Origin of the sequence: Mucilaginibacter rubeus (assembly GCF_014643835.1) — a bacterium.
GTDB classification, from domain to species: domain Bacteria; phylum Bacteroidota; class Bacteroidia; order Sphingobacteriales; family Sphingobacteriaceae; genus Mucilaginibacter; species Mucilaginibacter rubeus.
The window spans coordinates 1,326,445-1,384,115 of the sequence record NZ_BMKD01000001.1; the positions used below are offsets into that span (position 1 = coordinate 1,326,445).

Annotated in this window: 50 protein-coding genes and 1 pseudogene (2 of these 51 only partly in view); 27 read left to right on the top strand and 24 right to left on the bottom strand. The window is 43.0% G+C overall.

The window, feature by feature from the left end; translation table 11 throughout:
• A protein-coding gene (locus IEX80_RS05385; protein WP_188832265.1) for a diacylglycerol/lipid kinase family protein crosses the window boundary here: on the top strand, nt 1-9 show its end. 870 nt of this gene lie to the left of the window's left edge; only the last 9 of its 879 coding nucleotides appear in the window; its start codon lies beyond the left edge, outside the window; it ends in the stop codon at nt 7-9.
• On the top strand, nt 3-560 hold the full coding sequence (locus IEX80_RS05390) for a protein-tyrosine phosphatase family protein (protein WP_090525851.1): 558 nt from the start codon (nt 3-5) through the stop codon (nt 558-560). The genes IEX80_RS05385 and IEX80_RS05390 overlap by 7 nt, the downstream gene beginning before the upstream one ends.
• Here the strand turns inward: IEX80_RS05390 and IEX80_RS05395 are convergent, their stop codons facing one another.
• Complete coding sequence (locus tag IEX80_RS05395; RefSeq protein ID WP_090525852.1) at nt 561-1,004, bottom strand: VOC family protein; 444 nt, start codon at nt 1,002-1,004, stop codon at nt 561-563.
• A 62-nt stretch (nt 1,005-1,066) separates the two neighbouring features.
• Between IEX80_RS05395 and IEX80_RS05400 the strand changes: the two genes are divergently transcribed.
• The 9 genes from IEX80_RS05400 (at nt 1,067) to IEX80_RS05440 (ending at nt 3,805) form a co-directional block, all read left to right on the top strand.
• Nucleotides 1,067-1,228, top strand: coding sequence for a DUF3606 domain-containing protein (locus IEX80_RS05400; protein WP_090525853.1), 162 nt, complete (start codon nt 1,067-1,069; stop codon nt 1,226-1,228).
• Nucleotides 1,225-1,446 carry a hypothetical protein gene (locus tag IEX80_RS05405; RefSeq protein ID WP_090525854.1) on the top strand — a complete coding sequence of 74 codons (222 nt, stop codon included), beginning with the start codon at nt 1,225-1,227 and terminating at the stop codon, nt 1,444-1,446. The genes IEX80_RS05400 and IEX80_RS05405 overlap by 4 nt, the downstream gene beginning before the upstream one ends.
• A 151-nt stretch (nt 1,447-1,597) precedes the next feature.
• Complete coding sequence (locus IEX80_RS05410; RefSeq protein WP_229701519.1) at nt 1,598-1,831, top strand: exonuclease/endonuclease/phosphatase family protein; 234 nt, start codon at nt 1,598-1,600, stop codon at nt 1,829-1,831.
• A 19-nt stretch (nt 1,832-1,850) separates the two neighbouring features.
• Entirely contained in the window at nt 1,851-2,285 is a 435-nt protein-coding gene (locus tag IEX80_RS05415) for a DUF1810 domain-containing protein (protein WP_090525855.1), read from the top strand.
• Entirely contained in the window at nt 2,282-2,470 is a 189-nt protein-coding gene (locus IEX80_RS05420) for a hypothetical protein (RefSeq protein ID WP_090525856.1), read from the top strand. The genes IEX80_RS05415 and IEX80_RS05420 overlap by 4 nt, the downstream gene beginning before the upstream one ends.
• 9 nt (nt 2,471-2,479) lie before the next feature.
• Nucleotides 2,480-2,842: a hypothetical protein gene (locus IEX80_RS05425; RefSeq protein WP_090525857.1), complete on the top strand. Its 363-nt coding sequence runs from the start codon at nt 2,480-2,482 to the stop codon at nt 2,840-2,842.
• Nucleotides 2,839-3,345, top strand: a complete 507-nt coding sequence (locus tag IEX80_RS05430) for a cupin domain-containing protein (protein ID WP_090525858.1) — start codon at nt 2,839-2,841, stop codon at nt 3,343-3,345. The genes IEX80_RS05425 and IEX80_RS05430 overlap by 4 nt, the downstream gene beginning before the upstream one ends.
• Nucleotides 3,333-3,554: a DUF2188 domain-containing protein gene (locus IEX80_RS05435; protein ID WP_229701520.1), complete on the top strand. Its 222-nt coding sequence runs from the start codon at nt 3,333-3,335 to the stop codon at nt 3,552-3,554. Before IEX80_RS05430 ends, IEX80_RS05435 begins: the two co-directional genes overlap by 13 nt.
• Nucleotides 3,555-3,556: 2 nt before the next feature.
• A complete protein-coding gene (locus IEX80_RS05440) occupies nt 3,557-3,805 on the top strand; it encodes a KTSC domain-containing protein (protein ID WP_090525859.1) in 249 nt (82 codons plus the stop codon).
• Between the two features lie 93 nt (nt 3,806-3,898).
• On the opposite strand, the gene IEX80_RS05445 is transcribed toward IEX80_RS05440, so the two are convergent.
• Nucleotides 3,899-4,078 carry a hypothetical protein gene (locus IEX80_RS05445; RefSeq protein WP_090525860.1) on the bottom strand — a complete coding sequence of 60 codons (180 nt, stop codon included), beginning with the start codon at nt 4,076-4,078 and terminating at the stop codon, nt 3,899-3,901.
• 149 nt (nt 4,079-4,227) lie between these two features.
• A complete protein-coding gene (locus IEX80_RS05450) occupies nt 4,228-4,653 on the bottom strand; it encodes a hypothetical protein (protein WP_090525861.1) in 426 nt (141 codons plus the stop codon).
• Nucleotides 4,654-5,267: 614 nt separating this feature from the next.
• Between IEX80_RS05450 and IEX80_RS05455 the strand changes: the two genes are divergently transcribed.
• The 8 genes from IEX80_RS05455 to ligD all read left to right on the top strand — a co-directional run bounded on the left by IEX80_RS05455 (nt 5,268) and on the right by ligD (nt 15,903).
• The gene (locus IEX80_RS05455) at nt 5,268-8,894 is read left to right on the top strand and encodes an ABC transporter permease (RefSeq protein WP_090525862.1); all 3,627 of its coding nucleotides are present in this window, start codon (nt 5,268-5,270) and stop codon (nt 8,892-8,894) included.
• A gap of 619 nt (nt 8,895-9,513) precedes the next feature.
• Complete coding sequence (locus IEX80_RS05460; RefSeq protein ID WP_090525863.1) at nt 9,514-9,888, top strand: hypothetical protein; 375 nt, start codon at nt 9,514-9,516, stop codon at nt 9,886-9,888.
• 465 nt (nt 9,889-10,353) lie between these two features.
• Nucleotides 10,354-10,521: a hypothetical protein gene (locus IEX80_RS05465; protein ID WP_175489945.1), complete on the top strand. Its 168-nt coding sequence runs from the start codon at nt 10,354-10,356 to the stop codon at nt 10,519-10,521.
• Nucleotides 10,522-10,570: 49 nt separating this feature from the next.
• On the top strand, nt 10,571-11,182 hold the full coding sequence (locus IEX80_RS05470) for a DUF2652 domain-containing protein (RefSeq protein ID WP_090525864.1): 612 nt from the start codon (nt 10,571-10,573) through the stop codon (nt 11,180-11,182).
• Between the two features lie 37 nt (nt 11,183-11,219).
• A complete protein-coding gene (locus tag IEX80_RS05475; RefSeq protein WP_090525865.1) occupies nt 11,220-12,227 on the top strand; it encodes a bestrophin family protein in 1,008 nt (335 codons plus the stop codon).
• 56 nt (nt 12,228-12,283) lie between these two features.
• Nucleotides 12,284-13,285 carry a hypothetical protein gene (locus tag IEX80_RS05480; protein ID WP_090525866.1) on the top strand — a complete coding sequence of 334 codons (1,002 nt, stop codon included), beginning with the start codon at nt 12,284-12,286 and terminating at the stop codon, nt 13,283-13,285.
• 24 nt (nt 13,286-13,309) lie between these two features.
• Nucleotides 13,310-13,762, top strand: coding sequence for a carboxymuconolactone decarboxylase family protein (locus tag IEX80_RS05485; RefSeq protein WP_090525867.1), 453 nt, complete (start codon nt 13,310-13,312; stop codon nt 13,760-13,762).
• Between the two features lie 65 nt (nt 13,763-13,827).
• A complete protein-coding gene (ligD, locus tag IEX80_RS05490) occupies nt 13,828-15,903 on the top strand; it encodes a DNA ligase D (protein WP_188832266.1) in 2,076 nt (691 codons plus the stop codon).
• 218 nt (nt 15,904-16,121) lie between these two features.
• Here the strand turns inward: ligD and IEX80_RS05495 are convergent, their stop codons facing one another.
• Entirely contained in the window at nt 16,122-16,739 is a 618-nt protein-coding gene (locus IEX80_RS05495) for a DsbA family oxidoreductase (RefSeq protein WP_175489946.1), read from the bottom strand.
• 312 nt (nt 16,740-17,051) lie between these two features.
• On the opposite strand from IEX80_RS05495, the gene IEX80_RS05500 reads away from it, so the two are divergent.
• The 4 genes from IEX80_RS05500 to IEX80_RS05515 are packed head-to-tail and all read left to right on the top strand — an operon-like array spanning nt 17,052 to nt 20,332.
• Entirely contained in the window at nt 17,052-17,618 is a 567-nt protein-coding gene (locus tag IEX80_RS05500; RefSeq protein WP_090525869.1) for a DUF2652 domain-containing protein, read from the top strand.
• 32 nt (nt 17,619-17,650) lie between these two features.
• The gene (locus tag IEX80_RS05505; protein WP_139159943.1) at nt 17,651-18,661 is read left to right on the top strand and encodes a hypothetical protein; all 1,011 of its coding nucleotides are present in this window, start codon (nt 17,651-17,653) and stop codon (nt 18,659-18,661) included.
• A gap of 42 nt (nt 18,662-18,703) precedes the next feature.
• The gene (locus IEX80_RS05510) at nt 18,704-19,042 is read left to right on the top strand and encodes a YciI family protein (RefSeq protein WP_090525871.1); all 339 of its coding nucleotides are present in this window, start codon (nt 18,704-18,706) and stop codon (nt 19,040-19,042) included.
• Nucleotides 19,043-19,087: 45 nt separating this feature from the next.
• Nucleotides 19,088-20,332, top strand: coding sequence for an RNA polymerase sigma factor (locus IEX80_RS05515; protein ID WP_188832267.1), 1,245 nt, complete (start codon nt 19,088-19,090; stop codon nt 20,330-20,332).
• On the opposite strand, the gene IEX80_RS05520 is transcribed toward IEX80_RS05515, so the two are convergent.
• Complete coding sequence (locus tag IEX80_RS05520) at nt 20,325-20,828, bottom strand: hypothetical protein (RefSeq protein WP_090525873.1); 504 nt, start codon at nt 20,826-20,828, stop codon at nt 20,325-20,327. The genes IEX80_RS05515 and IEX80_RS05520 overlap by 8 nt on opposite strands.
• Nucleotides 20,829-21,129: 301 nt before the next feature.
• Here IEX80_RS05520 and IEX80_RS05525 point away from each other — a divergent pair, with 301 nt between their 5' ends.
• Nucleotides 21,130-22,734: a sigma-54-dependent Fis family transcriptional regulator gene (locus IEX80_RS05525; RefSeq protein ID WP_229701521.1), complete on the top strand. Its 1,605-nt coding sequence runs from the start codon at nt 21,130-21,132 to the stop codon at nt 22,732-22,734.
• A 77-nt stretch (nt 22,735-22,811) separates the two neighbouring features.
• A complete protein-coding gene (locus IEX80_RS05530) occupies nt 22,812-24,890 on the top strand; it encodes a sigma-54 interaction domain-containing protein (protein WP_229701522.1) in 2,079 nt (692 codons plus the stop codon).
• A gap of 192 nt (nt 24,891-25,082) precedes the next feature.
• On the opposite strand, the pseudogene IEX80_RS05540 reads toward IEX80_RS05530, so the two are convergent.
• The 13 genes and pseudogenes from IEX80_RS05540 to IEX80_RS05600 form a co-directional block, all read right to left on the bottom strand.
• A pseudogene (locus IEX80_RS05540) lies at nt 25,083-25,823 on the bottom strand (SDR family NAD(P)-dependent oxidoreductase).
• 51 nt (nt 25,824-25,874) lie between these two features.
• Nucleotides 25,875-26,729, bottom strand: a complete 855-nt coding sequence (locus IEX80_RS05545; protein ID WP_090525875.1) for a helix-turn-helix domain-containing protein — start codon at nt 26,727-26,729, stop codon at nt 25,875-25,877.
• Between the two features lie 166 nt (nt 26,730-26,895).
• The gene (locus IEX80_RS05550) at nt 26,896-29,589 is read right to left on the bottom strand and encodes a sigma 54-interacting transcriptional regulator (protein WP_188832269.1); all 2,694 of its coding nucleotides are present in this window, start codon (nt 29,587-29,589) and stop codon (nt 26,896-26,898) included.
• A gap of 380 nt (nt 29,590-29,969) precedes the next feature.
• Nucleotides 29,970-31,004 (bottom strand): alpha/beta hydrolase, encoded by a 1,035-nt coding sequence (locus IEX80_RS05555; protein WP_090525876.1) that lies wholly within the window; start codon nt 31,002-31,004, stop codon nt 29,970-29,972.
• 179 nt (nt 31,005-31,183) lie between these two features.
• Nucleotides 31,184-31,975: an alpha/beta fold hydrolase gene (locus tag IEX80_RS05560; protein ID WP_188832270.1), complete on the bottom strand. Its 792-nt coding sequence runs from the start codon at nt 31,973-31,975 to the stop codon at nt 31,184-31,186.
• Nucleotides 31,976-32,168: 193 nt separating this feature from the next.
• A complete protein-coding gene (locus IEX80_RS05565) occupies nt 32,169-32,699 on the bottom strand; it encodes a Dps family protein (protein WP_229701523.1) in 531 nt (176 codons plus the stop codon).
• 25 nt (nt 32,700-32,724) lie between these two features.
• Entirely contained in the window at nt 32,725-34,767 is a 2,043-nt protein-coding gene (locus IEX80_RS05570) for a ferritin-like domain-containing protein (protein ID WP_188832271.1), read from the bottom strand.
• A gap of 120 nt (nt 34,768-34,887) precedes the next feature.
• Nucleotides 34,888-36,363 (bottom strand): aminotransferase-like domain-containing protein, encoded by a 1,476-nt coding sequence (locus tag IEX80_RS05575; protein ID WP_090525879.1) that lies wholly within the window; start codon nt 36,361-36,363, stop codon nt 34,888-34,890.
• Between the two features lie 268 nt (nt 36,364-36,631).
• On the bottom strand, nt 36,632-37,387 hold the full coding sequence (locus IEX80_RS05580) for an SDR family oxidoreductase (RefSeq protein WP_090525880.1): 756 nt from the start codon (nt 37,385-37,387) through the stop codon (nt 36,632-36,634).
• Nucleotides 37,388-37,438: 51 nt separating this feature from the next.
• Nucleotides 37,439-37,789 carry a Spx/MgsR family RNA polymerase-binding regulatory protein gene (locus tag IEX80_RS05585; RefSeq protein WP_090525881.1) on the bottom strand — a complete coding sequence of 117 codons (351 nt, stop codon included), beginning with the start codon at nt 37,787-37,789 and terminating at the stop codon, nt 37,439-37,441.
• A 35-nt stretch (nt 37,790-37,824) separates the two neighbouring features.
• Nucleotides 37,825-38,253, bottom strand: a complete 429-nt coding sequence (locus IEX80_RS05590) for a cupin domain-containing protein (RefSeq protein WP_090525882.1) — start codon at nt 38,251-38,253, stop codon at nt 37,825-37,827.
• Between the two features lie 180 nt (nt 38,254-38,433).
• Nucleotides 38,434-40,740 carry a sensor histidine kinase gene (locus IEX80_RS05595; protein WP_176628991.1) on the bottom strand — a complete coding sequence of 769 codons (2,307 nt, stop codon included), beginning with the start codon at nt 40,738-40,740 and terminating at the stop codon, nt 38,434-38,436.
• Between the two features lie 157 nt (nt 40,741-40,897).
• Complete coding sequence (locus IEX80_RS05600) at nt 40,898-42,004, bottom strand: sigma-54 interaction domain-containing protein (RefSeq protein ID WP_090525884.1); 1,107 nt, start codon at nt 42,002-42,004, stop codon at nt 40,898-40,900.
• A 401-nt stretch (nt 42,005-42,405) separates the two neighbouring features.
• On the opposite strand from IEX80_RS05600, the gene IEX80_RS05605 reads away from it, so the two are divergent.
• Complete coding sequence (locus tag IEX80_RS05605) at nt 42,406-44,328, top strand: sigma 54-interacting transcriptional regulator (RefSeq protein WP_217633112.1); 1,923 nt, start codon at nt 42,406-42,408, stop codon at nt 44,326-44,328.
• A gap of 310 nt (nt 44,329-44,638) precedes the next feature.
• Nucleotides 44,639-46,969 (top strand): tetratricopeptide repeat-containing sensor histidine kinase, encoded by a 2,331-nt coding sequence (locus IEX80_RS05610; RefSeq protein WP_188832272.1) that lies wholly within the window; start codon nt 44,639-44,641, stop codon nt 46,967-46,969.
• Nucleotides 46,970-47,305: 336 nt separating this feature from the next.
• Here the strand turns inward: IEX80_RS05610 and IEX80_RS05615 are convergent, their stop codons facing one another.
• The 6 genes in view from IEX80_RS05615 to IEX80_RS05640 are tightly spaced (at most 30 nt apart) and all read right to left on the bottom strand, a layout consistent with a single transcriptional unit that may run on beyond the window.
• The gene (locus IEX80_RS05615) at nt 47,306-49,453 is read right to left on the bottom strand and encodes a glycoside hydrolase family 31 protein (RefSeq protein ID WP_188832273.1); all 2,148 of its coding nucleotides are present in this window, start codon (nt 49,451-49,453) and stop codon (nt 47,306-47,308) included.
• 4 nt (nt 49,454-49,457) lie between these two features.
• Nucleotides 49,458-52,028, bottom strand: a complete 2,571-nt coding sequence (locus IEX80_RS05620) for a glycoside hydrolase family 95 protein (protein ID WP_188832274.1) — start codon at nt 52,026-52,028, stop codon at nt 49,458-49,460.
• Between the two features lies 1 nt (nt 52,029).
• Nucleotides 52,030-54,495 (bottom strand): glycoside hydrolase family 2 TIM barrel-domain containing protein, encoded by a 2,466-nt coding sequence (locus IEX80_RS05625; RefSeq protein WP_188832275.1) that lies wholly within the window; start codon nt 54,493-54,495, stop codon nt 52,030-52,032.
• Nucleotide 54,496: 1 nt separating this feature from the next.
• Nucleotides 54,497-55,336: an SMP-30/gluconolactonase/LRE family protein gene (locus tag IEX80_RS05630; RefSeq protein WP_229701524.1), complete on the bottom strand. Its 840-nt coding sequence runs from the start codon at nt 55,334-55,336 to the stop codon at nt 54,497-54,499.
• Nucleotides 55,337-55,366: 30 nt separating this feature from the next.
• On the bottom strand, nt 55,367-57,424 hold the full coding sequence (locus tag IEX80_RS05635; protein WP_188832276.1) for a glucosidase family protein: 2,058 nt from the start codon (nt 57,422-57,424) through the stop codon (nt 55,367-55,369).
• A 26-nt stretch (nt 57,425-57,450) separates the two neighbouring features.
• Nucleotides 57,451-57,671, bottom strand: the end of a protein-coding gene (locus IEX80_RS05640; RefSeq protein WP_229701525.1) for a glycoside hydrolase family 28 protein. It continues 1,339 nt past the right edge of the window; 221 of the gene's 1,560 nt are visible here — the last part of the coding sequence; its start codon lies off the right edge, out of view; the stop codon is at nt 57,451-57,453.

Below are 57,671 nucleotides of genomic sequence, written 5' to 3' on the forward strand. Positions count from 1 at the left end.
CCATGTTAACGAAAATTAAAAGTATCATTACCTTGCTGGTTATTTTCTGGCAGAAGATATGGGATAATATTTACCGTTTCTTTAATGGCGTTCCAACCCTGAAGCGCAGCCAGATCACCGCCAATCTTTTTTTAGGGAGCCAGTACAGCCTGATCGGCCTGCAAAAACTCAAAGCACTGGGCATCACTGCTATTGTCAATATGCGGGAACATCCGGCTTTCGCCGAGTCGAAATACGAAGGATTCCATTACCTGCATTTGCCGACGGTTGACAATACCCCGCCGCCGCTGGAAACATTGGTCAAAGGCGCGGAATTTGTCACTCACGAGATCAAAGCCGGCGGCAAGGTTTATATTCACTGCCGTCAAGGCCTCGGGAGGGGACCTACCATGACCATTGCCTACCTGATCAGTACCGGCCTGACTTATGACGCTGCTTTTGCACTGGTCAAAAAGGTGCGCTCTTTTATCAACCCACGGTCATCGCAAATTGCTCAGTTAAAAGCATTGGAACAATACTATCAGGAACATCCCCAACCAGTGAGCGTGACCCCTAAATAATTAAAGCGGTTGGGCCAAACCCACCAGCAGTCCTTCGGCACCTCTGATATAACAAAGCCGGTAAGCATTTTCATATTGTACGATTTCGCCAACCAGCATTGCGCCTTGTTTTTGCAAACGCTCCACCAGTTCATCAATATTCGTCACGGCAAACATCGCCCGCAAATAACCCAACGCATTGACCGGTGCATTGCGGTGATCCTCGATGACCCCGGGATCAAGAAAACGCGATAGTTCTAAACGGCTGTGTCCATCCGGCGTCACCATCATCGCAATCTCTACCCGCTGGTCAGGGAAGCCTGTGATCCGGCCCGCCCATTCACCTTCAACGACCATCCGTCCCTCCAGTTTCAAACCGATTTCGCTAAAAAAAGCAATCGCTTTATCCAGGGATTCCACCACGATCCCCATATTGTCCATTCTCAATAATTCGCTTGTTGCCATAAACCTGTTGGAATAAAATTTGTTAACTATTAACTAATTATTCATAACAAATATATCGACCTATGAGTACAAGAGGAAGTAAAGTGGAAAGGAATTCCGTTTCGAATCAGCCCCACGAGATCAAATATGAAGCACAAAAGGAAGGCACCAGTGCCAAAGCCATCAAAGAAGCCAAGAAATCGGTAGGCAACCAGCGCGCCGCCATTGAAAAGAAGGTGAAATGAGCCGGGCATTTGTCAAAGAGGGCGATGCCGATCAGCTCAAAGATGTGGCAAAGAACATGGCTTCGCTGCTCTTCTTTTTAAAACGCGAGAATGGCGGCCCGGTATATGAACTGCATACCCGCTATAGCGAGAAATACTGGAAAGAAGTGTATGAAATGAGCGATGGCTTAGGTTATATGCTCAATGACGAGAACCAATGGCAAATCATATTAGACTAATGAACACCCCAGGAAAAAACAAAGAACAAACCGATGAGATCGGTGATGACTTAGAAAGCGGCAATGGAGTTAACCTGGCGATCGAACAGCAAGGCGATGACGCTGCCGCCGGAATCCCGCGCGATACCGATGCGGAGAAGCTTTTAAGAAATTGGTTGATCAGGGCTGGACCGATGCCATCCGTCAGCTATATCCCAACGAACGGATCTATACCTTTTGGGATTACCTGCGCAATGCTTACGGCCGGGATGCCGGGCTACTGCTGGATCACTTTCTGCTCAATAAACATATCGCGCCGCGTTTAAGTACCGAACAGGTAGACAAACATGTACGCGACTGGGAACACAGCAGCGACCACGCGCCGGTGTGGATCGAACTGGCATGATATTTAAACCAATTAAACCATGGACACCAAACAGCATTTAAAGCGTTTCCTGGACGCTCAAAGCAGCGATTACGAAACAGCACTGGCCGAGATCAAAAGCGGCCGCAAGCGCAGCCATTGGATGTGGTATATCTTCCCGCAAATTGCCGGTTTGGGAAGCACTGCAACATCCAGGCATTATGCAATAAAAGACATTAGCGAGGCTACCGACTTCTTATTTGACGAAACCCTGGGCCCGCGACTCGTTAAGATCTGTAAAACCCTGCTGGAATTGCCCACCAATGACGCTTTTGAAGTTTTCGGGGACCCCGACGATCTCAAGCTCAGATCAAGTATGACCTTATTCGACGCCGTGCCGGCTACTTTCCCGGTATTCGGGCAGGTATTGGATAAATTCTATCGCGGCGAACGTGATCAGCGCACACTGGATATTTTAAAGCAGCAAAAAATATGAAACTCGGCCCGCAGCTTTTAGCCCTGCTCGATAAGCAATATACACCATCTCAGTTGACAGAAATGGTCTTTCAACGCTATGACCTCGCATTTAAAACCGATGAAACGGGACGCCCGGTCTTATTATTCATCGGCAAAAAAGACGGCCAGGGTAAGATCAAAGGCGAAGGGCCACTGGGACAATAGGGGCAAAATATGAAAAAGAAAAGCTACAAGATCACGTTCAGTTTGCAGGAAGGCTACGCACCCGGCGCAAAAATTCACCGTATCAGCACTGCCGAACGCGTCATTAAAGATTGGCTCGCTGAACGCCTGCAGAAAAAGGAGCCCATCGTGACAGGGCTTTTACAACAAGGCACCTGGTTTTTTCCGGCGAACGACGCCGTCAGCGCATCGCCCACCGCTATCTTTACCGGTGAGCTTTCTGAACCAAAAGACATGAAGCGCAGCAACAAAGAGGTGAAAAATACGCTGCGGTCGCTGACAGCTTTGTTGAAGGAGCGGTTCAAACAAGAATCGGTCTTTATCGTTTATCGTGAAAAGAACTGGTGCGTATGATCAACCAAACAGAAACGCAGGAATTACATATAGATGATGATGGGGTGTTTCCCGGAAACAGGCTGCCGGCGCTGTTGTATAAAGGCGCTCTGGATATTCCGTTTTTGTTTCCGGCCACGCATGTCAGCAAGCTGTTTGCGGCAAACGGATGGAGCAATAGCTGGGATGCGGGCATTTTCACCTATCACCATTACCACAGCGTCACCCATGAAGTGCTCGGCATTTATTCGGGCAAGGCCCGTGTTCAGTTAGGTAACGATGCCGGTCCCGTCATCCTGCTGGAGAAAGGCGACGTACTGATCATTCCGGCCGGTGTAGTCCACAAAAATCTCGATGAAGAAAATGATGTTGGCGTGGTCGGGGCTTACCCGGACGGTAAAGATTACGATATGAATTACGGCAAACCCGGTGAAAGGCCAGGAACCGATAAGAATATCGCAGCCGTGCCCTTGCCCAAAACAGATCCGCTGACGGGCGAAGTGATCAAACAATGGAAAAATTAAAAAAGGAGGATTTTATGCCATGGTATAACGGCGACTACCCGCCATGTTATAAAAACCAGCCGAAATACCTGCGGGAAAAAGCGATAGAAATCGCTAACGAGATCATTAAGGAAAGCGGCGACGAAGGCATCGCTATCGCAACCGGGCTGAAACGGGCACGGCAATATTTCGAAGAGCACCCGGAAGAAGTACCTGAAAACGAAAAGTAATCATGCCCTCTGCAGTCATCAAATCTTACAGCTATGATGCCGCCAGCGAAACGCTGGAGATCGTATATCACTCCGGCAAGGTTTATCATTACCTCAACGTGCCTGAAAAAGTATTTAAGGAGATGCGCTCTACCATGGTCAAAGGTATCTGGTTCAACCGGTACATCAAGGGCAAATATCCGTTCGAGGAAGCTACGCCAGGTTTAAACCAAACGAATTTATTTGAAGATCAACTAAAAAAAAGTCCGTAAGACAGACTTGTGTTAACGCTGATACCCGCTCCTCGGTTGGTTGCCATTATTTGGCGAGCTTTTAGAATTGAAGCCGATACAAACCAATCACGACTATTCCAGGTTCGCGCCTGCCGTCACGAATGAACAGGCTTTGCCGGCTGAACTGTTCAGGGAAATGGTAACGCCCAGGCAAAAAAAATGCCCGGCGGGCCCCGCCGTGGAATGGCCATTTTTACCAACGGGAACAACGGCTTCGCCTTGATCAAGCAGGTCCTGAAAGCGGCGTTTCACTTGAAAGAACTTACGTCTTAAAGTAGAGAACGGCTCCGAAATTAACTGTGGCGGGCGGCAATCAGCGCCAGGGTACTCCTCCTTTGACCATATTCGTTCAGCTTCATTTATTTAACCCTATTTAGCGGTCTGTTGGAAGCCATTCCCTTTTATGCTGCGGTTTTGCCTTTGGCATCTATTAACTGAAAGCCCGCCTTCACGGCCCTCGTTTTTTTCATATAGCGTACTTCCAGGGAATCCCTATAATTAATGGCCAGTTTAATTTTATCCGGGCTTAAAAAAGTAGCTGTAAAAGGATAGTTTTCTCCTATGGTGATCCTTCCGGCGATGTAATTGGCCTGTTGATCACGGATCTTAAAATAGCCGGTATAACAATGTAGTTTTCTGGTTACGCTTATCTTGCCGCCGGGAAAAAAGGCGATCTGAAAATTTTTTAACGAGTCCGCAACCGGATCTTTCTCCGTCCAATAGCCATAAATGGTATTGGCAGGTTCTATTCGTTTGGTATAGGTTTTGAAATCAAAACCTGAACAAATACCGAGAACGATAAAGCTGCTTAATACGATAGTTTTCATAGCGATCCATTTTTTTATCACTCATCTAAAATTAGGTGAGAATGAAAAGATGGTCAACAGATTTAACGTTTTTTAACAACCATATCTTGCCAATCGGCGTTCACCTATGTATAGCAACGCTATACTTTGTATGTTTTTCTCATCTAATAAAACGTTTTACCAAAATCTATAGATACCTGTCTTTTCTCCTGATGCTCAGCGAAAAGCGAGGCAACACCGTTTTTCCGTTTTTCACCCTTTGTTTTTTCCCTCACCAGCCTGCTTCTTTCTTGCCTCCCAAAGCATCGCAAATTTTGCCGCTTCTATCTCGTAAGACTTTTATAAAAGGCTACGGCATAATAAAGCATTCTGCTTTACCCTTGGGGACTTAAGCGGCTGAAGCCGTCCCTGCGCCGACCAAAAAAGGGCCATTGCCTGGTTATTTTGCTGCGCTCAATTAGAAAAGATGCATAGCGCTGGTTGAACTGGCGAACACCGATGATTTATTTAAAGAGCTGAACGCTTAAGTAATAGTTCAATCCCAATTGAATTCAGAAGTTGCCGGAATCGAACACAAATCGTCCGTTTTCGTTACAACCTGTTTTTGCTACCTTGTCATAAATAATTAATTTTCAATGATATTCACCCATGGAATGCGTATTGTTGCAAACTTTTTATTGGAAAACTTTACAATAAAGATCGGCATTACTGAGATAGTTTACCTGGGAGCGATCTATAGTAGCCTGGGTATGGCTGCACTTCTGGTTGTTGATAAAAGAAGCCCGAGGAAGGATTGCTGGCCATTAGCAGTGGCCCTGGTCTTGATGCAATTTTCCCTTGTGAGCATCGTGGCTATAAAAGGGCGGTTCCCTGTTGATCTGCCAGACAGCCTCATGGGTTTAGGCCCTCTGATTTACTTTCAGGTATTGAAGAAATGCCGGCCACTTGAAAAGCTTACATCAATGTACACATGGCATTTCCTTCCCTTGCTCATCACTTTAGGCATTCCGTTATGCTATCCCGCAAAAGCGACATGGCTAAACGCGTTCTCCCCGGTTTCAGTCCTGCTTTACCTGGTGGCGGCTCATCGGGAAATAGTGGCCATGTATCATAGCCGAACCTTTATCGAGGGTGACCGTAACAGGAACGAAATAGAATGGCTTCACCGGCCTTTGATAATGTTAGGCGCAGTCTGGCTGCTCTTGTTAATTTTAGGGACCGGACATTATTTAATGATCAAAAATCCGGTACTATCCGCGATTGAACACTTCTTGTACCTGCTGTCAGCCATGTTGTTGATCTGGCTCGCCTTCCGGACTTTTATTCGGACGCAAGGAAATTTGGATGTACCAGGAACCTCAGCTATAAAGCTTAACTTGAATGCTGATCTGAGACGTAAGGGTGGCCAATTGAAAGCAGCTTTGAAGCTGGAACACTACTACCGGGACCCGGAACTGGACCTCCGGTCGCTGGCTGAAAAAATGGATGTTCATCCTAATGAACTTTCCAGGATCATTAACGCGGTATTCAAAAAGAGTTTCAATGAGTTGATCAATGAATACCGGATCAATGACGTTATGCGAAAAATGCAGGACAGAAATTATGACCACCTGACCTTGCTCGGCATTGCTTATGAATCTGGTTTTAACTCCAAATCCACTTTCAACCGGACATTCAGGGAAATGACAGGACAAAGTCCCGCCGAATATAAAAACGAATTAAAAAATAAGCGCCCAACTTATAACCTGGGACGAACAGGACACTTCGCTGGCCGACCTTCGGGTCATAAAACAGCCACGATTCAGGCTAAACTGGAATTAAAGCGAAAACTCATGTTGAAAAATTATTTAAAAATCGCCTGGCGTAATTTAAAGCGAAACAAGATCTACACGACGATCAACATTACCGGATTATCCGTTGGTATTGCAGCCTGCCTGCTGATATTCCTGGTCATTAAATTTGAAACGAGCTTTGACGATTACCACCAAAAGCGTGATCGGATCTACCGGGTGGTCAGGATCAGCAACGGGCCTGACGGGGTGCATGCGGGCGTTGGCACACCGTTGCCGATAACCGAAGCTTTGAAACTTGACTTCCCGCAACTGGAGCAGGTGGCCAATATCATGCAAAATTCTAATTCGCACTACACCGTGGATGACCTGCAACATACAGGCGTTGCCCGAAAGTACAGGGAGCCGCTGGCTTATTACGCCGATCCGGAATTGTTCGGCGTGTTCGATTTCAAGTGGCTGGCGGGTGATCGAAATACCGCGCTTTCGGCACCAAATACCATTGTGCTGTCCCGCGAGGAGGCCAATAAATTTTTCGGCGATTGGCGGACCGCCGTGGGCAAAACGGTGAAGTTCGAAAATGCGCACGACCTGCAAGTCACCGGGATATTTGATGATACACCGGTCAACACTGATATCCCGATGAAACTAGCCGTTTCATGGGCGACATTAACGGTGGCAGGCGGAGAACTTTATGATAGCCAGCAAGACTGGGTCAGTACCTTTGGGGCGAAGAACTGTTATGTGGTTTTGCCGCCCGGTTTAACGGCCGAACGGTTTAATAAGGACCTGCTTGCTTTTGCAAAGCGCCACTTGCCCGCAACTCAGCAAAAAGGTGGAAGCTACCAATTGCAGCCATTAAGCGATATACACTACAATACCGACACGACCGTTTACAGCGGACATCCTTTCAGCAGGCAGCTGATCAATGTGATCGGCCTGATCGGATGCTTTCTGTTGCTGATCGGCTGTGTTAATTTTATCAATCTCGCTACCGCGCAGGCGGTCAACCGTTCAAAAGAAGTGGGGGTGCGAAAGGTAATGGGCAGCAGCCGGCTGCAACTCGTTCTGCAATATATGAGTGAGACTTTGATCATTACCACCCTGGCGGTATCGTTGGCCGTTGTGATGGCGGTATTGGCCGTGCCGATGCTCAATAACTTGCTGGATACTGAATTACGCCGTTCTTTTTTAAATGATCCTGTTATCATCATGTTTTTGTTGGGCGTCATTGCCGCCGTTACGCTGGTCGCCGGGCTTTATCCGGCCTTTGTACTTTCCGGTTTCAATCCCGTCGCAGCAATGCGTAACCAGGTGACCGCCGGCAGGGCCAGCGGCATGTCGCTCCGCAGGGTATTGGTACTGGCACAATTTTGCATCGCTCAGTTTTTGGTGATCGGAACACTGGTCCTGCTGCGTCAAATGGACTATTTTCAAAACAAACCACTGGGATTCAATAAAGACGCAGTGATCACTGTCCCGGTTCCTGCAGACAGTTTGAGCCGATTGAAATTAAACAGCCTGAAGAATGAGCTGCTCACGCAATCCGGCATCAAAAATGTCAGCCTGAGTTTGTTCGGGCCATCTGATAAGAGCGGTTGGGCTACGGATATCAAGTACGACAACGCTGCCAAACCGGCAAATTTCGCGGTTAACTTAAAATGGGCAGACCGGGAGTATTTCAAATTATACGAAATGCAATTCGTTGCCGGCGGGCCATATCCGCAAGGCGATGTGGTAAAAGGCTATGTGGTCAATGAAGCGCTGGTTCGGCAACTCGGCATCTCCGATCCGAAACTGGTCATTGGCAAATATATTATGCTTTGGGACCGCAAGGATCTCTACGCCCCGATCGCCGGCGTTGTTAAAGACTACCATATCAGATCTTTGCAAAACGCCATTCCACCGGTTTTGATGGGCGCTTCTTTGAATCAGTACGCAAAACTTAACATCAAGATCGATCTGCACCATGTTGATCAAACGCTTTCAGCAATTGAACGGCTATGGAACAAAACCTATCCTGCAGGAGTCTATGAGTATCAGTTCCTGGACCAGACCATCGCCAATTTTTATAAAAAGGAAAATGCGCTTGCGGTGCTGTATGAGATCTTCGCATCGGTTGCCATTTTTATATCTTGCCTTGGCCTCTATGGTTTGGTTTCGTTCATGGCGGTACAACGAATCAAGGAAGTCGGCATCCGTAAAACGCTGGGCGCGTCGGTGATCAATATCGTCTATTTGTTTTATAAAGAATTCACGGTGCTCATTCTAATTGCCTTTGCCGTCGCTGCGCCGATTGGCTATTACTGCATGGAAAAATGGCTGCTGGATTATACCTACCGCATTCAGATAGGACCCGGCGTATTTGTGATAGCCATCGCCAGCTCCGTTTTTATTGCCTGGGCTACTGTCAGCTCAAAGGCGATCAAGGCGGCGTTGACCAATCCGGTAAAGAGCCTAAAGAGCGAATAATTTTTTAATGTTACCCAGATCAACGGGATTGTAAGAGGCACTATATGGATATTCCGGTATGCTTGACCATGCTGTTACGTGCTTTTTAGAGCAACGAATTGTGTTAGTGGATCTTAAACTTGGCTATTTACTTCAAGAAGATAGCGTGGTCAAAGTGTAACGGAACACTGTGAACTCTTTTTCGGAATGCACTGGTCAACAGATCCGGATTATCCATGCTGGCTTTTGAGTAGGATTTTTTTGCGTTGAATTATGGCTGGGACAGAACATCTAAAAAAAGACCGGTAATTGATTCCTTTATTTTAAAAAATATATTTTCGGTCTGGACAACTTGCGATGCCTGCCAAACGCTGCTTTTCAAGTATATCCCTGCCACATATAATAACATTCAAGTTTCGTATTTAATCGTCCAATCGTAACGCTCTATTTCGTCAATCCAACCCGTTTATTGTCGAAATAAGGTCTATAACTTTACTATGAACACACGCTTAGTCTGAAAATCAATATTTTAAAAACTGGCATCGGTCTTGTCTCGCTTTCCCTATAATGATAGCTTAACACATCTGGTTTAACTACAATTCCAACAAACAAAATAATTAACCCTCAAAAAATTAAAAAGATGAATAGTGAACAATTAATTGAATTAACCCGGGAACTGATTTATCACGCAACGCATTTTGACGTGGAATACGTTAATAAAGCTTATGCTGATAAATTACTTATTGTAAAAGTTGACGAAGATGGTGTCGTTGACACTATGAATAAAGAACAACTCATGGCTTTCATAAAGCAAAACAAAGATTTAAACACCGAGCCATTATCTACTAAAACCGAATATCACTACGCTGTATGTGATGGGGATATGGGTATGGTTGTAATTACGCGTGAATTGGTTTTTGATGGAAAATTGAACAGAAAATATTTTACAGTGATTTGGGAATATCTATCAGGCAGATGGCAGGTTGTTAAAGAATCGGCAGTGGTTCGTAATTAATAAATCACAACCACATTCTACCTCATATTATCTTCCGTCTTCCGACCGCAATGGCCTGTACAGGTCTCCATTATCAAACAACCAACAGCGTACTGTCTTGCTGTTGGTTGTTTGAGTTTTAAAACATATTTCCGAAGCCTATCACTTTCCTGGCCGTGAAAAGCCCGCCATTTTAATTCGCTTATCACGGGTGTAAAAAAGCTTTCGATTCCGCCTTGCTTCTCTCAAGGCCCTATCCTCTCCTTCAATACGCTGTATTTGGTGTAACATCAGCATGTTCGGCGAAATAAGGTGCAATTAAAACTCAACCAAATCAACAAACAACTCAAAACCAATTAATTACCAGATGGCACAAGGCTTGCAAAAAGTAAAAAGCCGTCTCGCTGATGATCCAGAACATCAATACAGACTGAGCAAGGCGATAAATAAGGCTGGCAACAATTTAAACATTAAAAAAACATCAACATGGGAAACTGGCTATTCGGATCGCACAGCGATCCTCACAAAAAGAACGATCAATCAGAAGAAATGGCATCAGAAGGTTACGATCCAAATGAAGAAAGCCTTGAGGAAGGAGGCGAATATATGGACGACTCATTAAGGATGGTTGAACAGCCGCTTCAGGATGAATAAAGCGATCTGAATATATATCCACATAAAATCTAATTAAAACATTGAAGGAATGAACGAAGATCATAGGGGAACCATTTTTATTGTAGATATCAGCGGCTATTCAAAATTTGTTACCGAGACGGAGAATGAAGCAGGAAGCCTGATTGTTTGCAGTCTGCTTGAGTCAATTATTGATGCCAACCGGCTTTCATTCAACATTTCAGAAATTGAAGGTGATGCTATACTTTTTTACAGTCATGGCCCGGTTTTCCCTGTTAAAGAAATCCTTTCACAATTTGAACTTATGCTCGAGGCATTTAAAAACAGGCTCAAAACCTTTAAAGAAAGTTTTCCGCAAACCAGCTTTCTTTCAATTAAACTGGTGGTGCATTACGGGGTGATCGGGAGATTTGCTGTTGGGAGTTATTCCAAACTATTCGGTCAGGCTGTTGTAGAAGCGCATAGGCTTTTAAAAAACGGCATTGATACGCATACCTACGCGCTGATCACTAAAGAATATTTCAACGAACAGCGACAAAACGATTTTATGCTACCAGACGAAGCCACCGAGGTTTGTGAACTATATGATGTTGGCCGGCTTTGCTACACCTATTTCCCGTTCAATACCGGTCCGCTCCCATTATACCCGCAGGATTTAAACCTCGGGCAAACAGGCACCTAAAACCATAAAACTTCATTCAAAACAATCATCTATCAATATGCACGCCGGAAAATCATATAAACTGCCAGAGTTCCTGGTTTGGACCAGACGAAAAATATACAAGCTTTTTGTGCTTGGCCTTATACCGGTCATCCTTTATGAGGTGCTGGGGTTTAAATGGCTTGATATTCCCTGGGCTATTATAGGATTGGTGGGTACAAGCGCCGCATTTATAGTTGGTTTTACTAACACGCAAACTTACCGGCGTACCGACGAAGGGCAACAAATGTGGACCAGCATATTCAGTCAAAGCCGGGCATGGGGACTTATCAGCCGCGATTTTTTTAATAATCCAGAGAAAAGCAAACTACTTATTTATCGCCACATTGCCTGGCTTACGGTTCTGCGTTATCAGCTAAGGGAAGAGCGCATTTGGGAAAGCGTTGGTAAAAAGCACAACGCCGAGTACCAACAATACTATACCGTACCCGAATGGAAAACGCCACTTGAGAGTGAACTCATAAATTATCTTCAGGACGATGATTTGAGGCACATCATCAATACCAATAATAAAGCCACCCAGATTATGGCCTTACAAAGCGGAACTATTAAACAATTGTATGAACAAGGCGAAATTGCCGTGCTACAATTTGTAGAAATGGAACGCGCCATCCGCGATTTTTATACGCAGCAGGCTAAGGCTGAGCAAATAAAAAACTCACCGTATCCCCGTCAATATGCCATTATCAATACCTTTTTTGTCTGGCTGTTTTGCATCATCCTCCCTTTTGGCATGCTTAAGGATTTTGATCATCTCAATAACGAGGTGCAAGGTATAATGAAAGGATACATGGTTTGGTTAGTGACACCGTTCAGCACGCTGATATCATGGATCTATACATCTCTTGAACAGGTTGGCGAAAGCACCGAAAACCCGTTTGAAGGCAGTGCTAATGACGTACCCATTTCGCAAATGAGCCGGAGCATTGAAATTGAATTAAGAGAGTTTTTGGGCGAAAAAGATCTGCCAATCGAATTAACGGCTCAAAATAACATTGTAATGTAAGCGATACCTGATTTAAAACTCTGAAACATAATTAATGAACCTAAAATAAATTAAAGATGGAAACATTAAACATGGAAATTAAAAACACGGCACCTGTTTTAACCAATCTTTTACAGATTGTAGAAAGCGGTTTGCTTTCAGAAAACATTTACCTCACACTTACAGACGAAGGTTCAGAACAATCTTTATCCGGCTTAAGGATAAACAAACTGGGTGTTACCGAAGCACCAATCCCTGAAATCCTAAAGCTTTTAGGTATCCGCAGTATCACCTTAAATGCAAGTCATGATTTTACCGAGCTGTCAAAACTAACGGTAACACTACCACCTGCGGAGGTTGAACAATACTTATGGACATTTTTCAGGGATGAAACTGTTATTGCCGAACTACGCTCATTATTTAGCAATTGCCGCACTATTGCTTTTGATGATTGGGCAGCCATCACAGGTGCCTCTAACCTTTGGAACGGTTTATTGGCTGAGGTTATAAGGCCACTGGGCAAGAAAGATCTTGAATTTATCTTTTACCTGGGAGATCCCGGGAATAAACTTTCCTTCCAGGTAGATGAGGCAATCGATCTTATCAGCGAGTTTTCGCACCATGGCCAGGTAACCTTTGCCCTTGATGCAAGCGAGGCGATGAAGCTATGGATGGTATTGAACGGTGTAAACCCCGATACTCCATTAGAAGGGCAAACCCCGTCCGATCTTAACAAAAAATACTTCTCCATTTATAGAACGATGGACGTTAGCCGCCTGTTGATATACTCAGCCGACAATGCAATATTATTCTCAAGCGATCAGCAATTTGTACTTAGTCGAAAAAAAGTTGAGCATCATATTGAAATAAGCGCAAACGCAAGGCAAGATTTTATTGCCGGCTTCAGCATTGGCTTGTTAAAGCACCTTGACATTGCTCATTGTATAGCACTCGGTCTTATTGTATTTGGCTGCTACGGCGAATTTAACTCACAACCCGGTCAGCAAGATCTGTCGCTATATATCCAAAACTGGATCAAAGATCTCGAAAAACCCGATAGCATACACCTTTACGAATAAATAACAATCTTAATTTAATTATCAATGGAACAAAGAATCGATCTATTTGCCAAAGGGGCAAACACACTTAAATCGCTCTTTCAGGCTGGAGCTTACCTAAAACATTCTAAGATAGAAGCACCGCTTCAGGAACTGATTTTTTTCAGGGTATCCCAAATGAATGGCTGTGCTTATTGCCTGGATATGCACTCAAAAGATGCCCGCGCGCACGGTGAAGCCGAGCAGCGTTTGTATGGAGTAAGCGCATGGCGCGAAACACCGTATTTCACAGATCGTGAGCGTGCAGCTTTAGGCTGGGCTGAGGCCGTAACTAAATGCGACGTGTCCGACAGTGTTTACGAACGTGTAAAACCTCATTTCACCGATGAAGAGCTTATCGATCTTACACTCGCTGTTACAACCATTAACACATGGAACAGGTTTAACCTTTCCTTTCCACAGGTTGCAGGAACTTACCAGGTAGGTCAGTTTGGTTGATCAACCTTTTGCATGGGCCGGGCTTTACCAGCCCATGCAAATTTCAGCAAACAGCCAACACAACCATGACAACCACCCAGAATCTTGATATGGATAAGAACCCCGCTTTTAACGATGAAAAACAACCAGGGCAATTAACGTTAGATGAACTGCTGGCAAACGCTCCCTTAGCAACGTTGCCGCCGGATTTTAAACCTATGAAACCGACTCTGGTTGATGCTCCTTTTAACGATCCCGACTGGCTATTTGAAAACAAATGGGATGGTTACCGGGCAATTGCCGTTATTAATAAACATAACACCAAACTGCTTTCACATAACGAAGTTTCATTTGCCAAATACTATCCCATTATTGATGTACTAAATACATGGCCATGCAATGCAGTTATTGATGGCGAGATAGTAGTAATGGGTAACGACGGAAAAACCGATTTTGGAGCTTTGCAAAATTGGGAAAGTGAAAAAGACAGTACACTGGTATACCAGGTATTTGACATCCTATGGTATGAGGGCCGCAATCTGATGGGGTTACCGTTGAAACAACGGCAGGCAATTTTAAAGTATATTATACTACCGGGCAACCATATTATCCGCCGAAGCATACCTGTACCTGCTAATGGAACAGTTCTGTTTGCAAATGCCGAAAAGCACGGCTACGAAGGTATAGTTGCCAAACGTGCCGATAGCGTTTACACGCCAGATAAACGCTCAAAAGCCTGGTTAAAAATAAAAGTACAGCGCAGGCAGGAAGTAGTTATAGGTGGATTTACTAAAAACAAAAGCACCATCAAACCATTCAGCGCTTTACCATTGGGCGTTTACGAAAACAACAAATTGCGGTTTGCTGGAAAAGTTGGAACGGGCTTTTCGATAGACTTGCAAACCAAAATGCTGCAAAACTTTACGCAATATATTACTGATACCAATCCTTTTGATACTGAAGGCACAAGCCAGATATCACCGCTAAATAAAAGGGTGCCGGGCGAAACATTTACCTGGCTTAAACCCAAGCTGATATGTGAAGTTAATTTTGCCGAGATCACTAAAGACGGGCTTTTAAGGCAGGCATCATTTAAAGGGATGCGCATTGATAAACAGGCCATTGATGTAATATTAGAAACACCTAAAGATATCATTGCAACCATAGCCGGTGAAGAAAGTAAAGGGAGTACTTCTCTATCATCTGATCAGCCCCCAGCAACCACTTTTATTCCGCGGGGCAACGATTCGGCAACAATTAATTTTAACGGATCCGAATTGCAGTTTACTCATCTTAATAAGATTTACTGGCAACAGGAAATGGTGACAAAACGGGACATGCTTAACTATTATATAGCTGTTGCCGAGCATATGCTCCCCCATCTCTACGGCAGGGCGATGTCATTAAATCGCTTTCCTGATGGTGTTGGCGGCCCGCATTTTTATCAGAAAGATGTTACAGGCAGGGCCCCTGCCTGGGCTACCACTTATGCACACGATACAGCCAAAGGTGAACATCATAATTATATAGTAGGTAGCGATATTTCGAGCCTGTTGTGGATGGCCAGACAGGGCTGTATTGAGATAAACCCATGGCTAAGCCGTGTTAACTCACCCGAAAATCCTGATCATTGTGTGATTGATCTTGATCCTGACGAACATAATACTTTCGATCAGGTAATTGAGGCGGCGCTTATGGTAAAGAGAATAGCTGATATGCTTGGCATTCCTTCATTCCCAAAAACATCCGGATCAACCGGCATCCATATCTACATTCCACTGGGCGGGGGATATACTTATGAACAATCGCAGGTGCTTGCTAAACTCATCGTATCTGCCGTTAACAAGGAGTTACCTCATTTTACTACGCTTGAAAGAATGACAACTTCCAGGCACGGCAAAATGTACCTTGATTTTCTACAAAACCGGCCTGAGGCTACTATAGCCGGTGTGTATTCGCTCAGGCCTAAACCAGGTGCAACCGTTTCGATGCCGCTACATTGGGATGAAGTTAAACATGGACTAAAAATGCGTGATTTTACCATTTTCAATGCTATAGACCGGCTTAAAGAAACCGGCGACCTTTTTAAAGGGGTATTAAACAACGGCATTGACCTGCTCAACACAATTCAAAAAGCAGAGAACCTGTTTGGTAACCATTGATTTATGACGACGTGCTAAATAAAATATATTAAAGGACAGCTTGCCACCCGCCGTAACGAAGATGACGGGTGCCAGCTTATCGAGGATGTTGTAATGGGTATGCACTTTCCACCCGTTCGTGCATAAAACAAACCTACGCCGGCATAGCATAGCTATGCAAACCGGTCAGCAACGCGATAAGTCGGCGGGCGGTAACACCTTTAACTATATCTGATTTATCAATCACTAATCCTTTTCATCAGCTCTGCAAATACCGTCACCGGCTGGGCACCGGTTATTGAATACTTTTCATTGAATAGAAAAAAGGGGATTTTGCCAATGCCTATACGTTGTGCCCGGTGTTCATCGGCCCTTACTTCGGCCGAATAGTTATCACTTTCCAAAAGTGGTTTCGCATCAATACCAATTTCAGAGGCCAGCGTGATCAATTGTTTTTTACTGCCGATATGTTTTCCCTCCTCAAAATAGGCTTTAAAAATCCTATTATTCATTTCCACTTCTTTACCCTCATCTACAGCAAAATGAATTAGCCTGTGTGCATCAAAAGTATTTGTTCGGATCACTTTATCAAAATCGATGATCAATCCTGCTGCCTGGCCAGCGGCTGCTATAGTATCTATTGTTTGCTTTGCTCTTAGTGGAGATAATTTATATTGACGCGTTAAGGTGATATACTGTGTTTCATTATTATCAACCGCTATTTCCGGATCAAGCTCAAAGCTACGGAGCACAACGTTTGGCTGCTCACCGGCATGTAGCTTAATAGAGTTTTCTAAATGCTTTAAACCGATATAGCAATAAGGACATGCCACATCAAACCAAATTTCAATTTTCAATACTTTATGTTTAATCTAACTAACAACCAATATGACCGGATTGGACAAGATTTATAATATTTTATTTCATACCTATAAATCCTATCTTCAATAATTGTCCATATTTAATTGTACTGACCTCATTTAAAACACCATATTTCGTGACTTCTACTACCCGTCGTCGAAATGAAGTATAAAGCCAACCCACAAAACAAGATAAAACACTAACCAACAACACGTTAATACGTGGCATCTACATTGTCAAATTCATGCTCAAATACAGCATTCTAAAGTGTCGTAAAGTGTTGTTTTATAAAATGAACCGATTACACCATGGAAAAAGATTTAAAAGGCAATATCTTTATTATTGATATCAGCTATTATATAAACTATATTGAAGATATCGATAACGAGATACGCGCATGCATTATTGATAAATTATTAAGATCTATAATCAGGGCTAATCATTTATCCTTTCTGATATCAGAGATAGAAGACGATACCATACTCTTTTTTCGCTATGGACCAGCCTTTCCGGTTCGGATAATTTGGGGACAACTGGAAGCAATTCTTGCCTCGTTTAGCTGCGAATTGGATTTGCTGAAATATTATGTACCTGCAGCCCATCAGCCATCTGTTAATATCGTTATACACTATGGTAACCCTGGTAACTTTTCAAAAAAAGAGCGCTCGGAGTTGCAGGGAACTATTATAGCCGGTCCTTATAGTTTGTTAAAAAATAAAACGGTACTGCATACGCATGCCTTAATTACAAATCAATACCTCGAAGCGCAAGTACAGGAAGCAATACCTACCGAAGGCCGGGTTTGTGAATTATACCATGCAAGTACGCCTCGCAATTTGTCGCTGCAAATTGGCAGCTTTTCAAAAACAGCATAAGCCAACCGCAATTATTAATGCTAAATATTAAAATGATGCAAGCGTTTGAGATGGAAATTGTGAATTCGGCCCCGGTATTATCAGCACTTGTTGAAACGATAAAACAGGCGGGCAAATCAAAAAACACATACCTGCTATGTGAAAAGCAAAGAAAAATGACGGACTCTAAACTTCACAAAACATCACCAAATTCATTAGGAATAAAGGAATTAACGTTACCAGTTTTTTTTAAAAAATTAGGTATCAAAAGCCTGATGATGTGCAATGGCTATGACCTGTCATCATTAACCAAATATGAGTTTATTGTTTTAAACGAAAATAAATGCGAAAACTCCTGGCATGACATAAGAAATGACCAGCTAATTGCCGACCTGCATCTCCTGTTCAAAAAATGCAGGGCAATAACTTTTAACGATTGGACAGATCTGGTAGGCGCGTCGGGCTTGTTGACAGGGCTATTTGACGATGTGATAAAACCGCTTAATAAATCAAACCTCGACTTTATTTTTTATTTAGACGATCCAGGCAAAACCCTTTTTTATCAGATTGATAACATCCTTCAAATAGTCAGCAAATTTGGTGTTAAAGGTAAAGTTACTTTTGTACTTGATGAGTTTGAGGCGGTTAATCTTTGGATGGTACTCAACGGTGAAATGCCCAATACAACATTCAATATCAATACGCCTTATGGTTTAAAAAAGAAGTGCTTTTCCATATTACGCACTATGAACATCAACCGCTTGCTCATCTATTCGGTAAATAGCGTGATCCTGTTTTCAGAAGACCAGCAATTTATATTTGCACGAAGAGATTTTGATCAGATAGCCGAAATTGCCGCTGATGCAAGGGATAAATTTATTACCGGCTTTAGTTTCGGATTACTCAGCAAGCTTGATATTCAGCATTCTATAGCACTTGGCCTTATTATGCTTGGAGTGCAAACCGAAATGAATATCTCCGCCGACACTGCGCAACTTCTTTTGTACATAGAAAAATGGCTTGCCGATCAGGATCAAAATAATGATAAATATTTGTACCAGTAAATACCGACTTTTGTTTAACCATCAAATCATAGATAAAAGATTATGAAAGAATTTCTATTTCTGTTTAGAAGGGATTACAAAACAGCCGAAAACCAACCCACTCCCGAAGAATTAAAAACGCATTTAGAACATTGGCAAACCTGGTTTGACGAGCTTGCAAAAAAAAATATACTTGCCAGGCCAACTCAGCGCTGGGATGGCGTAGGAAAAGTTATTGAGCGGGGTAAAAGTACTACCAATGGCCCATTTGCCGAAATTAAAGAATCAATAGGCGGAATGATCATCATCAGGGCGCTTGATTATGATGAAGCTGAAAAAATTGCACAAGGCTGTCCTATTTTTGAACTTAACGGTTCGGTAGAGATCAGGATGGGATTATAAACTAATGAGGCTGACGAAGATGATTGTATACAGGGCGAGGATTTTATGAATAAACCGGATTTAATTCCAAACCTTTTCCGCACCGAATATCAAAAAATAGTATCGGTGCTCATTTATCTATTTGGCATCGAATATATTGAAATAGCTGAGGATATTGTAAGCGACACCTTTCTTTCAGCAACCGAACTTTGGGCTACAAAAGGGACCCCCGAAAATCCAACAGGTTGGCTCTATACCGTAGCAAAAAACAAAACCCGCAATTATATTAAACGCCACAAGGTTTTTGAAGAGAAACTGGTTGCGGCGTTGAAAACAGAAGAAACTGTAAGTAAAGAAATCGAGGTCGATCTATCTGTTAAAAATATAATCGATAGTCAGTTGGCAATGATCTTTACTGTTTGCAATCCGGTTATATCAAGCGATTCGCAGGTGGCACTCGCTTTAAACCTGCTTTGCGGCTTTGGCATTCAGGAAATTTCGGCCGCTTTTTTAACCAATAAAGAAGTAGTATACAAACGGATAAACCGGGCCAAAGAAAAGCTCAAAGAAGCCAAAATAGCGATTGAACAGCCATCGCTTAGCCAGATCACCGCCCGGCTTGATAGCGTTTTAAAAACCCTTTATCTTTTATATTCTGAAGGATACTACTCTACCTCACAAAATATTCTGTTGCGCAAAGATCTTTGTGAAGAAGCCATGCGCCTCACTTTATTACTTGCCGGCAACAACACAACAAACACGCCTGAAGTTAACGCGCTACTGGCCCTGATGAGTTTCCACTCCTCCCGCTTTGATGCCCGGTTAAGCGATGCCGGCGACGCTATCCTATACCAGGATCAGGACGAAAATTTATGGAACCAGGAATTGATTGAATCGGGCTTATATTTTTTAGACCGATCGTCGCGCGGCGACCATTTAAGTAAATATCACTGCGAAGCCGGAATTGCCTATTGGCACACCCGCAAAGCCGATTCGCCTGAAAAGTGGGAGAATATCCTACGGCTGTATGACCAGCTATTGCTTATAGAATACTCCCCTACCGCCGCGCTTAACCGCGTTTTCGCACTATCAAAAGTAAAAGGAAAACAAAAAGCCATTGCAGAGGCAGAAAAACTAAACCTTACAGATAACGTTTTTTACTATTCGTTACTGGGAAACCTGTATACCAACGTTAATGATAGTAAAGCATTGAGCAATTACAAAACTGCTTTGAACCTTTCAGCCTCAAATACCGACAAAGCTACGATTCAAAAAAATATCGAACTTTTAAAAATAAAGATGGCTAATTAAGTCTACCGCCATTTTCGAAATGTCTTTTAGTTATTAAAGAAATTGGCAAACCAACCAGTACCATGTGCCAGATAACGCTGATGACAACAGCACTTAACTCTACCGGAGCCGGTTGAATTTTGCTAAACGGGATAATTACCAGGTTCATGAACAGCCAAATGGCAATCCCCAGTAAAAGCCCCGAAATAACAGGCCATTTTCTTAACGGGCTTATTACAGGGTACAGGTAAAAATAAACTGCGGCGATAACGAATGCTATCATTAAATGCAATAATGTACCGATAATAACCGTGGTGGTGCCTCCCGAAAATGCTTCAGCGCCATAAATCGCGCTCGCGATGTATTGCATAACCTGTGCCGGGCTCAGTCCCAGCTTGAAATAAAATACTACCGATGCTGCCATGCTATCCAAAATGCCGGCAATGATTCCCGCTGTTAATATTGTGCGGGCAGCACCTATTTTTTGTTCGGTGTCTGCCAGGATGTTTTGTCTCATATCCGTTTTAGTTGAATTGAAAACCTAACAACAACCGACATTTTATTTTTGGACAACCGCATTGTTTTTTTCACGACGAATTTCTGCCCGGGCTACTTATTTCAGATGCAGCAGAAGGAATATAGCTAAAAGGAGTTAGGCGTTATTTGGTGGCAGAAGTCACAGCCGGGCGGTATTTCGTTCGTGTGCTATACCCCTTATCCCATCAATACACTTACCATTAAGCGTTTATCATAACTGGCATAGTTTTATATAAATCCAAATTGGCTTTTAACCTTTCGGTAAAGTCATTTTAAATTATATGAAAGATACAAGTACCGAATATTTCACAGACGATATGATCACAGTGGCAGAAGACATGGAGGCTGCTGAACCTGTAACCGAACAAGAATGGGAAACCACACTCCTGCTTGATTTTGGTAACGCAATAGCTGCCGTAAGGAGTAAGGAAGATCTTTTTGATACCGTAAAGTTGTTTTTGCGAAGATTAAATATACTTCGGGGATATGCCATCAGAATGATTAACGATGATGGCAAAACCATGAGTACCTATGTACATGACCGTGCCGTTACCACTCCTGATGATCCCCTGATACTTGAGGTGGCCAAAGCGCGCTATCCTATTAAAGATGGGATACAGGATAGGGTGTTAAATAGCGACACACCCGTTTTTTTAATAGTTGATGAAGAGATTGCGCGAGGCCACGATGCAGGGTATCTGCATTTTTGGAAAAGTGTGGGCTTTGTAAAAGTAGCCGGAATGCCTTTGCAAACAGCCTCCCGAAAATGGGGTATTTTATGGCTGGCCATGGAAGAAATCAACATTCAGCTTGTTGAAAGCCTTTGTTCGCTGATATCAATTGCCATATCAAACATCAAAACCAACGAACAAATCCTCATTCTTAAAGAAAAACTGGAACAAGAAAACCAATACCTTAACGAGCAGCTTAGCAATAGCTATAGTGCCGAAATTGTGGGGCAACATCCTGCAATGCACAATGTATACAAACTCATATCTCGGGTTGCGGGTGCAAGCTCTTCGGTATTGATACTGGGCGAAACCGGTACAGGAAAAGAACTTATTGCAAGGGCCATACATCAGGCTTCTCCCCGAAACAACAAATTAATGATCAAGATCAATTGTGCGGCAATGCCGGCAAACCTCATAGAGAGCGAACTCTTCGGTCACGAAAAAGGATCGTTCACCGGCGCGTTTGAACGTCGCATAGGCAAATTTGAACAGGCACACAACAGTACGCTATTTTTAGATGAAATAGGTGAGCTCCCGTTAGAGTTACAGGTAAAACTATTAAGGGTTATCCAGGAACGTGAGTTTGAACGGATAGGCGGAAAAAACACCATTAAAATTGATGTAAGGATAATAGCAGCCACCAACAGGAATCTTGAAGAAGAGGTAGAGGCCGGCAGGTTCCGTGCCGATCTTTATTACCGTTTAAATGTTTTCCCCATTCAGCTACCGGCCTTAAGGGAACGCAAAGAAGACCTTATTCCCTTAGCCAACTTTTTTATCAGCCGCTACAGCAGGCAAACCGGCATAGCGGTAAAAGGCATGACTGCCGAAGTAGCCCGCACTTTGCAAGACTATGACTGGCCGGGTAATGTACGCGAACTTGAACACTTGATTGAACGCAGCATCCTGCTCACAAACGATAACAAGCTAAGAGACGTTCATCTTCCGGGAATTAAAATAGATCAATCTGTTCAAGACGACGCTCCGCCATTAACCATGGAAAGCAGGGAGCGCTATCACATAATTGGCACGTTAAAACGCTGCAGCGGAAAAATAGGCGGCGAAGGCGGAGCCGCCGAGATATTAGATATTCCGTCAACCACACTTCATTCAAAAATGAGAAGGCTGAAGATCACAAAAAAAGAATACAAGTAACATCCCCTTTTTGACGGCGAACAGGGTAAAAAGGGATCTTAGACAAATAAAAAAAAGAAAAAGGAGGCTAAATGCTAATGGAAAGTGAAGACGAACGGGACGAGATAATACTTTTGTTAAAATGCGAACTGGCAAAAGTTAAAACGCAGGCGCAATTAATGGTAGCGATCGACAAAACCTTAAAAAAACTGGTAAACTTTAGCCAGGCCACATTGCTGTCATGCCAGGAAGATGAAAGTACTTACCGGATCTTTTTTATGGATAAGGCCTCTGGTGGCTCTACTGGATATTCAAGCTATAATGAGATCATATCCTGTTCGTATTCGTTTTGCGACGATTTATCCGGGTTTATTTCAAAAGCTGATAAAGCACAAATTTTCGATATCCGCACATTTAACTTAGCCGTAGCACCTCAATGGCTTAAGTTAAACTACGCGTCGGGAGCCCGTGAACTCATTGTAAAAAACCTGCCCGGTGCCGGGGATACTAAACATACTCTTATCCTCTTTGCAGATAAGTTAAACTCGCTTACAGATACACATATACAGTATGTAGAAACAATAGCAGGGCAAATCGGCAAAGCCATTAATAACATCGCTGCCCACGAAGCTGTATTATACAAAGAACACAACAAAGCATGCCTGCTTAAATTTGCTACTGACCTTGCTGCTGTCAAAAAAAAGGGGGATCTGGAAGTCGCTATTTTTAATATTCTGGATCAACTTATAGGCATAAAGCTATCTATGATCAGGCTAATAGAAGATGATGGAATTACTTTAGTTCCTTATCTATATGATAAAAACGCCGTTTTTAAAGATGAAGAGCTATTTAAACAACTATTGGCAAAAAATATAACTATCGACGAACCTATTTCGGCCAGAGTACTGGATAGTGATGAGCCCGTTATATTTAATATCGAAGCTGAGCAAAAGAGTGGCAACAGCAGCCCGTATATAACCCTTTGGAAAAAGGCGGGTAAAAAACATATGTACGGCGCCCGTCTATGTATTGGGAATGAAAATATAGGAACACTTTGGCTGTTGATAAACGAACTGAATACCCATCTGTTGAAAGGCCTTTGCTCACAAATATCGGTAGCCATATTCAACATCAAAGCCAACGAACGGTTATTGGCCTATCAAAAGCAACTGGAAACGGAAAATGATCATTTGAAAGAACAGATCAAAACCATCCACAATTTTTCGGAGATAATTGGTATCAGCCTGCGAATGCAAAAGGTTTACCAGTTGATGTCGCGGGTGGCCGATTCAAATTCAACAGTGCTTATTTTAGGAGAGACCGGTACCGGGAAGGAACTGATTGCGCGTGGGATTCATGACGCCTCGCCCCGGAAAAACAAATTTATGATAAAAGTAAACTGCGCTGCTCTTCCGCCCAATCTCATCGAGAGCGAGCTTTTTGGTCATGAAAAAGGATCGTTTACCGGTGCTTTTGAACAACGGATAGGCAAGTTTGAGCTGGCCAATAACAGCACTTTATTTTTGGATGAAATTGGTGAACTACCGCTGGAGCTGCAGGTTAAATTACTCCGTGTTATCCAGGAGCGGGAGTTTGAACGCGTAGGCGGAAAAAGCACAATAAAAGTTAATATGAGGATAATAGCAGCAACTAACCGCAACCTGGAAAAAGAGGTAGTGGCAGGTAAATTCCGATCTGATCTGTATTACAGGCTTAATGTATTTCCAATCAATTTACCATCATTACGTGAACGGGTCGAAGACATACCCCCATTGGCAAACTTCTTCCTCAATAAATATAGCAGGCTTACAGGATACAAAGTTGGCTCAATAGCACCCAAAGTTTTGCAGCAATTGAAATCGTATTTATGGCCGGGAAACGTACGGGAGCTGGAGCACATTATTGAAAGAAGCGTTTTAATGACAACCGGCAACGTATTGCGGGAGGTACATTTGCCAAACACAAAACAAAGCGATAACCAGGCCATCCCCCATTTTAATCAAACTATCGAGGAGATGGAACGAAACCATATTATTAATATCCTGAAACAATGCGAGGGCAAAATTTCAGGAGCGGGCGGTGCGGCCGGGGTATTGGCTATTCAACCAACCACCCTGCATTCTAAAATGCGAAAATTAAATATCGCTAAAAGGGAATACATGAACCATGCACAGTAAGCTAATAGAAAAAAGGGATTCACTATTTGAATAAATGAATCCCTTTAGCGCGTGCATATTGAAGGTTCAAAGGTAAGAGCCCAGCCCGCCTCCCTAAATCAACGCTAATATTTTGGTACCGGTCAATTATAGCCTTTTAATTATCGTAAAACTGCTCCGTTAAATTTCGCCACCATTTATTAATCGGTACATTTAGCTAACGGATATGCCACCATCAACAGGCAACACCACCCCGGTAACCCAATTGGATCCTGAATCGATCAATAGCGCTGTATTAGCTACAATATCTTCAACATCTCCTCTTTTTTGTAAGGGGATAGTTTTTGCTTCACTTTGCTGGATAGCGAGTATAATATCTGCCGAAAGGCCGGCATTTTCTAAAACGGGGGTATCTGTAGGGCCGGGTGCAACTCAATTTACACGAATGCCGAGCGGTGCCAGTTCCAAAGCCCATATCTTTGTAAGCATGTTAAGGCCGCTTTTTGCCGAGCCGTAAGCGCTAAGCTGAGCGTAAGCTTTTATACCATGGCTACTGCTTACGTTAATGATTTGCCCTTTGGTGGCAGATAAAAATGGCACACAACCCGCAGCGAGTAAGCTTGGAGCTATCAGGTGAACCTGGTACATCTCTTCTAACTGGTCCCTGCTTATTTCGGGCAAGGGTGTAAGGGCCACATGGCCTGCATTGTTTACCAGCACGTCAAGTTTGCCGTTCCATTCATCTTTTATGAAATCGATGACTTTGTTTTCCTGTGCGTTTTTCAGGCTATCGTATACGATGGTATAAATGCCGGGTAACTCTGCCGCCAGTTTTGATAACTTAGCGTTGTTTCGGCCGGTTGTCAATACCCGCCAGCCTTTGTTATAAAAATATTTGGCAAGCCCCTCTCCTATACCCGAAGATCCTCCTGTTATTACAATGTTCTTTTGCATTTTTTGTGTATCTAAAATTGTGTTCTAATTATTCATTTGAGTCCCTTACAATCATGCAACCGCGTTAAAAGGACGCTGGAAATGAAGCCTGAATGTTTGCGGAGCAGTTTTAACCTGTTTACTAAAAAAACGGATAAAATAAGAAGGATCATCATAACCAAGTTTATAGCCAATTTCCTTTACCGAGAGATGCGTGTAAACCAAAAGCCGTTTAGCTTCCAGTATTATCCGTCTCTTGATTATTTCATTGGGTGTGTAGCAGCTGTGTTTACAAATCCGTTTATTCAATGCTTTTGCACTGATATTTAAAATATTAGCATACGATGCCACATCGTGGTGTTTAAAAAAATTGCGCTCAACTAACTGGATAAAGAACCTGCAAAAAACCGAATCGTGCTGAGCAGATAGAATATCCGGCCCCTGAATACGCTGGCAAATACGTGCAGCCTTAATGACGATCTGTTTTAATAAAACCCGGACCATTTCTTCCAGGTTAATATCATTTTGGGTTATCTCCTGCCTTACCTCGTCAAAAATAGATAAGATGATGTCTGCATCCACAGTGCTAAGTGCTATACCAGATACCTTTTGAACTTTATCAAAAAGCAGTTCATCGCAGGCTATTTCCTGGCTATGCAGGCTTACTCCATAAAGATCCTGATCATAGTATATGATGCTGCCCCTGAAGCCTTCAGAAAGCTTGAGCATTTGCGCGGCAGTTACAAAAACAATCCCGTCCTGTTGTACCAAAACATCTGTAAAATCAATACTCAACCTGCTTCCATGCCTTACATACACTATCTTAATAAAATCCCTGAGCTGATCGATGAACTGGTCGGACTGGTTTCGCCCCTGAAAATCCAGGATCCCAAATCTGTTAAAGGCTTTTTGTTTAAAGTGTTCCATCTTAATAATCCATACCGGCAGCAATGCCGCTCTGCCTAATGGATTACAATCAATATACCATGAATTAAATAATTGACTATCAGAACAATAAACAACAACCACCTTCCACCGCACACCTAATACAGCGGATTAAAAAGTACTTTAACGATATTGCGAGCAATCGCTGTCAGGAGGCTTGCGACAAATAATCCGTTTTGGAGATCTTCAGCTTTTTCATTTTAGCATGTAAGGTAGTTGAAGGCGTACCCAACACATCCGCAGCCCCGCCTGATCCTGCTATTTTCCCCCCGCATATTTTGAGTGTTTGAATGATGTGGGCACGCTCAATTTCTTCGAGCGTTTGATTAACTGACAGGTCTTTTCCAAAACGGGTTTTAGGTAGGTAGATCTCCCTCAACGTGCTGCCGTTGGTTAACAAAACGCTTCGCTCCAGCAGGTGCTCAAGCTCCCTGACATTACCTGGCCATTGGTAACTTTTCAGCTCCTGCATTACTTTGGCTGATATAGATGTCACTTTCATGCCGGTATTTTTACAGTGGCGGGCAAGGAAGTAATTGGCCAGCGGAGCTATATCCGCAATCCGTTTGCGCAAAGGCGGCAGACTGATGGGGAAAACATTAAGCCGGTAATAAAGGTCGGCCCTGAACCGGCCTGCATTTACTTCTTCTTCCAGGTTGCGGTTGGTGGCCGCTATGATCCGTACATCAACCTTAATGGTAGTTTTACCGCCTATCCGCTCAAATTCGCGCTCCTGAATAACCCGCAGTAGTTTTACCTGCAATTCTAAAGGCAACTCGCCTATCTCATCTAAAAACAAAGTGCTGTTATGCGCCTGTTCAAATTTACCGATCCGCCTTTCAAGCGCGCCGGTAAATGCGCCTCTTTCATGGCCGAAAAGTTCGCTTTCAATCAGGTTGGCAGGAAGAGCGGCACAGTTAACTTTTACCATTAACTTATCCTTTCGCGGTGAGCTTTTGTGAACTCCCCGTGCTACTAATTCCTTGCCTGTCCCGGTTTCGCCCATCAGCAATACCGTTGAATTTGTTTTGGCTACAATCGACATCAACTGATAAACCTGTTGCATTTCAGGGCCGCTACCAACAATTTCGGCAGAATTATAAATGGTGTTTATCTGTTCTTTCAGGTGATCGTTTTCAACCTCCAGCATACTTTTATAGGTAATAAGCTGCTCGTTAACCAATACATTCGAAATAGCGGTAGAGATCTGCGCGCAAATTCCTTTCAATATGGCAAGGTTAACCACATCCGTTTCCATAAAAAGAATGCCGAGATCTTTACTTCCTGTTCGTAATGCTACACCAATCATTTTCCGCAGCCCCATATCGCTCCAGGTACGAACGTATTGTGGAACTACCGGGCGCCTCATTTCCTGATCGGTGATAAAAAGAATTGGTTCGGTGCTCCGCAACACCTTATCCTGTATCCCATCCTTAATATCAAACCTGGTCGCGATCATTTGCTTAAACCCCGGGGCATTTTTAAAAATAGTAGTGCTGTCATAAACATACGAACTGGTTGTCCCCCCCTCGTTATCGATAAGCCTAATGATATAGCCCTTTACCGAGCTTAGCTTTTTTACCGCCTTTTCTACAGCTACAGAAAAATCGTGTTTGCTGCGCACTGCAGCGATATCATGGCTAAAATCCAACAGGAAAGATTTTTCTCTTTCCTTATTCATGATCTCCTCGTTGGCAGCAATGTTACTTGCCGCCGTAAATAACTGACTGGAAATACGTTCAACAATATTCAATGCCGCAGCATCAAATGTTCCCTTTTTGTCGGCAAATAAAATAAGGCTTAACTCAAGTTCGGTTTTACCGGGCAGCAAGTTGATCACCATTTCGCGGGCACCGGCAGCATAGTTTAGTTTAAACCAGAGCGGAACTTTATTGAGATCAAAAGTAGTCATATCAAGCACCACAGGGCCATCACAGCCCGATGCTGCGCTATAAATGCCATCATTAACCGGATTTGCGCTCTCAAGGGCTGCAACGTGCCGGGGGAATTTTTTCGTGGGCGAATCCGGATCAGTTACATATACACTGTAGTTTTCTCCTGCCTCATCGAGGATGGTCATTACATTATGTGTAAACTTTACAAGCTTTTTAAGGCCGGTATTAACAACGGTAAGTAAATCTTTTCTATGCCGTACGGTTGCCAGGTTATTGCTTATATCCAGTAAAACCTCATTTACCCACTCTTTAAATTCAATTTCTTCATTTATTTTAATGTTTGATACCGCGCTGGAAAGCTGGGAGCTTATCATCGATATGAAAGCCTTAAAATCGTCAGAAAAAGCCCCGATACGGTCTGAATACATCAAAACATGCCCGATAGTTTCCATTTTACTTTTTAGCGGAACTATCATTGCTTCTTTTATCCCGCATTCGTAATTCACTTTTAAAAAGCCGGGAATACCGGGTTTATGTATAATATCGTCCAATAAAAATGATACCGGCATATCAGAACCATGCGCCTGGCCTATAAACGGATCGTCAAGAAAAAAACGTGAGGCGAGCAATGACGGCAACTCGTCACGATGCTTGATCTGTAGCGCCTCCCTGTCAATTAAAAAAGGATAATAGGTTTGCTGCTGCTTATCAACCAGTGATACAACCGCGTGTGTAAAGTAAAACAGGCTTTTAAGCCTTGATGAAAAAACCGTAATTAAATCTATCTTGGTTCTTACCTGGGTGATATCATTACTTAACTCCAGCAATACCTCCTTCTCATTTTCATAACACCGCACGTGCTTTTTAAGTACTTTGAGAAAATTCTTTTTGTCTGTCAACTGATTTTCGAAATCATCAATCACTGTTAAAAATCCTGGCTTTTCCATTTTGTAACAATTGGGGTAAAAAGGCACCAACGCAGATTTTACCGCGCCCATGGTACAGGCCGGCAAAACCAACAATCATAAAAAATGCAGTGGCGGATTCAATTTTAAGCGATTTGCGCTATAGCAATACCTTCCCGTCTCTTAACCGGCGTTAGCTTGACCTCTAACATTACGAGAGTTCCTAAAACATGCCGTTATCCTATTGCATAGTATTGCTATCAAATCCCTCCGCACCGAACACTCCCACTACTCGCATTTACAGTTGATTGACAATCGACCTTCCGGAATTGGACATAACCGATAACTTTTTCCGAAACAGGCTTAAAAAGTAACGCCCCCGGTTATCCCGGAGGCGTTACTTTTGATAAGATTATAGTTGACTATTTAAGTGCCTTTTTAATCTCGGATGCTACCTGTAACATCGCGGCCCGTGTGCCGGGAACATTGGCAATTGGGTTAAGCAAACCAAAATCGTGGATCATACCATTGTAACGTACCGACGTTACTGTCACACCCGCTTCATCAAGTTTGCGGGCGTAAGCTTCGCCCTCGTCACGCAGCACATCGTTTTCGGCTACTAAAATGAATGCCGGCGGCAGGCCTTTTAACTGTGCGGTGGTTGCCTGTAACGGTGACGCGTAGATCTGTTTGCGTTCATTAGGATCGGTAGTGTAATTATCCCAAAACCATTGCATCATTTTTTTGGTAAGGAAACGCTGGGTAGCGAACTGATTGTACGATCCGGTTTCGAAATTGGCATCTGTAACCGGCCACATCATCACTTGCAACTTAATTTGAGGGCCTTTTTTATCTTTTGCCATGAGGGCTACTGCTGCGGTCATGTTGCCGCCAACACTATTGCCTACTACTGCCAATCGTTTACCGTCTACTCCTATTTGCAATCCGTTTGCCGCAACCCATTGAAGAGCGGTGTATTCCTGGTTGATAGCAGTAGGATAATGAGCTTCGGGTGATGGCGTATAGTTTACAAATACCGCCGCCGCACCTGAGTTAACCACCAGGTCGCGTACCAAACGTTTATGGGTAGGAAAATCGCCCAACACCCAGCCGCCTCCGTGTATGAATAGAAATACCGGCAATATCCCTTTGGCCTTAGCTGGTTTAACCACGTTTAAAACAAGAATACCGCCTTCGGCCGTAATTGTTTTCTGCGTTACCTTGATGTCTGAATAATCGAACTTTACAGATTCCTGGGCACCTGTAAGTACGGCCCTTGCTTCTACTGGACTAAGCTCTTCAATTGGCTTACCTTTGCCGGCGTTCAAAACTTTTAAAAACGCTTTGATATTACTTTCAATATGCCGGTCCTGTGCCGGATCAATAGTTTGCGCGTCAACTTTACCGCAAACAGCTACCGCAAAAAGGGCGGTTAAAATTGTAATTTTTGTCTTCATTTTTTTGAGTTAGTGTATGAGTTTAACACCACAAAATTACCTTGACTCCTTATGACACTCAATGCACATACGGCTAAAAGCAATGGACTTTTTTCCCTATGGAAGGCGAATCAACTCAACAAAAAAGCCCCGTCGCTTTGCGCTCCGGGGCAATAACAAATGTCTACTAATTAAAACAACTATTTTTTCTCCGAGGCGGCGATGATCACCTTGCCTACAGCATCCGGGTGCGACATAAAAATCACATGGCTTCCTTTGATCTCGGTGACGTGTGTATTTGAACGTTTGTACATTTTACGTTCAATTTCAGGGTTGATGCTTTTATCTTCGGTTGCTACGATGCCATAAGTTGGCTTAGTTTTCCAGGCAGCATCCGCCACGGCGGTCTCAAAGCTTCCGCCAAAAATAGGTTCCTGCGAGGCAAACATAAAATCGGTTTCGGCCTGGCTTAAATCGCCTGCAAAACCGCCATGAAATTTGGCTTTATCATAGTAAACAAAACCTTTTTCATCCGGAGGTAAAATACCGTATTCAGGCAAAGTTGGCGCGGTTGCAGCCCATTGTAAAGTATTTTCACCTTTATCAGGCTGATATGCTGCAACGTAAACAAGACTGGCAACTTTTGGATGCATACCTGCTTCGGTAATCACCACTCCACCCCATGAGTGGCCCACTAAAATAACCGGACCATCCTGCTTATCGAGAATGCGGGTGGTAGCATCCACATCATCTTTGAGCGAAGTAAGTGGAATTTGCGCCGCCGTAACATGGTAACCTTTTTTAGTAAGAATCTCGAAAACACCTTTCCAACCCGAGCCGTCGGCAAAAGCGCCGTGTACAAGTACTACGTTTTTGATCTTGTCCTGCGCATTTGATAAAACTGGCGACAGTAGTAAAAAGCTTAACATAAATGCCGTAATAAACCTCCGGCCCATACTTAATTTTGATTTGTTTGATTGTTCCATTTTCATAGTTAATTTTTTTTAACAAAGGTATTTTGGCTTCAAAAGCTCATCAATGGACAAAGAGGCGCTACTAATGGACATTTTTCCCTTTCGATTCTACCACTCCGAAAAAATTGATTTGATCAGATGATTTCAGAAAACAACGGGCAAAAAAATAGCGGGATGTTCTCCCGCTATAAAACAATAAATCGTTGTAAATCTACTTTGTTAGATGAGCCCTTAGCATCCAGGCCATTTCTTCGTGTGTTTCTAAAAGCGCGGTAAGGTAATCGCTCGAGCCCATGTCCTGGTATTTTTCGGCAAAGGGGGTAATGTTACCGCGCAGAAACATGATGATGCTTTCATGATCGGCTAACAGCTCCTTAACATATCCCTGACTGTTGTTGCTATTTTCGAGCTTTTCGGTTAAATGAGTAAGCTGTAAAAACTGGGTTAATGTGGCCGGGGCATAGTGACCAATTTTACGCATCCGCTCCGCAACACCATCAACCACCTCTTCAAGCTGCTGATATTGCGATTCAAAAAATACGTGAACCGTGTGAAAGTCGGCACCCTCAATGTTCCAGTGTGCGTTTCTGGTTTTGGTATACAGGATAAATTCGTCGGCCAATAGTTTTGCCAGTTCGTCAGACACAGCCTTTCTGCCTGCATCATTAATTCCAATGTTTGTTTTTATGTTGATATAATTGTTATTTTTTGTTGGTTGGTTTATAGTTATCCCGCCAGGCAATGGCTTTATTTATTGCTATTGATCTTTAGTTTTTATCATCAGTAAAATTGTTATACCAGTGCGTGCCATCACAAAACGGTTTATTTTTTGAGCCTCCGCAGCGGCACAGGGTATAATGTTCTTTCGATGCTCCTTCCAAAAAATCGGCATCCAGTTTTATGCTTCCTTTTACACGGTACGGTCCATTTTTTGAAACTGTAATAGTAGGTTCGTTAATTACCGGTAAGTTCAGCTTAGGGTTGGCAAAACTGAAACTTAATGCTCCCGATGGGCACCTTTTAGTTTGCTGACTTATCCTTTCACCGCTGGCTGCCGTTTGATCAACAAAAGGTTCTTTTCCCAGCCTGAATACTTCGGGCAATTCATCAGTACAAAAACCCGAGTGCTGGCAGATACCACGGTTATCGCATACGGTAAAATCGGTTACGGGATATTTATCCAACCGATCAGGCGTTCGGCCGGATAATTTACTGCTATCAAAACCTATGCGGGCATGGGTGCCATCGCAAAACGGTTTATTTGCCGAACCGCCGCAACGGCATAATGCCATTTGAGGCTCTGCAAGTAGCCTCTCGCCTTTTGAATTAAGCAGATTACTTACACCTTTTACCAGGTACGGCCCGTTGGTGGATGGATTAATCTCAGGCTCAAGTTTTGCAGGATCAACGAACTCAACCTTCGGGATAATTTTTTGCGCCTGCGCGGTTTTTTTTATAAAAAGCTCAGAGAGTGCCTGTAGGGCCGCAGATGCTTCTTTCACCTCTGGTGGGGATGTTTTTTGCTCGGCTAAGGCGGTGGCTTCTTTGGCAAGGTTAAAAAGCCGCTCACAGAAAAACACCCATGCTGATTCTTTATGCGGCAGCAACGTAATATCCCTATTGTAACCAAACCCAGGGCCGGCCATTAACGCGGCATTTGCCGGATCACCGAGAGGCATTTTGGCAAGCGCCTCGCCCATTGGGCGAATTACGGTAGTCATTATCCGCAGTGTAGCACGGGATAGCATTTCCAGCTCTTCCTCAGTTTCATCGCTGTGGGCAAAAAAGCGGAGTAACATTTGCAACATGGTATCATAACTCATGTTAAAGATATCGGCCGCGCAATGCGTATCCTCATCAAGGATTAACGTGCCTCCGGTAGCATCGTCATAAAACCGGGTCATGGGGTTTGAGGCCATTTTCCTCACGGGATCGAATACTGTATTCGTATTCGCTCCTTTTTCCATTTCGCTGATGTATTGCTTCCTGATGGTATCAAAGATCTCAAAATGGCAATCAGGGTGCTGTTGTGTTGGTGCTTCTCCCTGCTCCACAATCATTTCAATAGCCTGCAAGGCAGATTCCCTGTTTACTACGGAGATCAACTTTCCGCTCAAGTCGACATAACGGGCATTGGCCTGCGCCTCCCTCGGGCCGATAAACAATACATCTTCAGGGATACCTTTAAAGCCCGATGCTACCTTGTGATAAAACTCTCCAACAGTTGTAAAATCAATTTCATAAGGTTCCTGGAATTTAAAGGCTTCGGAGCCGAAGCGGGCTATCAATTCAGGTTCGGCTTTAAAATGCCGGGGCTTTAATTCGGCATATTCCAATTCCTGTTCTCTTACAACTTTATTACGCAGTTCATCATATTGAGCATGTATAACGGGTTCAAGTACGCCTTCTTCCGGTAGTTCAAATATCACCAGCCGCTCAATTGTAGCAAGCGAAAATGGCTCAAGAGTTAACTTAATGCCGAATGGAAAAGCGGATACAGGTAAAGGAAAATTGGCCCTTTTAAAATTAGGTGCACCACCTATTGCAGTTAGCATGTTGTTAACCTGGGCAAGGTGCAGCATTTCTTCTACCGCTACCATGGCTAATTTTCGCTTCCAGGTTTTTACCATGGTAAGTTGCTCTTCAGTCATTCCCCCTTCATCAAGGTTCGATTTTAGCGAATATGCTGCATAGAGATATACACAGGCCAGGCCATGTTCCAGTTCGGATGCCCGCGAGAGCAAATAAATAAGTTCCTCTCTGCTTTCTACGTCTTTAACTGCCGATTCACGGTGAGTTGGATTATTCATATTTTAGATGTTTTAATGAGCAAAATTATTGAGGGCTGACCTGCCTGAAGGGGACCAGATGGGACCCCTCCAGGTAATCCAGGCTTTGGCAACGATGGGGGCTTCATTCATCGTCATAATTCAAGAACAGGAAGTTAATTTCACCAGGATATCCACGGCTTTTGAAATCTCCTCTTCAGAGAGTGATGCAAACCCAAACCGGATCCCGTTATCATTCGGGTTGCCGGCAAGCCTGAACGGCATGCCAATCATACAAAGCCCGGCATGGGCGGCATCATTAATTATTTTATTTACAGGATATTGCCGCTTAAACCTAAGCCATATAGCCATGCCGCCAAGCGGCCGGGTAAACTCAACTGCGTGCGATAGTTTTTTGGTAAGCAGATCACAAATAAAGTCACAGCGCCGGGCGTATAATTTGTTCGACCGGTTAATATGCCGCACTAGATCCCCATTAATGATCATCTGCGCCAGCATAAATTCAATAAAGGTATCCCCTCTTAAATCAATCAAACGCTTCAGATCCGTCGCTTTTTTTACGATATCGGGCGCGGCTATCATATAGCCCACCCTTATTGAAGGCGCAAGCAGTTTTGTAAACGATCCAATATAGATTATTTTACCGCCATGAGGGCTGCTGGCCAATGGAAGGATAGGATTATTGGTATAATGAAAATCGTAACCATAATCATCCTCAATTACATAAAACCTGTACCGTTCAATCAGTTGAAGCAATTGCTGCCTCCTCTCGGCCGACATGGTTATGGTTGTAGGATGATGCAGATGAGGAACAATGTAAAGCATTTTTACCGGCGACTTTTTCAGGATCTGTTCCAGTTGATCCAAAGCCGGCCCTTCTGCATCTATTCCTATTTTTGAAATGTGAGCGCCGGTGTTTTCAATGATCTCGTCGGCATAGCGGTAATTGGGTTCCGTGACCACTACATGATCACCTTTGGCTAATAATACCGTAGCCGCTATATAAATGGCCATCTGCGCTCCGCGGGTAATCACCAGATCATCCTTCCTGATATTTAAGCCCCTGGTTTCGTTTAAAAACAAAGCAGTTGCCTCTTTAAGCAACGGCAGGCCACCCTGATCCCTCAAACACATTAATTGCTTAATTCTGGCACTGGTGGCCTTATCCCGGTATACTTTACTGATCTCGTTAAAAGGCGCAAGTTCCGGATCTGGATAGCCATCATTAACTACAATATCCCAACTTTTGGTTGTCCGGTGCTCTGGCTGTGATCCCCCTTGTAAGGCCAGGTTTCTTGCAGTCATGTTATCGCAGGAAGAAAAAGAATTTGGTGGCTGAAACGACCGTGGTTTGATTATTGGAAGCTCGGGCGTTACCCTGTAGCCCTTCCTATCTACTGACTCTATCCAATCTTCCGTCATCAGCTCTTCGTAGGCATTTATAATCGTTTTACGGTTAACGGTGATAAATTCGGCCATTTGCCGGGTGCCCGGGAAGAATGTACCAGGCGGAATTAAGCCTTCCCTTATCAGGCTTATCAGGCGATTGGTAATTTGCCTGTAAACAGGGAGCTGGTTTTGCTTATCGATAACAATCAGGTTGTGGTAAGGAAGCATCTTATTTTGTAATTAAATTTGTTTGCTGCCCTACTGAAAAACCCGATTCAAAAGCTTGCCAAGGCAGGGCATTGCACTTTCACAACCCACATACCAGATATCAATTATTTAAAAATCAACAACTTATCAAAATAAACAACATCAAACCACTCCATATTTGGTGCCAAGGCACTCTCTTACACTATATAAAGCGGATATTTTGTCAAAACAAAAACGCCCGTCACTTTGATGATGACGAGCGCTCAAACCATAAAACAAAAAAGATAAACTATGCCTTTTTAGGCTGGTTCATGTACCAATTTTCGAAGTTGATATTAAAGATCTTAGCATCTTTACCCGGCACCAGCATACCGTCATTTAATTCTACACCATAATAACTTGCATGTACATCAGCAACAACTTTACGAGGATCTCCATTTTTAGTTAAATACATCTGAACAAGATCTGATAGGTTGAACTTATCCGGCCCGGCTATTTCAACAATTTTATTCAATGGCTCCATCAATGCTACTTTAGCAACCGCAGTGGCTACATCGGCAGACGCAATTGGTTGAATATGTGCCGGCGACAGGCGGACAGTATCTCCTTCAGTTGCAGCATTGGCAATCCCGCTTAAAAATTCAAAAAACTGAGTTGAGTGGATAATTGAATATGGAACACCTGATGCTTTGATCAAATCCTCCTGTGCCTGTTTAGCACGGAAATATCCGCTATCCTGCAAACGATCTGTCCCAACAACTGATAACGCCAGGTGATGCTTAACGCCCGCAGCAATTTCGGCTGTAAGCAGGTTTTTGCCCGATGTTTTGAAAAACTCCATAACCGCGGCATCTTCAAACGAGGGCGAATTTGCTACATCAATTACAACATCTGTTCCGTTCAAAACCTCGGCAACACCTTCGTCGGTTACGGTATTTACGCCGGTTGCCGGTGAAGCCGCTATAACTTCATGACCTTGCTCTGTAAGTTTATTTACAACCTGCGAACCTATCAGTCCGCTGCCGCCTATTACTACTATTTTCATAATTTGTATTTTTAATGGCCGGTAAAGGCCGTTTTATAATTCTGTTATTTATTAATTGTGCAGAAAATGATCCTGGTAAATATCTTCATCAAAGCCAAACAAAAGAAAATCTCCGTCTTCAATAACCGGGCGTTTGATAATACACGGCTCTTCGACCAGTAATGCGAGCGCGTTTTCAGCCGTTTTTATTGAAGCTCTAACTTCAACCGGCAATTTTTTCCAAGTGAGGCTTTTGGTATTGACAAATGTGGAATAACCAGCTTTTGCATCCCAGACTTTGAGTTTATCCGACGAAATGCCTTGTGTTTTAAAATTCTGAAATTCAAAACCTACATTGTGTGCTTTTAGCCAGGCTAAAGCCTGGCGCGTGCGTATGCAGGTGGTTAAACCGTAAACTTTCATAAAGTTTGCTTGTTATTGATGAGGTTATTGCTTAATTATTTTGCAGCGGTTATGAACGGCAATTCTTTTGGGCCGATGAAATAAACCAATAGCTTGGCCTCTTCGGTTTTGCTCATATTTTTGCTTTCGGCATGTAAACCGTTAGGGTCTTCCCAAAATGCTTCGCCCTGTTTGTAAATATGGGTTTTGCCATTAAAAGTTGAAGATATATTTCCTTGTAATACATAGGCGATAGTAGGGATCGGGTGTCTGTGAGCTCCGGATACTTCGCCGGGTGCAAACTTCACAATCACCATTTTAACCTCCTGGCTTTTGATTTGAGGTGTAGTAATGATCCTTTTAAAAATAACTTCAGGTTCGTACTGTGTAACATTTACGTTTGCACATTTGGGGTCCTTTTTTGCCTGGGCATTAACGCCTAAAGCTGCACAGAACGCCAATAAGGTTAAACTTATTTTTTTCATAATAGAATAATTATACCCAAACCCGTTATTGAGTTTGTAAGGCAAAATTATACCGTATATAAAGGCTTAAACTGGTCCAGAGATCAGCCTTGAGAGGGACCAGGCAGCATTGCCCGGAAGTGGAGATAAGGAAATTAACTAAATATGTAAAAGAAACGGTAATTGAAACGAAACGCCATTTTACAATAGCGAAACCTCGCTGCCGGGTAATACAGCAGATGACTTTTCAACTTTGAATTGTATGGTCACAACAACTCCCCGGTTGCTTTTAATATCAAAGCTGCCACCCAACTGCTTACTGAGGGCCTTCATCATTTCCATACCCAATGAGGAGGTTTCGGCGAGTTCAAAATCAGGAGGCAGGCCCTTTCCGTTGTCTGTAACACTAAGCGTAATTGTATCCGGCGGTGATAAAAGTGCTTTAATAAAAATCTCTCCCCCATCTTGATCAAATGCATATTTAATACTATTGGTAATGGCCTCGTTTAATATCAGGCCCATAGGTACAGCCTGTGATATATCCAGGCTTACAGCATCCAGTTCTTCTCTGAATTTAATTCTTCGCCTGTTGCAATCGTAGCTGGTGTTCAGATATCGGGCCAAATCGTTAATATAATCGGCCATTACAATAGTCGCCACATTACTTTTATTATATAGCTTTTGATGGATAATAGAAATGGCCTGTACCCGGTTCCGGCTATCCTGTATCGCCTCGATGGCATCGGTATTTTGCAGATATGCCGATTGCGTGTACAATAAGCTCATCACTATTTGCAAGTTGTTTTTAACACGGTGGTGTACCTCCCGAAGCAGCCACTCTTTTTCTATAAGCAGGTCTTCTTGCCGTTTCAATAAATCATCCTTATCAGCAAGTAGTTTTTCTTTTTCTGAAAGTAGGGCTGACAGTATATGGTTTTGCCTGTCAATCTCTTGCTGTTTAATTTGCAGGCGTACATTGCTCCGTTGTTTGCCGCGATAGGCAATATATATCACAACCGCAAACACTACCGAAATAAGTACCCCGGCAAACGTGATATTTCTTTGCCGGTTAACTTTTTCCAGCTTGCCTTTTTGTATCTGCGCATTATTATTGAGGCTCTGAATGGTTTTATCTTTTTTAATAGAATTATAGTTAGCTTCTAATTCGTTAATTTGTTTAACCGTGGCGGCATTAGTGAGCGAATCTTTCATGCGCCTCATATATTGAAACCCCTTCAACGCGACATCAAAATTCCCCTCGGCCGAATCAATTTTATATTTATACCCGGAGATAATTATCCGTGAAGGGGTCGATAATCTTTTTAAGGGCAGGGTTTGAAGATATTTCAACTCATCCAATAGTTTTGTCCACTGTTTTGTTTGAATGAAATGCTGAGGAAGTGCGTCGTAATTTTCAACAAATCTGTCTACTGCATAAAACAGCGGATCATCATTAAGCGTACCATATAGCTTACCAAATACTTTTCTAAATGCTGGCACCTGTTTTTCTGCTTCCTCATTCCGGTTAAGAAAATTGTACAGTTGCATTTTTCTTGCAACATACTTACTTTGTTCTCCGAGGGTTTGGCTTGGAAATTTTTTTGGTGTTTCGCTTAAATAAGTAAGGGCAGTACGATATTTTTTTTTCGTTATACAACAACCAATAGCCCCGTCAATAGCACTGTAATAATAATTTTGGTTTCTTATTTTAAGCGCTAATTCGGCCCCTTTTATAAAATATGGTAATGCTACACTGTCCTTATTGTTCTTCCTGTATGACAATGCTACAGCAATATTAAAAAAAGAAGCATCATAGTCGCTCCTACGCACGTCGGCATCACAACTGTTTATACATTCAATACGGGTAAGTAATTCTTTTTGAAGCTGATCTTTACGCGAGTATACTTCGGCTAGGAGGTAGTAACCGTAATAAATCCTCGGAAACTTCATAGCCTTATAGTCCTGTATTACAATGAGCATCTCTTTTTCCGCTTTGTCAAGCCGTCCTTCGTTTAGGTCGGCATCTGCAATTTTGCCGAGGGCGTCGGCTATTTTAAGGCGGTCTGTTCCCTTTTTATAAAGCTCATACGCCTTATTATAACATTTTGCGCGTGTAGCAAGCAGGCGTTTATCATTAAAAGATAAATTGTTTCCATACAAGGTCCAGTATTCAGCTTCTTTTGAATAGTTACTTGTTTTATGGTAATAGCCGGTTATCTGGTTAAATAATGAGTCGGCAGCTTTGAAATCCTCCTGCTCAATAAATGTTAGTGCCTTTTCAAACAAAGCACGGTGCAGAAAATCGGTCGATCCTATTGCCTGGCTCAACGTTATTGCCGAGTTAAAATAAGTACGGGCAGTATCAAGGTTTTTTAGATCCCAAACAGGCTTCTCCTTAAAATGTCGCCCCAACTTTATTAGCGCGACGATCCGGTTAGTATCCTTTTTAGTTTTGTTGAGTTCGGTTGTTAAAGTTTTGAAATCCTGGGCATAAGCAAATAGCGACAAACAGCAAAGTAAAAACAGAATAAAAGAATGTCGTATCGCTGAATGCTTCATGAAAATCTACTATAATGCACCGGGATGTAGTAAACCCTAAACAAATGTTTAGCGCTAAAAGTAGCTATTTTTCATGATCCGAAGCAGGCAATACCTAAACTTATGTTTATGCTTTTTGCGGAAAATAATCCTGCTTACCAATATTGAGCTTTTTCATTTTGGCATGTAGTGTAGTTGGCGGTACACCCAGCCATTCGGCCGCACCACCTTCGCCGGCAATTTTACCGCCGCATTTTTTTAATACCGCAATGATATGGCACCGCTCAACATCAATAAGTGTTTTGTTTTTGAAAATGTCCTGATCACCAATGTTTTTGTTTGTATCATTCGGCAAGCAAACCTCTCGTAATACACTATCGTCAGATAGCAGGATACTTCTTTCAATCAGGTGTTCCAGTTGCCTCACATTTCCGGGCCATGAATAGCTTTTGAGTTGCTGCAGTGCTTTATTAGATATGAAACTGATTTTTTTACCGGTTAATTTGCAATAACGAAGCAGGAAAAAGTTTGCCAGTTCGGCAATGTCCTCCTGTCTTTCTCTTAACGGCGGCAAGCATATCGGGAAAACATTGAGGCGATAGTACAGGTCTGCCCTAAAACGATGCGCGTCAACCTCCTCCTCCAGATCGCGGTTGGTAGCTGCAATGATCCGGACATCAACTTTTATGGTTGTTTTCCCTCCAACCCTTTCAAACTCCCGCTCCTGGATCGCACGTAATAATTTAACCTGCAACTCCAACGGAAGTTCGCCAATTTCGTCAAGGAAAATGGTACCCTGATGGGCCAGCTCAAATTTGCCAATTCTACGGTCCATGGCTCCTGTAAATGCTCCTCTTTCGTGACCAAAAAGTTCGCTTTCTATTAGGTTTGCCGGTAGTGCCGCGCAATTAACAGTCACCATCGGTCTATTTTTTCTGGATGATGACAGGTGGATCCCCCTTGCAATAACTTCCTTTCCCGTACCTGTTTCGCCGAGCAGCAAAACTGTTGAATTACTTGGCGCAACCATGTTCATCAGCCTATACACTTTTTGCATCTCGGTGCTGTTGCCAATAATGCCGGGATATTGATTGTTGAAGACAGAGCCCCGCGCCGGACGATTTGTACCCGTATTTGCGCCCGAATCAATCAGGATACCTTGAGGTAAGTCAAACTGTAAATTCAGGTTCTGCATTTTGGCTTCCGGTTTGGATGTTATTCTTTCAGTGATCATTCCAATTTTATTTAGGGAGATTTCATTACAACTGCTTCGAATTTTATGCCACAGCCATAACAATTAAAAAAAGAACATTTTACCTTATTAGCCGACGATATATCGGCGCTTTCGTTTTTTTGTGAATCTTATTTCGTCGGTTTACATTGCGAGTATCGGGCACTTAACGATGGGCGCTCTTATAAAATTCGCCGAAGATTCTCAAATACCTTAGTTTTCAGGACACATTTGGCAGATTATTAAAATAGGCCGAAATTGTATCATGTTATTTTGACCGCGGCACACGTATTGGATAGGATGTTTCATAACTAAAAGACTATTTAGCTAAATTTTCCTGGTCGAAAGAGTTTCGTTAAGGAGAATGGCATTGTGAAATAGCTTTATTTTTGCATAATATATTGATGAAGAAAATACTGATAGTAGAAGACGAATCTCTTGTAGGGCATCATTTAAAACTGATCTTAACATCGGCCGGATATAAAGTTACAGGCATATCAGAGTCAGTTAATGAGGCATTATCTTCTATCGACGAACAAAAGCCCGACCTGGTATTGCTTGACATTCACCTGAAAGGTGCACTAAACGGCATTGATCTTGCCAGGAAACTTACTGAACGGAATATGGCTTTTGTATACCTCACCGCAAACTTTCAAGGCACCTTATTGGAAGAAGCCAAATCAACAATGCCATTCGGTTTTATAGTTAAGCCATTCCGTGAGGACGACTTGCTCACTACGCTTGATGTTGCTTTTTACCGGCATCAAAACAGTATTGAATCAAGCAGGCAGCAAGAAATGGAACTGAACCAAAAGCTGAAAGATATCCGTAATTATGACGGCGATAAGGTGCAAAAACTATTGCGGCTCGCCGATAAGCTGCAGGCATATGTGCCGTTTGATTACCTTAATTTCATACTCAAAAACGCAAATATCCCAAGCATCACCAGCGTTGGTTTTTTAAGGATAGGCTTTGATGAATACCAGGTGCTTGGAGAACAGGAGTTGGTGAATGTAACCGGCACAGATCATGCCACGCTGAATAACATCTATACCTCGTTACCAGCTGTAAACAGAGCAAAATACTTTAATGATGAGGAAGTTGATCACCTTTGCAATCAAAATCCCTTGAGCAAACTAATCGCCGATACCTATGACTTCGAATCAGCGTTGTTTTTTCCAATTTTGCAAGACAACTCAACCTTAATAAGATACGAGTTTTACTGCCGAAGAAGCAATACCTATGGCCAACAGCATATTGCATTATTAAGCCGTTTGATTAACGTTTTGGGTAGCGTGCTTGAAAATGACAGGCAAAAGATCACTGCAGATCAACAGCCTTCAGTTCCCTCCGCCGAACCAGTATCGTTTAAAGAGCGTACCCGCGATTTTGACGGCATTGTTGGGCAAAGCCGCCCTATGCTAACTGTACTTGATCATATCAATACTATTTCGCCACTTGATACCTCAGTACTTATTCTTGGTGAAAGCGGCACCGGTAAGGAAAGAGTAGCTAAAAGCATCCATTCGCTATCGGCCAGGTCGGGCAAGCCTTTGGTGGTTGTTAATTGCGCGGCACTACCGGCCAACCTTATCGAAAGCGAGCTTTTTGGGCATGAAAAGGGTGCCTTTACCGGTGCTCTTGAAAAACGGACCGGTAAATTTGAAATGGCCAACGGCGGCACAATTTTCCTGGATGAGATAGGCGAACTGCCGATAGACCTACAAGTAAAGCTGCTTCGTGTATTGCAGGAACAGGAAATTGAACGTCTTGGCGGTAAGGGGCCTATAAAAATTGATGTTAGGATCATAGCTGCTACTAACCGCGATCTGGAAAAAGAAATGGAAGAAGGGCGTTTTAGGCTCGACTTATATTATCGCCTCTTTGTATTCCCTATCATTATCCCTTCTTTAAGGGAAAGAATTGACGATATACCTGCGCTCACTGATCATTTCATCTCGCACTTTTCAAAAAAATATAAAAGACAAATTAACGGGATCTCTCCCGAAGCGATGGCCCAAATGCTTGATTACGCATGGCCTGGGAATGTCAGGGAACTGGAGCATTTTATTGAAAGAACTATACTATTGTCAAAAACCTCAATTATAGAACAGGTTTTATTGCCCAAGCAGCCAGGTAATAAAACAAGCCTTGAACCCCAGGCAAGCACAAGAATGAAAACTATCGATGAAAATGAAAGGGACTATATCATAACCGTGCTAAAAAATTGCAACGGCCGAATAAGGGGTGCTGGCGGTGCCGCCGCGGTAATGGGACTACCTCCTACTACTCTTCATTCAAAAATGAAACGACTGGGTATTAAGTAGCCCAACTCCTTTTTCATAATATCACCGGAGTTATTACAATCTACAATAATCCGGATATCTATACCGACTACATATCGGACGGTGCTCTAAGTCCCGTCCGATATATCGCCTGCTTTGCATTCCAAACAAAAGACAAACAATTGATTTTCAAAACCTTATCCAGATGGCACAATCTTTCGTTTCCTGTATTTCATCTTAAGAGATGAGATGCCGGAAACTGAAACTATAATTAACTGATCCGCACCGGTATTAACACCCTTTTGAATAGCTATAACTCAAAAAAACTTTAGTTAAACCACATATCACGACGATGAAAAGGCTTGCCATTTGCATTTTTTTGATAAGCTACGCCTTCGTCGCCGGTGCCCAAAATGTAGTAAAACTGCTCGAAAAGCTTAATAAAACGAGGAAGGACACCAACCGTATCAACATGCAGCTTCAATTAGCCCGGCATTATTTGTACAAACCAGGCAGACCGCATACAGACATGGACAGCGCCGTATATTATATAACCCAGGCCGAAATGCTTAGTAAAACTATCCATGCCACAGCGTACCTGGATAGCGTGGTTTTTATTAAAGGAGAACTCGCTATAGAACAGAACAATTTGAGCCTGGCAAATCAAATTTTTACAGAAGCTGCTAACCATTATCAAACACATCGTCAACCATTAAAAGAAGCTAATGTATGGCGTTATTTTGCAAACCACATGCCTGCGTCAGATAAGGCTAAAACTGATGATAAACTAAAAATCCATAATAAGGCTTACGAAATTTATTTAAAAAACGGGTTCAAACTTCAGGCGGCTGATGAACAGTTCGATATCGCGTTAACTTATCAAAACGCCAATCAATTTGATAAGGCTGAGCAATATTATATTCTGGTAATCAAACAATTTGAGCTGTTAAAAAGCCCCCGAATTGCCGAGGCTTATTATAACCTTGCCGATACCTATTACAGAAAAGGCGATATGCCGAAAGAATTACTTGCCCGCATAAACTGCGTAAACGCTTATGAGGCCAACTCCAAACACGATACTTATTGGGGGCAGTATTATTATTTTACTTTAGGCGTTGCTTACTATAATAAACGGCAGTTTGGGCAAGCGCTCGTTTATCATCAAAAGTGCGTAGACATTGCAGCAAAGCTAAATGCTCATGAGATATATAACCTTGGTGTTCATGAAATACTTACCTGCTATATTAACTTAAAAAAATATCAAACAGCCATTGTCTATCTCAAAAAGACTTATCAAAAATTCCCTCAAAAAACAGTGATTGAGGAAAGCATGTTTCTTTCGGCCGAGATGAAGCTGTACAATCACATGAAGAGTAACGCAAGGGCCGAAAAAATGATCCCAAGATTTAAAAAAATCCTTTTGCTGGTTCGTGACGGTATACCCGAGGAGAGCAAGAAAAATTATTACGCCATGGATAATTTTATTGCTACTTATGATCCGCTACCAAAGCATTACCTGCTAACCAGGCAATGGTTTAAACTGGCTAATGAGTTAACGATGCTGGAAGCGCTGCCCACCGGTAAGATGTCGGTGCTCTCAAAAATGACCATATATCAGCATAGGTTCAAGGTCGATTCGGCTAAAGGCGAATTTCTTGCAGCGCTAAAGGGCTTTCAGCGGATCAAAATTATAAAAGACTCCCTTACCAATATTGCAACGAGCAAGCAAATCAGTGAGCTTGAAACGAAATATTTATCAGTACAAAAGGATAAAAAGATCCAGGAACTCAACAACCAGTCCGCAGTTCAAAAAAACAACCTTGAAAAAATTCACCAACAACGAAATATCACTTTAGCGGGCGTATTGGTAGGCTTTTTATTGGCCGGAATATTATACTTCGCTTACCGAAGCAAGCAACGAAGCAACTTTAAGCTAAAAAACAAACAAGAAGAGATCAATATCCAAAACACTTCGCTCTCTTTCCTTCTGAACGAAAAAGAAAAACTGCTTCAAGATAAAGACAATTTATTAGAGCGTCAACAGGATTTGCTTACTGAAAAAGAATGGTTGCTCCGCGAGGTTCATCATCGGGTTAAAAACAACCTTCAAATAGTAATGAGTTTGTTATACACTCAATCTGCATATCTGCAGAATACCGATGCCCGGGATGCCATAAGGGATAGCCAAAACCGGGTGCAGGCTATTTCTATCATCCATCAAAAGCTTTATAGCAAAAGCAATGTGGCAACTATTGTAATGGCCGATTATATTACCGATTTGGTGAGATATCTCTACACCTGCTATGATTGTGGAAATCGCAAAATCAGGTTTCAGGAAAACCTTGATCAGGTGAACCTTGATATATCGCAAGCCGTACCTATGGGCCTGATCTTGAATGAGGCTATCACTAACAGCATTAAATACGCATTTGATAAAACCGGAGGCGAAATACTTATTAATGCTAAACTGTCAGCACCGGAAACCATTACCTTGCTTATAAGCGACAACGGCAAAGGGCTTCCTTCGAATTTTGATTTGACAGAAACATCGTCCTTAGGAATGGAGATGATGAAAGCACTTAGCAAACAACTGGGCGGAACCTTTGAGATTAAAAATGGGCCAGGGGTAAACGTGCTTGTAATTTTTAAAGTTGAAAGACAAATAAGGAGACTGTCTTCCTAATTAGTCGATCAAATTTCTAAAGCAATTTCATTTCATCCAAAAGCGTTAATAGTGGGATAAGGGGTTCGATTGGATCCCTCTGGCTCCACTGAAAAAAAACCGAACCTAAAGTTCGTTTTTTTATGCTTTTTACAACAAAACAACTAATTGATTATTAAGTATTTATAAATACAATACAGTATACGAAGGTTCGAATCCATCTTTTCTAAAAATTGCACTTATCTTCATCTTCAAAAGGGATAAACCTTTGATAATAAGCGGTTTTTAATAGTTTGGGGTTACAGATATTCATAAATCTTTCAAAAGCGCTCAAATTATTTACACTTTAATAACTTATTAATCGGTCATGGATTTAAAGGTTATTTTTTCAATATTATCAGGTTTTCCTTTTAGGGCGGGAGAGATAGAACCAATTAATTTCCCATTCTTTTTAATGGCAGTAATCTTGCGGAATGAATAGTTGCCTTTTTCGTAATCAAATGTTTCACCGTCATCATCATATAATGAATAAACACCGGGCTTGTTGCCATAATACCTGATCTCGAGATCTACCTTCTGTCCTGCTTTTGGCGCATGCAGCATTGCAGGCATCATAGGTATAATTCCACCATCCTTAACATACACAGGAATTTTATCCAGGCCCGGCTCAACGCTAATCACTTCACCTCCGCCTGCATATTTCCCGGTATAAAAGTCATACCATTTGCCTTTGGGTAGTATTACCTTTCGGCTGGTTTCACCCGCAAATACGGGCGCTACCAATAAATATTCGCCGGCCATATACTGATCTTTAACTTCTTTGGTTATGGCTTCTTCATATGGGTTCTCTTCCAGGTTTATCTGTTTCTTTTCAGTTTTGGCCTCTGAAACTCCAAAGCCGTCTTCCATATACATAGCCCTGAAAGGCGGGATCCCTGCAAAATGATATTTAGCAAATTCGCTGTACCAGTATGGCATCATTTGCATCCGCAGGTTCGCCATAGCTTTTACCTGCTCAGCAACTTCAGGAAACGACCACGGTTTAGTACCACTTGCCCATGCATTGATCATGGCCATCGGCGAAAACACGTTTGATTGGAACCTGCGCAGCCACTCCTCTCCTGTTTTGGATGATCGTACTTCTGGCGTCCATAATACACCGGCAAAACCGCTGTTTACCAGCGCTGTGATAAAATCACGGTGATCATAGTAATCATTATAGATAACATAAGGGAATGATGCACCGCCACCGTTTGATGCACGCACCAGGCCGAATGTACGCTGGTTGCGCTGATGATAAATCTCGTTTGTATAACGCTGCATCATTAACCCATAGGTTTGGCGCATTTGCTCTGCAGCATGACCGGACGGGAAAACAGCTACATCGGGCCATAAGTAATTGTCGCCCCCGTCAACCTCATCCATTTTATACCCGCTGACGCCTATATCTATTTTTCCTTTTTCCAGTTCGCCGAAGAAGATTTTACGCGCTTCGGGCATACTGATGTCTGGTACGATGCCGTTCCAAACGGTATGTGAACCGCTATAGGGTAAAATACTTTTATAAAGGGGTGCTTGTGGCGACACATAGGGATTAGTCCACAAATTAAGCCTGATATTCTTTTTCAGCATATTCTGAACCAAAGCTTTTGGGTCAGGGAACCGGCTTTGATCCCATTCAAAAGTGCAAGGGTACGATTTACTTTGCCAACCAGGTTCAAGCCCTATAAAATCAAGCGGGTACCCCTTTTCTTCAAATGCCTTTACTTCTTCTTCAACTCCGTGCGCGTCGGTTAAACGCTGCATGCGTTGAGTAAAGCCCAGCCCCCAACGCGGCAGCAAGCAGCCTCCGCCATTTAGTAAATTATAGCGCCTCACGGCATCCAGCATGGTTGGCCCGGCAAATACATAAATCTCGGTACCGGCAGCAGGTACCAGTATTTCAACCTCATCTGAATACGGGTGCGAGCTCCATGATTTATCCAGGTTACGGTCTTTCACTTCAGGCGGAGTTTTGCTGTCGCGATTCACAGCTGTGCCCGCGTATATGTTGAGATACCTTGCTGAATTAATAAACACGCCATAACCTTTTGATGATACGTAAAATGGCGTCGGCGCATGTGTACGGCCATTATCCTTACCTGCATAATTATCAACATGAAGGGTAAGCACCTTTCCCCGTTGAAATACGGTTTGAAAATTTAAGCCGAACCCAAACAACTGTTCCTTTTTTTCAAGAGGAAAGCGGAGATAGGTTTTACCATCCTGTACCTTGCTGGTAATTTCCTCCTGTGCCAGGGGAAAACCGGCAGCAGGCATTTTCTGTAAACCGGCATGATAAGCTTGTGCACCTGAGGCCTTCAACAGGTCAAACTCCTCGGGCTTGCCAATGACACCTTTCCAGATGCCTGGTTCTATCTCCGTCCAGCTTATTGATTGCGCATGGAGTGATGCAGCAAAACTTAAAAACAAAACAAACAGCAAACAATATTTTAAATTTTTCATGGTATTACCGGGGAATAACAGTGTATGTTTTGCCTTTTTCAGTGGCAAAATCAATTAAGTAGCCTTTATTAAATGTAATGTCAGGAAGTTGAGTATCATCCACTTTTTGATAAACCGGCATCGCTGGCGGAGTATTTAGTATATTACTATTTATACCAACAGCAGTCTTACTGCCTGTCTCCACAATTTTTACGGGAATCGGTGTACGCAGCCTGCAAATGCCTCCCATGTTTGATTTAATGGTTGCTTTGCTCAGTTTCCCCTTTTTCCAGTCGATAGTCACCTCAAAATTTCCGCGGGCTTTGATGCCTTTGATGCTGCCATCGGCCCAGGCATCGGGCAGGGCTGGTAACAATTCAATTTCACCATCCTGACTTTGCAGCAGCATTTCGGTCATGCCGGCTGTTCCCCCAAAATTTCCATCAATCTGGAAAGGCGGATGCGCATCAAACAAATTCGGATAGGTGCCGCCCCCGCTCATTTGCTCTTTTTTCTGCAATGGGTCCATATAATTAAATGCGGCAGCTAATATTTTATAGGCATGGTTGCCATCATGCATTCGGGCCCACCAGTTCATCTTCCAAGCCATTGACCAGCCTGTACTTACATCTCCCCGGTAAATCATGGATTGTTTTGCGGCAGCTGCTAACTCCGGTGTTTTAAATACGGAGATTTGCCTGCCGGGAAACAGGCTGAACAGTTGCGAAATATGCCTGTGGGTATCTGCCGGATCATCCCAGTCTTTAAACCATTCCTGCAATTGGCCATGCTTGCCTATGTGAAACGGATAAAGTTTATTATATGCATTTTTCAGCTTATCGGCAAATGCGTTATCAATATCCAAAATACGGGCACTACTGATACAATCCAGAAACAGCTCCCGAATAATTGACATATCCATGGTAGAGGCCACGCTTACAAGGTATTCTTTACCATTGATCTTAACTGTGTTTTCGGGTGATGTTGAAGGGTTTGTTACCAGATAGCCTGTGTTGGGATCAGTAACCAGCCAGTGCAGCATAAACTGCGCAGCACCTTTCATAACAGGATAAGCGGTTTTGCTTAAAAAAGCCTTATCACCGGTAAAAAGATAATGATCATACAAATGAAGGCTCATCCAGGCGCCCCCCATTGGCCATGCCGACCACCTTACCGAGCTTTTAGGATCCTGATCATAATTACCAACAGTTGATGTTTTAGCCCAAATATCGGTATTATGATGCTCAACCCAGCCTTCATTGATATTATAATTTACTTTAGCAGTGACTTTACCATTTACCCCAAGCTCTTTCAAAAAATCGAACAATGGCTGATGGCACTCAGAGAGATTGGTATTCTCGGCCAGCCAGTAATTCATTTCGGTATTAATATTGGTGGTATAATTGCTGCCCCAGGGTGGTATTACCTGGTCATTCCAGATCCCCTGTAAATTGGCAGGAGCACTTCCCGGCCTCGAACTGGCAATGAGCAAATAGCGCCCAAATTGATAATACAGCGTTTGCAACTGCTTATCGGGTTTCGCTATATTGAAGTTTTTAAGCCGTTCATCTATCGGCTGTTTTATCATTTCAGCATCAGCGCCTAAATTAAAATCTACACGTTTAAATAAATGCTGATAATCGGCAATATGCCTTTGCTTAAGCAGGTCATATGTTTTTTGTTCGGCAGCCGAAAGGCTCCTATCAGCCTCGATAGCAGGGGCTTTACCCTGTAATCCGGGCGATTTATCAAAGCCATTAAAGCTGGTAGCTTCAGTCAGATATAGGATAACCTCATTTGCACCGCTAACCTGCAGCGCATTGTTAACAGCACTTACTTTCCCCCCAATATTCTTTATTTTAAGGTTGATGCGGAAATTCATACCCTCGCCTTTGGGCTCGTCATAAATCACCTGCCTGGGTTCGTAATCACGGTTAGCAACATAAGTTGGCGCTTTGCCATTCAAAACCAATTTATTGCTACCGGCTGCCGAAACAGTAAAGCGTAGTTTACTTTGCAGGTTGGCCTTGAAATTTACTGCCCCCTTTTTATCGGCAGTAATACGCACTACCATCACCTTGTCGGGGTAACTTATGAAGGTTTCTCGCGAAAAATTAGCTCCATTAACCTTATACCTCACCGTAGATACGGCATTATTTAAATCCAGCTCGCGGCGATAATCACTACAGGTGCTATCAGTCAGGTTAAAATCAAGCAACAAATCGCCTAAAGGAAGATATCGGGCAGTGTAAGGTCCCTGCAGATATTTTTTCCATATTGCTGCTGCTTTGTCAAAATCCCCGGCAAAAACAGCGGCGCGCACTTCGGGCAGATGGGCAGGCCCCTGCGGATTGTTTCCCGGTTCAGGATAACCGGACCAAAGATTATGATCATTCAACTGAAAACGTTCATGATTAACACCGCCAAACACCATAGCTCCGGTAGTAGCATTACCCAGGGGCAGCGCCTCTTCCCAGGCAACCGCGGGTTTTGTATACCAAAGCTTTAAAGCCGCATTATTACTTTTGGTTTGCGCAACAGCAAGTTTGGCACTTATCAAACCCACAAAAACTAAATACTTTTTAAGCTGATGCATATTAAAGATTTATAAATACAGTTTGTAATCCCGGCGATTGCACGCCTACTACACTTTTACCGTTTTGGGTTTGTACTTTTATAGTAGCGCGACCATTATAAGCCTGCACTTTTCTTGATCCGCCTGATGTACCTAAATCATCCTGCAATATGCCATCCCCGCTTAGCGAAAAGCTGAGCCAGTTTATAGCATCGAGGCACTGGATACCGTTTTTATCTAAAACTTTAACCTGTACTGTGGCAAAACCATTTTCTTCTGCTATTTTCTCAACTATCAGTTTAGCCGGCCTATCCCATTTATCTGTTTGATAAATCTGGTTAATCTCATCGGTTACGGTAGCTTTTCCCTTTTGAGCCACTACGCGGATATTGTTGCTGCCTTTCTTAAACGTTACCACCCAGCGCAAACCGGCAGCAGGAAAATCCTGGCTGTTCCGTTTTTTTATACCGCAGCTCTTTCCATTCAGAAATAACTCGGCGGTTTCACAGTTCGAATAAACTTTAATCACCTTCTGTTCTCCCTCGCTTCCCCATCTTACAGGCCAGGTATGCCCGTAAATATGTGCCATTGGTTTGGTTGTCCAATACGATTGAAAAACGTAATATGATTCCTTTTTGGTCATGTCCCGTTCCACCACACCCTTTTGGTTCATATAAGGGATCGGATTGTCCGGCCGTAACGGTGTCGAAAAATCTTTGAATACCCAAAAGGCCGATCCTGTTAACCAGGGCATTGTCTCCTGCTCTTTTAAATGCCAGTCGAAAAGATTGCAGATATAGCTTTCGCTCCAGTCGCCATCCTTTGAAACCCTTGCATCTCCGCCGGAGAGCGACGCGTCGCCGGCGCGTTCATCGGCGCCGCCTCCCTTCTTAATATTAACAAAGGCCTTATCAGGATCTTCAGAATGACGCAACGCATGGCTGTCCCCGCCCCATTCTGCATGAAAAAAGTGGTTTACTTTCTTAAACTCATCGAGGGTTGTTTGCTTATACTCGTTATAAGTACCACGATACCAGCCTGCCCATATAGAGGGTGAATACACATCAACAATATCCTTGCAAAAGTCACAACGACGAATGGTGGTTTTTCGGGATGGATCGAGCCGGTGGGCAAGGTCATTTTGCTCGCTCATAAAGGCCCTGATCTTTGCTTTATCAAACTCTGAGAAATCACCTTCCCAATCATTCTCATTTCCAAGCCCCCATAAAATTATAGCTGGATGATTATAATGCTGCTCAATCATGTTGGTAAGCATTTGCCGGGCCTGATTTTTATAAATCTCGCCTCCCAAGCCACCGCGGCACCAGGGCTCTTCTTCCCAGGCCAAAATACCCAGGCTATCGCACAGATTAAGTGCAATCCGCGATTGCTGGTAATGGCCCAGGCGAATAAAGTTTACGCCCATATCTTTCATGAGCTGCATTTCCTGCCTGATCATACCTTCGGTCATCGCAGCTGCAACACCTGCCTCGTCTTCATGACGATGGGTACCCCTTAACAATAGGCGTTTACCGTTAAGCATGAAAGGCCCATGATCCACAAATTCAAAATTCCGGAACCCTATCTTTTCCCTTTGGGTAAAAGTACTGCCATTGGCACGCGCACTAACCTCAACAGTATATAACACCGGATGATCTGGCGACCATAATTGCGGCTTTTTAACCGTAAATGAACCAACCGGTATTTCTCCCGCAGTAGAAGATAAATTATATTTTGATTGCTGGATAATTTTACCCTGCGGATCAATGATCTTAATATCACCCTCAACTGCATTTATTTTTTCAGGATCATAGACACGAAGACCAATATTTAACTTCCCTTGCTTACCATCTTTATCAACCTCTGCCTTGGCAAAAACCTTATCCAACGAAACAACAGGTACGTATACTAAAATGAGATACCGGTAAAGTCCGCCATACACTGTAAAGTCCGATAAACGTGACGGAATACTTTCAAGGTCGCGCGAGTTATCACACCTTATTTCGACAGGGATATTTCCTTTAAATTGAGTTTGGCAGATCTCTGTTTTCTTAAAGTCATTAACAGCCTTTGTTATATCTACCGTCCATTCATCGTAGCCGCCCAAATGCGAACCTACTTTGGTGTTATATACATAAACGTCAGTCTTTTGCCCGGCACCTTCAAAATGCAATAGTGTACGCCCTCTTTGATATGGGTTATTGATGCTTACCTGGGTACGGTACCATCCCGGCCCCTGGTAGTAGTTCACATCGGGATCTACCGCGTCACGCGCGTTAAAACAATGCGGAAGCACTACCTGCTGCCAGTGCGGAACATCATGCGGAATGCCTTTATCTTCCGGACGGATGGCTTCCCAAATCCCACCTAAATCTTGTTTTATAAACTGCCAGCCCGTATCTAAACGGGTACTTTGCTGCGCGAATAAAGACTTAGTACTCAAAACAAATATCAATATTAAATACAGTCCCAGATTTTTCAACTGCATATTAATGGGTAGTTAATTTATAAGCTACTACCTTTTTTCCAAAAAACGTTGGCACATACAAAATGTGATTAATGGTGTCGTAACCTAAATCGGCCGTATTCATCTTTTGTGCCTCCGAATCAAGCAGGGTTTCTATTTTACCATCGGCTGTTATGTAAAATATGTGCCCCGACCAGCAGGTAATCAAAAAGTCGCCATTACCTACCGGCTCTAAACCATCACCTCCACAGCTTAGCGTGGCAATTTGTGTTAAATTACCCTTGCTATCCGCCTTCATGAACTTCGGTCCGCCGAGGATATATAGATCATCGTTGATGGCTTTAAGCCCGTTTACACCATTTACGTTGGTTAAAAAAGTTGTTACCTGGCCCTTTTCAATCCGGTGGATCTTTTTGGTTTTACTGTCTGAAACGTAAACTATCCCTTTGCTATCTACGGTAATGTCATTTAACATTTTTGCGCTGTCGACAGGTATCTTATTGATCACTTTGCCTGTTTTAATATCAATGACTACCACTTCCGACAAATCGGCTGCATACAATTGATCCTCAACCCGCCCAAGGCCTTTAGGTGAATTTAATCCGGTTGTAAAGTTCAGGTCGATAATCTTTCCATCCAGTCCGATCTTTGCAACCCCACCTTTACCATCAACTGCGCTGGGATTTCCTTCAATTTCTGATACATATAAGATTTTCTTTTTAAAATCCGGTAAAACCGATTCGGGGATCCGTACTACTGTATCAGTTTCCCAAAGCTTTTCCAATTGGTGTGTTTGTGCAAAAGCGCCCTGTACTATAAATGCCATTAAAGCAGGCAATGTTGATTTTAATATCTTTTTCATAGCGGTTTGTTTTATATATCAAGATACAGTTTATAACACAACAGCCTGTGTACCACCGTCAGTTATTCTGTATTTAATTACTTTACTACCCTCAGTAATGGAGATAAGCAGTTTCCCTTTGTTTAGCCGTGAAACCTGAAGGTTAAAAACATGGCCGAATGCATGAATATTATTCAGGGCCATCTCATTCCATCCGTTTGGTAAACGGGGAGTACAATCAAAATTGCTGAAACCTGTTGGCCTGATGCCGAATAAGCCTTCGGTAAAAATCCGGCAGTAAAGCCCGCTTTCGGCCGACAAATGTCTTTGGTTACCTTCGGGATAAGCTTCCACCGGATAAGGCACGTGCTCCCCTAACAGCCTCCTTTGCGAATAATAGCGCAGATAATCCATTGCTTTTTCAGTTTTACCCACCTGAAATACGCCGCGAAGCGCATACAGGGTTGAACGGTCCCAAAATGTTTCTTTGCCCGCCTGTGTTGCTAATCCATCAGCAGTCCATAAGCTTGGCGAAAACAGGGCATTGATTGTTCCTTCGCTCCTGTCTAAAATACCCATGGTAAGCGGCAGGCAAATCCAGGCACGCAATACATCATTAGTTTCATAGTATTTATAGGTTTCAAAACCCTCAAGAGTTGCCCCAAAGTATTTTTCGATATTGATTTTAAGCGCCGCGGCCTGCTTTAAATATTCGTCTGTTTGTGTTTTGGGCTGATGCAATTGTTTGCCAAGATATGCGGCGGAGATCAGGGCATCATAATAAAGGCTATTGGTTGAAAGGTTGGCTTTGCCCGATGGAAAGCGCCCTTCCAGTTCGTCATGATCAGATGTAACAACCCCCTGGTCGTTCAGTTTCCGGTGACTATATTCAAGGCACCAGGTAATGAGCGGCCACAGTTTTTTGGCAGAGTCGGGTTTGCCATAAGCTAATGCATACCTTGACGCCCCGTAAGCGATCATCGCCTGATCTCCCCTGTCACCAGCTCCTTTCCATACTGCATCGCCTTCAGCCACTATCGAGCTGGGAATTGGTTTATATTCCAGGTTCATATATTTTGCAAACAGCCTGTAACAGTTCATGGCCGACAGGTTACCGATACTATCTCCTGAAAAAGCGAAAAAGGGGCTAATATATTCGGCCTGATCATTAGCCCAGATAGCTGCATAATACGCAAGCCCACCGGGGCCGTGCAGGTAGCCTACCTTGGTTTTGTAAATACTCTCCGTGCCCCTGATTTTGGCAAAGGCGAAGGCGGTATTTAATAAGGTATCGGGTGTTTTTAATTGCAGGGGCGATAAAATTGTATTTATACGATCTTCACGAGCCTTTTCTTCCGCATTAGCATCAATTTTAACAGGCTGGGCCGGAAAATCTGTAGCGAGGTAATAAATCGAAAAGGTAGTATTTGATCCCGGCTGAACTACCCTGCTGCCAGGATCAACAGCGCCATTGATAACCGAATGGGGCCTTACCTTACTTTTAGCACTATCCGTCCTAACCTCACACCGCAGATATTCCATAGCAATGGTAACTGGCTTATCGGTTATATTGGTAAACACAAACTTTTCAATTACCATTGGCTTATCTACCGATGGGAAGATGCTCCGATCGATTTTCACCAGCGCCGGATTACCTGCCGTAGCAGCTATCCTCATGATCCCTTTATGGCTGATACTGGTGATATTATATGAAAGATCGCCTGATTTTTTACCATTGGCCAGGTCTGTCTTTAGCTTACGGTTGTTGACAAAAAAGCGCGGCAATTCGCCGTCAACAAATGAATAATCGATGTGGGTCCGCGTGCCATCGGGCAACATCCTGAAAGTAGGAAAAACAACGGTTCTTGAAATAGACAAGTTACCGGCGCTATCTAAGCCATACTGTACCCATACAGATACTTTCTCGCCCGACATTTCGATATGATCGGTGTGGGGCAACCGGCCATTAATAGTCCATTTAATGCTTCCGTCAGGCTGAATCGCCCATCTATCTGTTTGCACGGGCGACACAACCTGCTGGGCATAAACCATATGCGGAAAAATAAAAGTAAGGACAACTAAAAATATTTTCTGTGGATATATCTTCATATGTTCTGTTTGATGGCTAAATAATGCTAATTTAAAATGGCAATGCCTGCTTTTAGACCGGCAGATAGTTCAACCTTTTTTGAGATTCCGGGAATGTTATTTTTCAGGATCTTGATATTACCGCTTGCGTCACCTTCAACACGTACAAATGCATCTGCAGAACCAGCAACCGTGGTATTCTTTATCAAAGCTTCGGCAACGCTTTCTAACCTGATCACTGCTTGGGCTCCTGCTGTTTCAGGAATTA

What these genes read in the sequence shown, in the direction of transcription:
- IEX80_RS05390 (WP_090525851.1), top strand. Translation starts at nt 3, where the DNA reads ATGTTAACGAAAATTAAAAGTATCATTACCTTGCTGGTTATTTTCTGG.
- IEX80_RS05395 (WP_090525852.1), bottom strand. Translation starts at nt 1,004, where the DNA reads ATGGCAACAAGCGAATTATTGAGAATGGACAATATGGGGATCGTGGTG.
- IEX80_RS05400 (WP_090525853.1), top strand. Translation starts at nt 1,067, where the DNA reads ATGAGTACAAGAGGAAGTAAAGTGGAAAGGAATTCCGTTTCGAATCAG.
- IEX80_RS05405 (WP_090525854.1), top strand. Translation starts at nt 1,225, where the DNA reads ATGAGCCGGGCATTTGTCAAAGAGGGCGATGCCGATCAGCTCAAAGAT.
- IEX80_RS05415 (WP_090525855.1), top strand. Translation starts at nt 1,851, where the DNA reads ATGGACACCAAACAGCATTTAAAGCGTTTCCTGGACGCTCAAAGCAGC.
- IEX80_RS05420 (WP_090525856.1), top strand. Translation starts at nt 2,282, where the DNA reads ATGAAACTCGGCCCGCAGCTTTTAGCCCTGCTCGATAAGCAATATACA.
- IEX80_RS05425 (WP_090525857.1), top strand. Translation starts at nt 2,480, where the DNA reads ATGAAAAAGAAAAGCTACAAGATCACGTTCAGTTTGCAGGAAGGCTAC.
- IEX80_RS05430 (WP_090525858.1), top strand. Translation starts at nt 2,839, where the DNA reads ATGATCAACCAAACAGAAACGCAGGAATTACATATAGATGATGATGGG.
- IEX80_RS05435 (WP_229701520.1), top strand. Translation starts at nt 3,333, where the DNA reads ATGGAAAAATTAAAAAAGGAGGATTTTATGCCATGGTATAACGGCGAC.
- IEX80_RS05440 (WP_090525859.1), top strand. Translation starts at nt 3,557, where the DNA reads ATGCCCTCTGCAGTCATCAAATCTTACAGCTATGATGCCGCCAGCGAA.
- IEX80_RS05450 (WP_090525861.1), bottom strand. Translation starts at nt 4,653, where the DNA reads ATGAAAACTATCGTATTAAGCAGCTTTATCGTTCTCGGTATTTGTTCA.
- IEX80_RS05455 (WP_090525862.1), top strand. Translation starts at nt 5,268, where the DNA reads ATGATATTCACCCATGGAATGCGTATTGTTGCAAACTTTTTATTGGAA.
- IEX80_RS05460 (WP_090525863.1), top strand. Translation starts at nt 9,514, where the DNA reads ATGAATAGTGAACAATTAATTGAATTAACCCGGGAACTGATTTATCAC.
- IEX80_RS05465 (WP_175489945.1), top strand. Translation starts at nt 10,354, where the DNA reads ATGGGAAACTGGCTATTCGGATCGCACAGCGATCCTCACAAAAAGAAC.
- IEX80_RS05470 (WP_090525864.1), top strand. Translation starts at nt 10,571, where the DNA reads ATGAACGAAGATCATAGGGGAACCATTTTTATTGTAGATATCAGCGGC.
- IEX80_RS05475 (WP_090525865.1), top strand. Translation starts at nt 11,220, where the DNA reads ATGCACGCCGGAAAATCATATAAACTGCCAGAGTTCCTGGTTTGGACC.
- IEX80_RS05480 (WP_090525866.1), top strand. Translation starts at nt 12,284, where the DNA reads ATGGAAACATTAAACATGGAAATTAAAAACACGGCACCTGTTTTAACC.
- IEX80_RS05485 (WP_090525867.1), top strand. Translation starts at nt 13,310, where the DNA reads ATGGAACAAAGAATCGATCTATTTGCCAAAGGGGCAAACACACTTAAA.
- ligD (WP_188832266.1), top strand. Translation starts at nt 13,828, where the DNA reads ATGACAACCACCCAGAATCTTGATATGGATAAGAACCCCGCTTTTAAC.
- IEX80_RS05500 (WP_090525869.1), top strand. Translation starts at nt 17,052, where the DNA reads ATGGAAAAAGATTTAAAAGGCAATATCTTTATTATTGATATCAGCTAT.
- IEX80_RS05505 (WP_139159943.1), top strand. Translation starts at nt 17,651, where the DNA reads ATGATGCAAGCGTTTGAGATGGAAATTGTGAATTCGGCCCCGGTATTA.
- IEX80_RS05510 (WP_090525871.1), top strand. Translation starts at nt 18,704, where the DNA reads ATGAAAGAATTTCTATTTCTGTTTAGAAGGGATTACAAAACAGCCGAA.
- IEX80_RS05515 (WP_188832267.1), top strand. Translation starts at nt 19,088, where the DNA reads ATGAATAAACCGGATTTAATTCCAAACCTTTTCCGCACCGAATATCAA.
- IEX80_RS05520 (WP_090525873.1), bottom strand. Translation starts at nt 20,828, where the DNA reads ATGAGACAAAACATCCTGGCAGACACCGAACAAAAAATAGGTGCTGCC.
- IEX80_RS05525 (WP_229701521.1), top strand. Translation starts at nt 21,130, where the DNA reads ATGAAAGATACAAGTACCGAATATTTCACAGACGATATGATCACAGTG.
- IEX80_RS05530 (WP_229701522.1), top strand. Translation starts at nt 22,812, where the DNA reads ATGGAAAGTGAAGACGAACGGGACGAGATAATACTTTTGTTAAAATGC.
- IEX80_RS05545 (WP_090525875.1), bottom strand. Translation starts at nt 26,729, where the DNA reads ATGGAACACTTTAAACAAAAAGCCTTTAACAGATTTGGGATCCTGGAT.
- IEX80_RS05550 (WP_188832269.1), bottom strand. Translation starts at nt 29,589, where the DNA reads ATGGAAAAGCCAGGATTTTTAACAGTGATTGATGATTTCGAAAATCAG.
- IEX80_RS05555 (WP_090525876.1), bottom strand. Translation starts at nt 31,004, where the DNA reads ATGAAGACAAAAATTACAATTTTAACCGCCCTTTTTGCGGTAGCTGTT.
- IEX80_RS05560 (WP_188832270.1), bottom strand. Translation starts at nt 31,975, where the DNA reads ATGAAAATGGAACAATCAAACAAATCAAAATTAAGTATGGGCCGGAGG.
- IEX80_RS05570 (WP_188832271.1), bottom strand. Translation starts at nt 34,767, where the DNA reads ATGAATAATCCAACTCACCGTGAATCGGCAGTTAAAGACGTAGAAAGC.
- IEX80_RS05575 (WP_090525879.1), bottom strand. Translation starts at nt 36,363, where the DNA reads ATGCTTCCTTACCACAACCTGATTGTTATCGATAAGCAAAACCAGCTC.
- IEX80_RS05580 (WP_090525880.1), bottom strand. Translation starts at nt 37,387, where the DNA reads ATGAAAATAGTAGTAATAGGCGGCAGCGGACTGATAGGTTCGCAGGTT.
- IEX80_RS05585 (WP_090525881.1), bottom strand. Translation starts at nt 37,789, where the DNA reads ATGAAAGTTTACGGTTTAACCACCTGCATACGCACGCGCCAGGCTTTA.
- IEX80_RS05590 (WP_090525882.1), bottom strand. Translation starts at nt 38,253, where the DNA reads ATGAAAAAAATAAGTTTAACCTTATTGGCGTTCTGTGCAGCTTTAGGC.
- IEX80_RS05600 (WP_090525884.1), bottom strand. Translation starts at nt 42,004, where the DNA reads ATGATCACTGAAAGAATAACATCCAAACCGGAAGCCAAAATGCAGAAC.
- IEX80_RS05605 (WP_217633112.1), top strand. Translation starts at nt 42,406, where the DNA reads ATGAAGAAAATACTGATAGTAGAAGACGAATCTCTTGTAGGGCATCAT.
- IEX80_RS05610 (WP_188832272.1), top strand. Translation starts at nt 44,639, where the DNA reads ATGAAAAGGCTTGCCATTTGCATTTTTTTGATAAGCTACGCCTTCGTC.
- IEX80_RS05615 (WP_188832273.1), bottom strand. Translation starts at nt 49,453, where the DNA reads ATGAAAAATTTAAAATATTGTTTGCTGTTTGTTTTGTTTTTAAGTTTT.
- IEX80_RS05620 (WP_188832274.1), bottom strand. Translation starts at nt 52,028, where the DNA reads ATGCATCAGCTTAAAAAGTATTTAGTTTTTGTGGGTTTGATAAGTGCC.
- IEX80_RS05625 (WP_188832275.1), bottom strand. Translation starts at nt 54,495, where the DNA reads ATGCAGTTGAAAAATCTGGGACTGTATTTAATATTGATATTTGTTTTG.
- IEX80_RS05630 (WP_229701524.1), bottom strand. Translation starts at nt 55,336, where the DNA reads ATGAAAAAGATATTAAAATCAACATTGCCTGCTTTAATGGCATTTATA.
- IEX80_RS05635 (WP_188832276.1), bottom strand. Translation starts at nt 57,424, where the DNA reads ATGAAGATATATCCACAGAAAATATTTTTAGTTGTCCTTACTTTTATT.